Here is a 56,567-nt window from a genome sequence, read left to right as displayed (position 1 = left end):
GCGCGGTGTTCACGATCTCCCGCACCACCCTCTCGGCTCCGGCGAAGCGGATCCCGCCCTGCAGCGCGAAGACGTGGATCGCGTCCGGCCCGACGCCGACGACGCGGCTGGAGCGCACGACCGCGCGCGCCATCGGCGGCACCTCCATCACGTGCAGCCCCATGTCGGCGGAGAACCGCTCGAACAGGGACACGCCCCGGACGCTGGTCCCGTGGGGGTCGAGGAGAGGCGAGAACGTCGCGATCCCGATCTGGCCGGGAAGGGCCCCGATCAGTCCCCCGGCGACACCGCTCTTCGCCGGGATGCCCACCTGGGTGGCCCAGTCGCCGGCAGCGTCGTACATGCCGCAGGTGGACATCACGCTCAGCACCTGGCGCACCACCGGCTCCGGCACCACGCGCTCGCCCGAGCGCGGGTTGACCCCGCGGTTGGCCAAGGTCGCTGCCATCAGTGCGAGGTCGCGTGCCGTGACGAGCAGGGAGCACTGCCGGGTGTAGCCCTCGACGACCGTGGCCGGGTCCTCGGTGAGTACGCCGTGGCTGCGCAGCATGTGCCCGATGGCGAGGTTGCGGTGTGCGTTCTCCAGCTCCGAGGCGCACACCGCCTCGTCGACCTCCAGCCGGCGTCCGGCGAACGCCGAGAGCCCGCTGACCACCCGCTCCAGCCGCTCCCCCGGCTCCAGCTCCGGAACCCCTGTCAGGGAGTGCGTGGTGATGGCACCCGCGTTGATCATCGGATTGCGCGGACGCCCGGTGCCGTCCTCGAGGGAGATCTCGTTGAACGCCTCCCCGGACGGTTCGACACCCACCTTGGCCAGCACCGCGTCGAAGCCTCTGTCGGCGAGGGCGAGCGCGTAGGTGAACGGCTTGGAGATCGACTGGATGGTGAACTCGACATCGCTGTCTCCCGCGCCGTAGACGACACCGTCGACGGTGGCGAAGACCGCGGCGAGGCGGTCGGGATCGGCCGCCGCGAGCTCCGGGATGTATCCCGCCCGCACACCGGACGTGTCCGGCGCGACGTCCTCGAGCGCCTCGATCAGGTAGTCAGGAATCGGTGATCGCATGGCCCTCCGCTGCCCGAACGGCGTCGGTGACGAGCTGGAGGTCGGCAGGTCTCGGCCGACGGAACTTGCCGCCCATCGCGACGAACTCATCGCCATGTTCTTTCAGGTGGGCCGCGAACAGCGGGCACACGGGGACGACGGTGATGTTCGTCCGAATGCTGTCTTCGAGCACTCCGCGGACGAGCAGTCGCGCCAGGCCCCGCCCGCCGAACTTCCGGTCCACCTCGGTGTGGAAGAAGATCCGCTCACCGTCCACCGCGGGAGGACGCACGAAGTCCGCCCGACCGACGACGGATCCGTCGGCGAGGTTCACCGTGTAGGTGCCGACGGGGCGAACGTCCTCGAGCCTGATCGTCACAGCTGCACCGGTGTCGTCCTTGATCTGCTGAGTCATCTGATCGCCTTCTTCTCCATGGTCGTGATGGCACTCATCGTGGTGCTGAGCCTTGCGGGTGGCGCCGGGCGAACTCCCAGAGGAGGACGCTGGCGTCCGGGCCCGAGCGATCGGTGAAGAGACCCTCGCCCGCGGCGCCCGGCCAGGCGTGCCCCATGCCGTCGACGAGGTACAGCTCGACGACGGACCTGCCGTCGGGCGTCGAGACCGCGGTGTGCCTGTACGTGCGCCTCCCGGGCCCCGGATCCACGCGGGTCGTCTCCTCGACCAGGTCCAGGCTGGTGTTGAGCAGGCCGTCGTCGGCGAGATCGTGCACGGCCGTCCAGTGCTCGACGAGACGGGTGGCGACGAGCGGCGGCACGACGTCGTCCTCCTCGCCCTGGATCACGAGCATCGGCACCCCGCGTGCCCGGTCGCCCATCTGGGACCACGCCTGGCGCGCGGTGTACGCCGGCGGCGTGGAGCCGGGATCGTCGGGGTCCACCTGGTTCAGCCCGTACTCCCCTCCCGCCACCGACGTCACCGTCGCGAACACGTCGGGATGGGTCACCGCGAGGATGACCGCGGTCCCTGCGCCGGACGACGCACCGGCGACGTGCACCCGATCCGGGTCCGCGTCGTACTCCTCGATCACCTGCCGGGCCACGCCCGCCAGCAGCGCAGGCTCTCCGGCGTGACGGTGTTGTTCTCGCGGGTCATCGGAGTTCCAGCAGTTGACTGCACTGCGGAACATCCGCTGCGTCGGGTAAACGACGATGAAGCCCTCACGGTCGGCCAGGTCGTTGAGCTGCGTGGTGGCCTTCATCGAGTTCCACCCGTAACCGGTCATCGCGCAACCGTGGATGGCCATCACCACCGGGAGCCGTGTCCTCCCGTCGTGCTGCGGGGGAAGGTGGACCTGGTAGCGCTGGGAGCCGGCGTCGCTCTCGTAGACGTGGTTGCGATCTCCCTCCTCCATCGACCAGGGCGGGCCGAACTGCAAGACGACAGCAGCCAGGGCGAGCAACGACACGACCACCAGCCCGGCGGCCGGGACGATCAGGCGCCATCGCCGCCGGGCGGACTCGGGGTCGTGGTCCGAGGCGGTCACGTGTGCCTCCTGTCCCTGGGACTGCTCAGCCGAGGAAGGTGCGCAGGGCGAGGTTGACCTCGTCGGCGTGGGTCCAGAGCAGACCGTGAGGGGCCCCCTCGACCTCGACGTAGTCGGCGTCCGGGACGAGGTCCCGGAAGCGCCGGGCGGTGGCGTCGATCGGCAGGATGTTGTCCGCGGTGCCGTGGAGGATCAGCGTCGGCAGGCCGGCTGCGCGGACGGCCTCGACGTCGTCGCGGAAGTCCTCGATCCAGCTCGGGACGACCGCGTAGGCGGCGACAGGGGCGCTGAGGGTGGCGGTGTTCCAGTTCGCCCTGACGACCTCCTCGCTGATCCGCGACCCGAGGGTGTCGTCGAGGTTGTAGAAGTCCCGGTAGAACTGGGTGAACCAGCTGTAGCGATCCCCCTTGGCCGCGGCCACGATGTCGTCGAAGACCTGCTGCGGCACGCCGTCGGGGTTGTCGTCGCGCTGCACGAGGAACGGCTCGAGTGAGGCGAGGAACGCGAGCTTGGCGACGCGCTCCGTGCCGTACGCCGAGACGTAGCGGGCGAGCTCACCGGTGCCCATCGAGAAGCCGACCAGGACGACGTCGCGGAGGTCGAGCGCCTCCAGCACGGCGGACAGGTCGGCGGCGAACGTGTCGTAGTCGTAGCCGGTGCCGACCTTCGAAGACTGGCCGAAGCCGCGGCGGTCGTAGGTGATCACGCGGTATCCGGCGGCGAGCAGCTCGCGCGTCTGGCGCTCCCAGCTGTGCCCATCAAGCGGATACCCGTGGATGAGGACGACGGGCTGCCCCGCGCCCTGGTCCTCGTAGTAGAGCTCGACGGGGGCGCTGTTCTCGTTGCCGACGTTGATGAATCCCATGGTGTGGTTCCTTCTCTCGTTGTGTGTCCGGTGTGCGGTCAGCAGGCGACCTGGGCCAGGCCGGCGTGGTTGCCCACGGCGAGTGCAACGCGCGCGTCGTTGCCGAGGGTGCTTGCAAGTGCCCCGTCGGGGGCAGGCTGTGTGTCCTTCACTGCGAACAGGAGGGCCTGGATGAACGAGGTCGCGTCCTGGAACCGGTCGTCCCGCTCCTTGGCGAGAGCCTTCGCGAGCACGGCATTGACTCCCGGAAGATCGGTTCGGACCAGCACGGGCTGCTCGTGGATGTGCTGGTACACCACGCAGACGGGATCGTCTCCGATGAACGGTGGCTTTCCGGTCAGGAGCTCGTAGAGCACGCAGCCTGCGGAGTAGAGGTCCGTGCGGGCGTCCACGGTCTCTCCGCGGGCCTGCTCCGGGGAGACGTACGACGGGGTCCCGAAGAGCCCGGAGGCCTGGCTCAAGGTGGCAGCCGGATGCCCACTGGCATGCGACAGGCCGAAGTCCACGACCTTGACGGCACCCTCGGGCGTGACCATGACGTTGGCGGGCTTGATGTCGCGATGGACGACGCCGGCCCGATGGCTGAACTCGAGCGCCGAGAGTATCCCCAGCTGGTACTGGATGGTCTCGTTGACCGTTGGCAGGCGCGTCCTGACGAGGTCCCGCAGGGAGTGCCCCGGGACGTACTCCATGACGATGACCGGGACCCGGACCATGCCTGCGGAGCCTGTGGCGAGCTCCTCGTGCCCGGTGTCGTAGACGGCGACGATGGCAGGATGGCTGAGCCCGGCCATCGTCAGCCCTTCGCGCCGGAAGCGGGACCGGGACACGGGGTCGCGCGCGAGGTCGGCGCGCAGCACCTTGATGGCAACCGCACGGCCCGTGACGACGTCGTGACCGCGGTGGACGTCGGCCGTGGCGCCCCACCCGATGACGTCACCGACTTCGTACCGGCCGTCGATGACAACGTCGAGGTTCATCGTCGGGGCTCCCAGCGGAAGAGCCGCTTGGCCAGTGCGACAGCGACGAAGACCCAGGCCACGGTGGGGGCCAGCAAGGGAAGGGAGTCGGCGAGGGGGACCCCGCCGTTCCAGGCGTTGATCACCAGCTCGGTGGCCGAGCCGCCGGGGAGGAGGCGCTTGAGGTAGGCGAGCTCCTCGGTGCCGGAGATTCCTACCCAGCTGGCCGCGGCGATCACCGCCAGGCTCACCGGCAGGGTGGTCACCTGGGCGTGCTCGGGGGAGTTCGTGAGGCCCGCAGTGGCGAGAGCCAGTGCCAGCATCATGGCCATCGTCGCCACGATCGCCACCGCCAGCAGCGGGATCTCGGCCGGGCTGGTGGTGACCACACCCAGCACGACCAGGATCGCGACCACCTGGACGAGGGCGATGACCGTGATCGGCAGGACCAGCCCGACGAGGATGCTCTGGTCGCTCGCGGCGGTGGAGCGCAACCGCTTGAGGAAGAGGTTCTGCCGGCGTGCGGCCAGCGTGGTCACCGCGGTGGTGTAGAGCCCGAAGGCCAGCACGGTGAACATCACGATGGCAGCGACGTAGCCGAGGCTGGCGAGATCGGCGAAGGTCTCGTGCTGGTAGATGAGGTAGGCGCCGACCGCGACCGGGATGACCAGTCCGCTGACCATGACCAGCCGGTTCCGGAAGATCTGGATGAGCTCACTGCGAGCGATCTCGAGCATGGGGTGGTTCCTTTCAGGATGGAGCGACGTGGTGTTCGGTGTCGGACTCAGGCGGCGTCGATGGAGCGGAAGACGTCATCGAGACGGGTCGGGCCGGCCGTAAGGTCCTGCAGCTCCACGTCCGTGTCGTGCGCCCAGCCCAGGAGCCGGTAGAGGTCTGCCTGCAGGTTGAAGGTCTCGACGTGGAAGGCGCCGTTGAGTGCGCCCACGATCGGCGGCTCGGGCGCGCCGGGCGGCAGCGCGAAGCTGATCACCGCCGGCATCGCCTGCGTCAGCTCGTGCACCGTGCCCTCCTGACGCAGCGTGCCCTCGTGCATCAGCCCGATCCTGTCGGCGCGCTGCTGCGCCTCCTCCAGGTAGTGGGTGGTCAGCACGATCGTGGATCCTTCTTCGCGCAACCTGTCCACGGCGGCCCAGAGCGCGTCCCGGGACTGGATGTCCAGCCCGGTCGTGGGCTCGTCCAGGATGACCAGCTCTGGCCCGCCGTACACGGCCGTGGCGAAGTCGAGGCGACGCTTCTCGCCACCGGAGAGCTGGGAGACCCTGGTGTCCTTCTTGCGGGTGAGGCCGGCGACATCGAGCACCCGGTCCACGTCGTCCCTGCGCCCGCTCAACGCGCCGATGAGGCCCACCGACTCCCGCACCGTCAGATCCGGGGAGAAGCCGCTCTCCTGCAGCATGATGCCCAGTCGGGGCCGGACCGCGTCCCGGTCCTGTGGGCTCTCACCGAAGATCCGCACCGTGCCGGACGCGGCCGTGCGGTGTCCTTCGATGACCTCCAGGGTCGAGGTCTTGCCGGCCCCGTTGGTGCCGAGGAGGGCGTAGAGCTCGCCGCGCTCGACCTGGAACGAGAGGTCCTTCACGGCGGGAAAGTCGGCGTACGTGACGTTCAGGTGGGAGACGTCGATGACAGTGCTGGCGGACATCGGGATCCTTCGGGGTCGAGGTTTCGGTGTCATCAGGCTCGCGCTGATGACGGCACCTTCGCGTCGGTGAAAGTCCCGTAGGTGATCGCCGCATCGTTGATCGTCAGGGACGGGATGGGAGTTGCGGACCCACGTCGGGTCGGTGATACTCACCCACTCCCAACCGAGGGCCGGCGGTGGACTCAAACGTGACGAACCTTCTGGGCCGGCGCGAGGAGCGCGAGACGCTCGAGCACGTGCTCGCCGGGGCGCACTCTGGTCGTGCCGCAGTACTCGTCGTGCACGGGGAAGCGGGCATCGGCAAGACGGCGCTGGTCGAGCATGCCTGCGACACGGCATCCCGCTCGGGGTTCACGGTCGCGCGTGCTGTCGGGGTGGAGGCCGAGGCACAGTTCGCGTTCGCGGGTCTCCACCAGCTGTGCGCGCCCATGCTGGACCGCGCCAACGCATTGCCCGACCCGCAGCAGGCCGCCCTCGGCGTGGCGTTCGGCCAACGAGCCGGCGCCGCACCGGATCCGTTCCTGGTGGGGCTGGCGATCCTCCACCTGCTGGCCGAGGTGGCCGAGGAGGCACCGCTGCTGTGTCTGATCGACGATGCGCAGTGGCTGGACGAGGCGTCGGCGCAGGTCCTGGCGTTCGTGGCGCGCCGGGTGGCAGCCGAACGGCTGGCGTTGGTGTACGCGGTCCGCGACTCTGACACAGGCGGCTCTCACCCGTTCTCGAGCCTGCCTGCGCTGCGCCTCGAGGCGCTGGGCGAGAAGGAGGCCCGCGCCTTGTTGGCCTCTGCGTTCCACACCACCCTGGACGCCGCAGTGTGCGAACGGATCGTCGCGGAAGCGCGCGGCAACCCCCTGGCCCTGCTGGAGCTGCCGCGCAGCACGCAGCTGGCCGGCGGGTTCGAGCTGCCGGACGCGGCGAGCATCCCGCGCCGCATCGAGGACAGCTTCCAGCGCCGTTCGGCGAGCCTCCCGGCGGAGACGCAGCTGCTGCTGCTGGTCGCCGCCACCGAGCCGACCGGGGACGTCGCGTTGCTACAGCGTGCGGCCGCACACCTGGGGATCGGAGCCGCGGCGGCCGCACCGGCCGAGTCAGCCAGGTTGCTGGAGATCGACACCCGGGTGAAGTTTGCTCATCCACTCGTCCGCTCGGCGGTCTACCGCGCCGCCAAGCCCCCGGACAGGCGCCGCGCGCACCGCGCGCTGGCCGCCGCCACCGACCCGGACGTCGACCCCGACCGCCGCGCCTGGCACCGTGCGCAGGCCGTGCTGGGCACCGACGAGGGTGCCGCCGCGGAGCTGGAGCGCTCGGCAGGCCGTGCCCGGGCTCGCGGGGGGTTGGCCGCGGCGGCGGCGTTCCTGCGACAGGCAACCCACCTGACTCCTGAGCCCGCCGACCGCGCCAGACGGGCGCTCGAGGCTGCGCACACCAACCATGGCGCCGGTGCACCCGAGGTGGCTCTGGAGCTGCTGGCCGTCGCCGCGGCTGGGCCACTGGATACCCTCCAACACGCCCGGCTCGGGCTGCTACAGGCTCAGATCGCGTTCCACACCAAGCGTGGTAGCGACGAGCCGAAGAAGCTTCTCGAGGCTGCCAGAACGCTGGGCTCACTGGACGCCGCGCGCGCACGCGAGGCCTACGTGCAGGCGTTCGAGGCTTCCTTCCACGCTGGTCGGTTCGCCGCGCGAGGCAGCGGGTTGCGAGAGGTGGCCAAGGCTGCCCGGGACGCGCCACCGCCGCCGTCCCCGCCCCGGCCGGTAGATCTGCTGTTGGACGGACTGACCACGAGGTTCACGCAAGGCTACGAGGCCAGCGTTCCATCCCTGCAGCGGGCGCTCGAAGCCGTCCGACATGACGATTCGGGGCCAGACCTCGACAACGGTCGCTGGCTGTGGCTTGCCTGCCATGTGTCGGTGATGCTGTGGGACGACGAGTCGTTCCATGCCCTGGCCAACAGCGCCGTCCGGCTCGCCCGCGAGACAGGCGCGATATCCACGCTTCCCGCTGCACTCAATGCCATGGCTGTCTATCTGGTGCTGACCGGCGAGCTCTCCCGTGCCGGTGAGCTCCTCTCGGAGGACGAGGCGATCTCACGGGCGACCGGTGCCCCGCCGCTTCCGAACGCCCGGTTCATACTGGCTGCCTGGCGCGGCCGCCAGCCTGAAGCCTCGGACCTCAGCGCCCCGGTTGTAGCTGACGCGACCACGCGGGGTGAGGGCACGACGCTCGGCTCGAGCCAGGTCTCGCTGGCCTACCTGTACAACGGCCTGGGAAACTACGACGAGGCACTCGCCGCCGCGACACCGCCTTGGGAGTACGACGAGTTCCCACACAGCAGCAGTGCGTTGCCCGAGTTCATCGAAGCGGCGTCCCGCTCCGGTGAACAGGAGCGCGCGGTCGCAGCGCTGGCGCAGCTCAGCTCCCGGGCCCACGCGAGTGGAACTCAGTTCGCGCTCGGGCTGGCCGCGCGCTCACGTGCCCTCACCATCGCCGGCCCTGCCGCCGAGGAGCACTACCGCGAGGCGATCGAACGACTCGGCAACTGTCGGATGGCCGCCCACCTCGCCCGCGCCCACCTCGTCTACGGCGAGTGGTTGCGCCGCGAGGGGCGCCGTCAGGACGCCCGAGAACAGCTCCGCACCGCCCACCAGATGCTCTCGAACATGGGTGTGGACGCGTTCGCCGAACGCGCCGCGCGCGAGCTGAAGGCCACCGGGGAGCGCCCCCGCAAACGGACCGCCCAACCGGCTGACGCCCTCACCGCGCAAGAAGTCCAGATCGCGCGACTGGTGGCCACCGGAGCGACCTCCCGGGAGGTCGCTGCGCAGCTGTTCCTCAGCCCGCGCACGATCGAGGCTCATCTCCGCAACATCTTCCCCAAGCTGGGCATCACCTCCCGCCGACAGCTCAGGGAGATCCCGCTCCCCTGACCGGTCACGCGCTGTTCAGGCTCGATCCCGACTCCGCCGGACTAGGTAGGACTCCCGGACGCGAGCAGGCCGTCTGCTGCGCAACTCTGAGACACCGCAGAGATGCGCACCATCGAGGCACACGACCTCGTCCACCCCTTCGGCCAGGAGGCCCACGACCATGTCCCTCGGCGTCAGCGTGATCAGGAATCCGGACCGGCGGCGTTACGAAGCCGCCGTCGACGAGACGACGGTCGCCGGGTTCGTCGACTTCCAGGAGGCCAGCGCGCTCGTCGTCCTGACCCACACCGAGGTCGACCCGGCCTTCGAGGGTCGAGGAGTCGGCAGCGCCCTGGCCCGCGCTGCGCTCGACGACATCCGCGAACGACAGCTGAAGGCACTGGTGATCTGCCCCTACATCCTCGGTTGGATGCGCAAGCACCCCGAGTACCGGGAGCTGCTCTTCAACGCGCCACCGTCCAAGGTCAGGGACTGACCGTGGTGCGCAAGACCTACACCGGCCCCCTGGTGGACGTCTCCTTCGACGCAGCGTTGTGCCGGCACGCGGCGGAGTGCGTGCGCGGCACGCCCGAGGTGTTCATGCCCAGCAGGCGACCGTGGATCGACCCCGCACGGGCCGACACCGATGTCGCCGCCCAGACCCTGCGGGACGTGATCGCGCGTTGCCCCAGCGGCGCACTGCGCGTGGTCGAGCACGAGGCCGGCTAGCGCCTCAGGTCTGCTCTCCGTGCTGAAGCGCCCTACCGGCTCAGGCGCTCATCAACAGCTCGGGACGCCGCCCTCGCCCGGCGATGAGCAACGTGAGCAGGATGCCGCCCACGGCGTACGCCGCCAGCACCAGCAGCGGGCGTGTCATCGCCTCGGAGTCGAAGTAGACGATCTGGCGCACCCCGTCCACGCCGGCACCGGTCGGGATCCAGTCACCGACCACCCGCCAGAACGTGGGCATCACCCCGGCCTGGAACGCCCCGCCCGCACTCGGGTTGCCGATGATCACGATCACCAGCAGCGTCACCGCGATCCCGATCACCCCCAGGAGCGCCTCGAGCCCGATCGCCACGGCAGCGATCGAGAACGACACCGCGGCCCCGAGGAGGCCGAGCTGCCAGAAGTGCCAGGTCTGGGCGTCCAGCATCGGACCGACGACGAACGCGCCTCCGAACCCGGAGGCCAGCGCGTACGGCACCAGCACCCCCAGTCGGGTCGCCGCGGCGCGCACCGACCGCGGGCGGTCCCCGCGCGCCAGCGCCAGCACGGTCGGGAACAGGTAGGCACCGACCGCCCAGCCGACCACGAGGTAGAAACCGGTGAGACCGCGGGCGTCGCCGCTCTGCAGCGGGACCAGGTCGTCCTTCTCCACGGTTCGCCGCTGTTCGGCCACCACCTTGGTGAGCACCTTCTCGGCTGCCTCCTCAACAGAGACGCCGCCGCCGGAGGCGACCAGCAGCAGGTCGCTGGTCCGTTCGGGGCGCAGCACCAGGGCCGCGACGTCGTTCCCCTTGCGGACGTCGCGACGCGCCTCTGCCTCCGAGTCGGCCAGCTCGGCGTCCAGTGGGTCGTTGCGGAGCCGGTTGAGCTGGTCGACCAGCTGCTCGCCCTGGGCGCTCGCCCCCGGCGGTGCCACCACCTGCACGTCGAGCGCGTGCGGAGTCGGGTCGTGGAAGGCGCCGACGTAGCTGTAGATGAACGCGAGCTGGAGGAACAGCACGCCGAGCACCCAGACCACGGCCCGGATCGTCGACTTCCTCGGGTCGATCGCCAGCTCCGGCGCGGCCACGGCGCCGCCCGGGTGGGCCCCGCCCTGCGGGCTGGTGGAGTGTCGCGGGCGATCCTGCGGGCTCTGATCGGCTGGCATGACATCTCCTCTGCCGTCGCGCCGTGACGCGCGAACATGGCGCGGACGCCGTACGGCGAGTGCAACTGCCCCGGGCCCGAGCGCCCTTGTTCTCCACTGTAGGACGGCGCGCCTACCCGGGAGCCCGTCCACTTCCTCGGGTGAGCCCGGGGGTGGCCACCACCCCCGCCTCGCGGTCAGCTGCTACATCTTTCCGTCCTCGAAGTCCCAGGCCTGACAGGTGATGATCCACGGGAGGTCGTCGTCGAACGCCGACCTGCGCGGGTTGATGCCGCCCAGGATGACCTCGGGCCCGTTCTTCGGGGACCTGCTCTTGCAGGCCTTCACCGGAGTGAGGGCGGTCGCGGACTGCTGGTCGGGGAACTCCAGGACGAAGCCGGGCCGGGTCGAGTGCCTCTTGTCGCACGCGACCACGGTGCCGGAGTTCTTGTCGATGAGCCGGATGCACTGGGCGAACCGCTTCAGGGACCGGGTGTCCTCACTGCGCTTCGTCAGGAACGGGGTCTCCTCCGGGAGGGGAATCAGGCCCTCGTCGTCGTCAGCGGCGACATCGCAGGCGAGCCACCGCGCACCGCGCCCCGTCTGCTCGGCTGTGGGGATGAAGGTCAGCAGGTGGAACAAGCTGGTGCGCCGCAGGTACTGCGTGCCGCCGACGGTTTCGCGGCCCGGCTTCGCACACACCTTGTAGGTGTGCTCGATGAAGCGCCTGTCGCTCGGGTCCACGTCGACCAGGTCGTCGGGCAGGGTCACCACGGCGGCGACCTTGCTGGTGTAGACGCCGTCGCACGGCACGAACTTCTCCACCGACACCTGGTCGGTGTCCTTGACCGCCAGGTTGCGGCAGGCCCCCACCTCCGGGGCACCGTACAGGGAGTCCTCGGCCGGCTTCGAGGAGCCGGCCGTCTCTGGCTTCGACGAGTCCTGATCAGAAGCCCCGCACCCGGCGCTCACCAGTAGGACGCACAGGGCGACGGCCAGGCAGCCCGCTCGTCCCCACGAGCGAGCATGCACGTGGCGCGAAAGGTGGACCAGGAAGCGCGGGTCCTGTCGGTCGCGTTCGTGTGTCGGGACCGGCATCGGTGTCGGTGTCTCCTTGGCGGCTGTTCGGACCTCGTGGCGCGTCCGGGACGACGGGTGGGCTGGCCACAGTGTCTCGTGACCCGTGCCGACGGGGTGGGCTTTCGCGGCACCTGTCCGGCCCGCAGCCTCGGGGCGGGGTCGCGCCGTTTCGTGCACGAACTCCGGGCCGTCGCATACGCGCGGACACAAGTGCGCCACTGTCCCGCCGGCGCAGCCTGAAACCGTGCCCGATCCCAGACTTGTGTCCGCGCGTATGCGAGCTTCGCGCCCCCTCGACCGCACGAGAACGGCCGCACCCCTCAGGCGGGCACCAGCGCCTGCCCCTCGAGGCGGTGGAGGTCGGGCAACCGGCGGCGGCGCACCATGTGCACGGCGACCAGCGCGGAGGTGAGCGCCGCATAGACGCACCACAGCGACGCGAAAGCCTGGACGTAGACGATGGCGACCACGGTGAGCCCGACGAGGTTGAGCAGCCCGAAGGCGACGATCGAGGGGTAGCCCGACAGCACCGACGGCCCGATCACCGCCACGATGTACAGCACCGCCCACATCGTCCCGTACGTCAGGTCGACGTCGTAGACCAGTGCGTGCGGCTCTTCCCTGACCAGGAGCGGGCCGTCGAGCACCCCCCAGAGCAGGTACGCCGCGACCACGGCGCCGAGCGCGACGAACGGCGCCACCCGCCGGCGCCTTCCCTTTGGCTCGAGCAGCAGCACCGCGAGCGGCACCAGGAGCGGGAGGACCGGGAAGGCGTAGAGGACGTAGATCAGCGCGGCGGCTTGCTGGACACCGGCCGAGACGTAGTCGGACGCGCCGTGCCAGACGAGGGCCTCGGTGAGCTGGTGGAGCGCGAAGAGCAACGGTAGCGACGCGAACGGCAGTTCCCTGGCCGTGCGCACCTCGCGCAGGCAGAACGCACCGACGGGGAGGAGGGCCACGCCGGCGGTCAGGTCGGCGCCCATCGAGAAGCACACACTCGCCCAGTACCCCGTCCCGGCGGGAAGACCTCGCGGCCCGGCAAGCCGCGGCCCAGTTGCGTGGCTCTGCTAGACCGCTTCCGCCCCACGAAACAGGTGACCGATTTGCCCAAATGCTGACGAAAAGGCAGGGCCTTCTCCTAGGGTCGACGCAACATGACAGTCAACGGTGGGGCTCGTGGGACGACGTGACGACGCCCGGACATGAGATCCACAGCGAGCAGGACCGCACCGCAGCGCGGCGCGACGACGGGCAGTACAGCCCCGAGCGAATGAGCGCCCTGACCGACGGGGTGTTCGCGATCGTGCTCACCCTGCTGGTCCTGGAGCTCAAGCTTCCAGAGCGGAACGATTCAGTCCTCGCACTCATGCATGACGACTGGCGGGTCTTCGTCTCGTGGCTGATCAGCTTCATCCTGCTGGCCCGCTTCTGGCTGGTGCAGCACGCAGTCACCGCCGGGCTGCGCCAGTGCAACACCATGATCCTGGCCCTCAACTTCGCAGTGCTCGGCGCGGCGTCCCTCGTGCCCTTCTCCGCCGACATAGTCGGGACGGAGCGGATCGCCGAGCCCTGGTCCACCGTCGTCTTCGCCGGCAACGTCGCACTGCTCTCGCTCGCCGTCGGCCTGCTGGCGCGATATGTCGCTCACCAGACCCACTTGCTCGACCCCGACCGGTCTCTCCCGGCCCTCGGCCGTTACCGGCTCCACCACCTCTACGTACTGCCGGCAGTCGCGCTGGCCTCGACCGCACTCGCTTTCGCCCATCCCGTGCTTGCCCTCGGGTTCCTCGTGGCGGAGTTCGTCTTCTTCGTGAGCACCGGCGTGCGGCGCCGGCCACGTCAGCATCCACTTCCACCAGGGGCGATCGCCCAACCGAAAGGCGCACTGTGAAGTTCGGGATCGGCATGTACATCTGGACCACCGACGTCCAGCCCACCCACTATCCGATCTTCTCGACCCTGGCCGGTCTCGGGTACGACGGCGCCGAGATCCCGGTCGGCTCGGCGCTCACCGCCGACAATGCAGAGATCCGCACAGCGCTCGACGACGCGGGCCTGGGGTGCACCACCATCCTCAACCTCGCCGCCGAGGCCAACCCGGTCAGCCCGGACGCCGCCGTGCGCCAGCGCGGGCTGGACGAGATCAAGTGGGGCGTCGACGCGGCCCACCAGCTCGGCAGCTCCGTGCTCAGCGGCCCCTTCCAGACCGCCTACGCCGTCTTCAGCGGAGCCGGCCCCACCGAGCAGGAGCTGGTCTGGTCGGCGGACGTCCTGCGGGCCGCCGCCGAGCACGCCTCCCAGGCGGGGATCGACCTCGCGGTCGAGTTCCTCAACCGTCACGAGGGCTACCTGATCAACACCCTGGAGCAGTCGGCGGCACTGACCGCGCGTGTCGACCATCCGTCGTTCGGCGTCCTCTACGACACGCACCACGCCCACGCAGAGGAGGACGACGTGGTCGCCGCGATCACCGCCCACGGGCCGGCGATCAAGCACGTCCAGGCCAGCGAGAACAACCGCGGCGGGCTCGGCGCCGGGCAGGTCCAGTGGTCGCGCACCGCCGAGGCACTGCACCAGATCGGCTACGACGGCTGGGTCGCGGCGGAGGCCTTCGCGGCCGACGTACCCGGTCTGTCGACCAAGGCCCACGTCTGGCGCGACACCTTCGGCTCCAAGGACCGGTTCGCTGCCGAGGCCATCGGCTTCATGCGCGACACGTTCTCGCCCACCGCCTGACATCGCACGACCCACCCCTGAGAGGCATCCATGTTCACCGCCGGAACCGTCCGTATCGCCGCTGTGCCCAACGCGTGGGTCAACGACGACCTCCCCGAGCTGGGCGCGGGAACCTCTTTCGAGCAGATCGTCAGCGAGATGGCGCTCGCCGGCTACGAGGGCACCGAGCTGGGCAGCACCTATCCCACGGACGCGACGACGCTGAAGGCCGCGCTCGACGTCCGTGGCCTGGTCCCCTCCGGCGGTTGGGTCTCGACCTGGTTCGCCTCGCAGGGCGGCGCGTACGAGCAGACCCTCCAGTCCTTCCGCGACCAGATCCCCTTCTTCAACGCCATCGGCCTGGAGGACGTGTACGTCGCCGAGGTCACCCACGCGGTGCACCAGCAGCCCGTGCCTGCGCTGGCGAACCGACCGGTCTTCACCGACGAGCAGTGGGACGCCATGGTGCGCGGGCTCGGCGAGATGGGCCGGATCGCCACCGACCACGGGCTCCGGATCAACTACCACCACCACACCGGCACCGGCGTGCAGTCCACCGAGGACATCGACCGGCTGGTGGCCGACACCGTGGCCGGCGAGACCTACCTGCTGCTCGACACCGCCCACCTGCTCGTCGGCGGCGGCGACCCGATGGACATCCTCACCCGCCACGAGGGCCGGATCGGTCACGTCCACCTCAAGAACCTCCGCCGGCCCGTCCTCGACCGGATGCACGACGAGGCACTGAGCTTCTGGGATGCCCTGCGCCAGGGCATCTTCACCGTCCCAGGTGACACCGAGGGCTGCATCGACTTCGCCCCGCTGCTGCGCAAGCTCGCCGACGACGGCTGGGCCGGTTGGCTGGTCGTCGAGGCCGAGCAGGACCCGGCCCTTGCGCATCCCCTGGAGGCGTTCCGCGTCGCCCGGCAGCACATCGCCGACCTGACGGGCCTGTAGGGATGGCCACCGCGGAGGGCGACCGGCTCCAGGAAGCCGACGTCGACGGCGTCGCCTGGCGCAAGTGGGGCCCCTACCTCTCCGACCGGCAGTGGGGCACGGTCCGCGAGGACACCTCCGCCGGCGGCGACGCATGGAACTCCTTCCCCCACGACCACGCCCGCTCCCGGGCCTACAGCTGGGGCGAGGACGGCCTGCTCGGCATCAGCGACGACCGTCAGCAGGTCTGCTTCGCGCTGGCGGTGTGGAACGAGGCCGACCCGATCGTCAAGGAACGGCTCTTCGGGCTGACGAACAGCGAGGGCAACCACGGCGAGGACGTCAAGGAGTACTACTTCTACCAGGACTCCACGCCCACCCACTCCTGGATGAAGGCGCTCTACAAGTACCCCCAGGCGGCCTTCCCGTACGCCGACCTGCTGAGCACCAACGCGGGCCGCGGCAAGGACGTCGGCGAGTACGAGCTCGTCGACACCGGGATCTTCGACGAGCACCGCTACTTCGACGTCGAGGTCGTCTACGCCAAGTCCGGTCCTGAGGACCTGCTGATCCAGATCACGGCCACCAACCGAGGGCCCGGCCCCGCGGTGCTGCACCTGCTGCCCACGCTGTGGTTGCGCAACACGTGGGCCGACGACCCGGAGGCGCCGCGGCCGCGACTGAGCGCCGACGCCACGGCGCGCCGGATCACGTTGGACAGCGCCGACCTGGATCCCTGCACCCTGGCCTGGGAGGACGATCTCGACGTCCTGGTGACCGAGAACGAGACCAACTGGGCCCGCATCAGCGGCGGCGAGAACGCCATGCCCTACGTCAAGGACGGCATCAACGACGCCGTCGTGTCCGGTCGGCAGGAGGCGGTCAACCCGGACCTGACCGGCACCAAGGTGGCCCTGCGGCGTCGTGACGTCATCGGCGCCGGCGAGTCGGTGACGATGCGGCTACGGCTGGCGGCGTCGATGCCCCGCTCCCCCTTCGGCTCCAACGCCGACAAGGTCCTGGCCAAGCGTCGCGCGGAGGCCGACGACTTCTACGCCTCCATCACGCCACCGTCGGTCTCGGCCGACGGGCGGATGGTGATGCGCCAGGCACTGGCCGGGATGTTGTGGTCGAAGCAGTTCTACGCCTATGACCTCGACCGCTGGCTCAAGGAACGCGACGTGCACCCGCTGCGTGACTCCGCAGGGTTCGACCACCGCAACGCCCGGTGGTTCCACATGGTCGCCGGCGACATCATCTCGATGCCCGACTGCTGGGAGTACCCCTGGTTCGCAGCCTGGGACCTGGCCTTCCACACGATGACGCTGGCAATGGTCGACACCACCTTCGCCCGCGACCAGCTCCGGCTGCTGCTGGGCGAGCGCTACCTCCACCCGTCCGGACAGATCCCGGCGTACGAGTGGAACTTCTCCGACGTCAACCCGCCAGTGCACGCCCTGGCCACGCTGTTCAGCCACGTCCCGGCCGTCGAAAACGGTGCGGAGGACGAGCACGCCTTCCTCTCCGACATGTTCGGCAAGCTGACGCTCAACTTCACCTGGTGGGTCAACCGCAAGGACGCCACGGGTGCCAACGCCTTCGAGGGCGGGTTCCTGGGGCTCGACAACATCGCCGTCTTCGACCGGAGCGCCGCCCAGCTCCCCGGCGGCGGGCGGCTCGAGCAGGCTGACGGCACCGCGTGGATGGCGCTCTACTGCCAGAGCATGCTCGAGCTGTCGATCGAGCTGATGGCCAAGGAGCCCGAGTACGAGGGCATGGCCCTCAAGTTCCTCGAGCACTTCCTGTTCATCTCCGCCGCCATGGAGCGCGGCGACGGAATGTGGGACGAGGAGGACGGCTTCTTCTACGACCAGCTGCGGCTGCCCGATGGCTCGTCCCAGCGGCTCCGGGTCCGCTCGATGGTCGGGCTGATCCCGCTCTGCGCGGTCACGGTCGTTCCGGCCGCGTCGTACGGCGTGCTCGGCGACCGCCTCACCGAGTTCATGGCCCGCCACCCGGACCTGCTCGGCCAGATGGCCGACCCCACGGTCCCGGGTGTCCTGGACCGCCGCATGCTCTCCCTGCTCGACGAGACCCGGCTGCGCAGCGTGCTGGGCTACCTCCTCGACGAGGAGGAGTTCCTCAGCCCACACGGCATCCGGGCGCTCTCCCGCTTCCACCGCGACCACCCCTACTCGCTGGACCTCGACGGCCAGACGTTCGGCGTGGGCTACCTGCCCGCCGAATCCGACAGCGGGATGTTCGGGGGCAACTCCAACTGGCGCGGGCCGGTGTGGATGCCGGTGAACTTCATGATCATCCGGGCGCTGCTGCAGTACTACCTCTACTACGGCGACGAGCTCACGGTGGAGATGCCCACGGGCTCCGGCAACCAGCACACCCTCTTCGAGGTGGCTCACGAGCTGTCCGACCGGCTGGTCTCGATCTTCCTGCCCGACGACGAGGGCAAGCGCCCGGTGTTCGGCGGCGTGGAGCTGTTCCAGACCGACGAGCACTGGCGCGACAACCTGTTGTTCTACGAGTACTTCCACGGAGACAACGGCGCCGGCATCGGTGCTTCGCACCAGACCGGGTGGACCGGGCTGGTCGCCAAGCTGGTCCAGCTTTTCGGCACCCTCGACGCGGCCACCGTCCTGGCCGACGAGCGGGCGCACCCTTCGACCACACTGTTCCGCCGCGACGCCACGTGATCCCGGGCGACTGTGATCCCGGGCGACTGGCGTCAGCTGATCTCGAAGACGTTGTACCCGTAGGGCTCGAGGTCGAGGAACAGGCCGTTGACCGCAAGATCGGCGACGTCGCGGACGTACTCGACGTTCTCGTGCATCCGGTCGACCAGCGTCACCGTCTCGGCCGCCGCGACCACGGTGCCGAGCCCGACCCGGCACTGGGCCTGCCCACCGGACAGGTTGGCCACGACCAACCAGCGCAGCGGCGCGTCCGCACCGGCTGACCAGCCCGCCACCACGTAGGCGCCGTCAGTGGGGTTGCCCTCCCACGCCGGCCGGGTGGGGAGCAGCTGCCAGCTGCCGTCACGTAGCACCGGGTCGGCCAGGACCTCGAGGAGACGGTCGTAGAAGGCCACCAGGACCGGGTCGGCCGACTCATCGGGTCGTCGACGCAGGTGGAGGGGCGCCTTGAACCGGCGCCCGGGCAGCTGGCCCTCGTGGAAGAAGCGCAACCCGGTCGAGAGGAACGTGACGACCGCGGCCGCCTGGTGCGCGGCGGAGTCCGCGAACGTGTGGGCGGCTCGAGGCTCGTCGTGGTTCTCGAGGAACCGGGCCGAGCGGCCCTGGAACTCCGGGTCGGCACCCAGGTGGCCGCGCACCGCTGCGGGGTCGTCGCCGCGGAGCCGGTCGTAGAGGCGCTTGTCGTAGGTGTAGTCGAACCCGTGCTGCTGCAGCTGCCACTCGAGGTCCCAGTAGACCTCGGCCATCAGCACGAACCCCGGGTGCTGCGCGCGTACGGCGGCGATCGCGGCGGGCCAGAACGCGCCGTCCGCCGGGCCGGTCGCGTCGTCGGGCAGCGGCCGGTCACCCCAGGTCCTGAGGAAGACCTCCGGCTCGAGCAGCATCGCCATGTCGCACCGGACGCCGTCGCAGCGGGCTGCGACCCGGGCGAGCTCGGTGCTCATCGCGCGCCGAAGCTCGGGATGGCGGTAGTCGAGCTGTGCGGTGTCCGGCCAGCCGTCGAAGTAGGGGTCCCGCCCGTGGGCGACGACGCGCTCGCCGGCGCGGAAGTAGTTCTGGGGCTGGGCCTCGAGGTCGGCATCCGAGCCACCGATGAAGCGGTGCGGGGCATCGGCCAGCCAGGGGTGGTCCAGCGCCATGTGGTTCGGCACGAAGTCGAGCAGCAGCTTGAGCCCACGCTCGGCCAGGCGAACCCGCAGGCGGGCCAGCTCCTCGTCGCCGCCGAAGTCGCGGTGGACGGTGTAGTCGACGATCGCGAACGGAGAGCCGGTCACGTCGTCGGGCGTGAAGTCAGGAAGCGCCTCCCGGTACTCCGCGAGCCACTCGGGGTTGGCCGAGGACACCGCGCGCGCCGCCTCACCGGTCTGCCAGACACCGAGCATCCAGACCCAGTCGAAGCCGCGCGCCGCGACGTCGTCGAGGAAGGCATCCGGGAGGTCGTCGAGCGTCGCCGGACGGCCGAGCTCGCAACCTCTCTCATGGAGGGTCACACGGGTGTTCACCTGATACAGCAGGGGATTCATGCACTCTCCAGACGCGGGGGCCTTCCGGGTGAAAGCATGCTCACCGTAAGCGTTTCCGGTGCGCCGGGGGCGACGATTCCCCGTATCTGCCGTCACCTCATGCAGTGCATCCGGAAAGGTCCACCGTGCCTGATCAGATCGACCACGCGGCAGCATCGCGCACCCACTACGACGCGCTCGTCGTCGGTTCCGGCGTCAGTGGAGCGATCATGGCCCGGTCGCTCTCCGAGCAGGGGCTGCGCGTGCTCGTCATCGAGGCCGGCCCGGGAGAGGAGCTCTCGAGCGCCGAGTACGAGACGCACCTGACCCGCTTCTACGGCGCGACCGCAAAGGACAACAACTCCGCCTACGAGGTCAACCCGAACGCACCGATGCCGCGCTCCCCCGACGTACGCCGTCTCCAGGCCGGCCACCCCGACTCGACGAGCTACCTCATCCAGAACGGCCCCTACGAGATGGACAGCACCTACACCCGGGTGCTGGGCGGGACCTCGATGCACTGGGAGGGCAAGACGATGCGCATGCTCCCCGAGGACTTCGAGACCCGCACCCGTTTCGGCCAGGGTCGCGACTGGCCGATCAACTACGACGAGCTCTCGCCGTTCTACGAGCGTGCTGAGCGCGAGCTGGGCGTCTCCGGCGAGGTGGAGGAGCAGTCGTTCTACGGCATCACGTTCCCGCCGGACTACGTGTTCCCCATGCACGGCCTCCCGGCGTCCTACCTCGACCAGGTGGTCGCCCGCGACATCGACGGCACCGAGATCAAGCTCGAGGACACCACCTGCACGGTCAAGGTGAGGACGACGCCCCAGGCCCGCAACGGGATCCCCAACGCTGGCTATGACGGCGGCAAGGGCTTCGAGCCGGTCGGCGCCGTCAGCACCCACCAGATCGACCAGGGCGGTCGGTGCCAGGGCAACATCAACTGCGTCCCGCTGTGCCCGGTCCAGGCCAAGTACAACTCGCGCAAGACCCTGTCGATCGGGCTGCAGACCGGCCGCATCGACATCCTGACCCAGACCGTCGCCACCCGGGTGAACGTCGGCGAGGACGGTCTGATCAGCCACGTCGACTACCAGGCCTACGGCTCCACGACCTCGCCCGAGCACGTCACCGGCTCGTTGCGGGCCACGACCTACGTGCTCGCGACCAACGCGGTCGAGAACGCCCGGCTGCTGCTGGCCTCGGGGCTGCCGAGCAGCAGTGGGCTGGTCGGTCGCAACCTGATGGACCACGCGTACCTGCTCACGTGGGGGATCCTTCCCGAGGTCGCCGGGACGATGCGCGGGTCCCAGTGCACCTCGGGGATCGAGGACTTCCGCGCCGGCGACTTCCGCAGCCGGCACGCATCGATCCGGGTGAGCATCCACAACGACGGCTGGGCCTGGCCCACGGGCGCGCCGTACACCGACCTGATCGACCTGGTCGACAACGCCAACGCCTACGGAACGGCCCTGCGTCGCGGCGTCGTGGACCGGATCTCACGTCAGCTGATGCTGTCGTTCATGATCGACCTGATGCCCGAGCCCAGCAACCGGATCACGGTCGACGGTCGCTTCACCGACGCGCTGGGCAACCTCCGCCCGGTGATCTCCTACTCGCTGCCCGACTACACGATGGACGCCGTCGCGGCGAGCCGTCGCATCTCGCGCCGGCTGTTCCAGCGGCTCGGCGCCGAGGACAAGACCAGGTACGACCCGCTCGACCCGGGCTTCGTCTCCCACCAGGGCGAGGGATACGTCATCCGCGGTGGCAACCACTGGTCGGGCACCCACATCATGGGCACCTCGGGCCACGACTCCGTCGTGGACGACCACCAGCGTTCGTGGGACCACCGCAACCTCTTCCTCGTGGGGTCGGGAAGCATGCCGAACATCGGCAGCTCCAACACCACCCTCACGCTGGCTGCGCTGGCGTTCCGCACCGCCGACCACATCGTGGCCGAGCAGATCACCCGCCAGTCGATCACCATCGGGGGATGACCGCATGAGCCTGCGCCGTATCAGCACCGTCGAGGACCTGCACGCCTACCTGCATGTCGCGATGCAGCTCGAGCACGCGACGATCCCGCCCTACCTCACCGCGCTCTACTCGATACACCCCTCGAGCAACGCCGACGCCTACCAGGTGATCCGGGTCGTCGCGGTCGAGGAGATGCTCCACCTGACCCTCGCGGCCAACCTGCTCAATGCCGTCGGCGGGACTCCGGACCTGCTGGCGGAGGGCTTCGTGCCGGTCTACCCGGCCCACCTGCCCGACGGCGAGGAGGACTTCGAGGTCGGCACCCGCGCGTTCTCGCGGGAGACCATCGAGGGATTCCTGAAGATCGAGCGGCCCGCCATGGCCGAGGACCAGCGCTTCGTGTCGCGAGACCGCTCGGACCGGGCGCTCGTCCCCACCGTGGACGCGCACGAGGACGACCTGCACTTCTTCAGCATCGGCGAGTTCTACGCCGAGATCGGCGAGGGCCTGGCCCGGCTGCACGACGAGCTGGGCGATGACCTCTTCTGCGGCGACCCGAGCCGCCAGGTCGGCCCCGAGTACTACTACTCCGGCGGCGGCGCGATCGTGAAGGTCACCGACGCCGTGTCCGCGGCCGCAGCGATGCGGCTGATCAGCGAGCAGGGGGAAGGCCACGGCGGCGGCATCTTCGACGACGAGGGCGAGCTCGCCCACTTCTACCGGTTCCAGCAGCTGCTACTCGGGCGCTACTACCAACCCGGTGACGACGCCGGCAGTCCCACCGGCCCGCCGCTCGAGGTCGACTGGGACGCCGTCTACCCGGTACTGGCCGACGCGGACCTCGACCACTACGCCGGCACCGGCGAGCTGGAGGAGGCGGTCACGGCGTTCAGCGCCGCGTACGGCGACTTCCTCGCCCGGCTCACCGAGGCCTTCGGCGGACGTCCGGACCTGCTGCTCCCGGCAGTGGCCGACATGTTCCGGATCAAGGAGCTGGCCGCCCGGATCATCCGCAACCCGATGCCGGGTCGCGCCGGCGTCAACGCCGCCCCGGTCTTCCGTGCGCTCAGCCCCGTGAAGGTGTCCTGAGATGACCGACGACGACCTGCTCGAGAGCTTCCTCGGCCTTTCCGCGACCCTGACCGGCTACTCACGGTTCCGGCTGCTCGGCACCGGCCAGGCCGAGGCCTATCTGTCGACGACCATGGATGCGGTGGGCGACGTCGTGCTTGGCGAGCTGCTGAGCACCTTCACCTCTGTCGTCGACGGCGCCGCGGGGGACGAGCACCAGCTCGACCGAGGCCTGCGAACCCGCGTCCTCAGCGACGACAAGCTCGGGCCGATCGCCCGCAACGTGATCAAGATGTGGTTCGTCGGCACGTGGTACCAGCTCCCCCAGGAGTGGCGCGACCTCTATGCCGGACGCCGACCGGACGGCACCCACGTGGTCTCGCCGGCGTCCTACACCGAGGGGCTGCTGTGGCCCACGATCGGCGCGAACCCGCCCGGAGCCAAGGGCCAGGGCTACGGCAGCTGGACCGGCCCGCCGGCCATCGACGTCTGCTGACCCGGGCGCGCCACACCCCGGCACCCAACACCCGGTACGACGACCGGCCCGGTCCTCCACGTGGAGGACCGGGCCGGTCGTCGTACTGCTGGACTACTACTGCCGGACGGGCACCTCGGCGGGCGCAGACGACGGCAGGGCGGTCGCGTCGGCGGAACGGGCCGGCAGGTGCGTGCGCAGCACCGAGCGGTACGCCGGGTCGTGGACGAGCTTGGCGGTGAGGATCAACCGGGGGCCGGCTCGCCACAGCAGCGCGACGAGGAGCGCTCCCATGACCGGACCCGCGAGGTAGACCCACCAGTCGAGCCAGGTGCCGGAGACGAGGTTGGGCCCGAGCGTACGAGCCGGGTTGAGCCCGGTGTTGGTGTACTCGGACCCGAGCCAGGTGTTGAGCGCCACCATCGTGCCGGCGGCCACCGGGGTCCACCAGGCCAGCCTGGCCGCGGAGAGGAAGACGAACATCGCGGTGACGAGCAAGCCGACCATCAGGCCTTCGATCAGCACGGCGACAAGGGGATCCACTGATGGGCTGATCGCGCCGTAGTCGATCGTTCTCGCGGTGTCGCCCCAGACCAGCCGCAGCGCAGTCGCGCCGAGCACACCGCCCACGAGCTGAGCGGTCCAGTAGCCGAGGAGGTCATGACGGTGGACGTGGCCGGTCATCCAGAACGCCAGGGTGACCGCGGGGTTGAGGTGCGCGCCGCTGAGCCGTCCGAGCGGACTGTGCGCGATGGTGAAGATGTAGATGCCGAACGTGATGCCCAGGAGGAGCAGCCGGACCTTCGTCGAGGGCACCCACTCCTCGAAGACCGTTCCCTGGTGGAACATCACCGTGACGGTCGACAGCGCGGCGAACACCAGGATCGCGGTGCCGGCGAGCTCGGCGGCCCACTCGGCCAGGTGAAGACCCCCGACCGCGGGCTGCGGCGCAGCAGCGGCGTCGCTCACAGCGCGTTGCCGTGGTCGTCGAAGAAGGGGACGATGCCGTGCGCGGGTGCGACGCGGTCGAGGAGCTCGCGGTCCATCACGCGGCCCGGAGACGGCTCACCCTGGATGTACGGCGTACCCAGGCCCTCGAAGTAGCCCTCGATGCCGGGAGGCGTGAAGAAGAGCAAGATCTTGCTGGGCTCCTCGAGCGTGTTCTCGAACTTGTGCAGGCTGCCCTTGGGCATGTAGCAGAACCCGCCGGGCTCGAGCGTGAAGTCGAGGCCGTTGGCGACCACGCGGACCTCCCCCTCGAGCACGTAGATGGACTCGCTCTCGTTCTTGTGGATGTGCATCGGCGGGCCGGAGCGCGGGGGCACCACGGTCTCGACCAGGGTGAACTCACCACCGGTCTGCTCGCCGTCGACCTTGATCATGTCCAGGTCACCGAAGACCCAGAGGCCGTGGCCGCCACCGGCCGGCAGCTTGATGATCTTCGCGGGATCCTGTGCGGGGTCCATGCTCATGAGGGGTCTCCTGGGTCTGGGGTGCTGTGGTGGCCGCCGTGGAGGCGGGCCGGGCGGTGCAGGTCAGTGGTGGTGCTGGACCTCGTGGTCCTCGAGCTCGACCAGGGTGACGATGAGGATCGGGTCGATCGCCCCCTCCAGGAGGTGCCCGCCTGCCGTCGTGCCGTCACGTCGTCCGACGACGACGTGGCCGTGCACGAAGAGGACGTCGTCGGTGGTGAGGATGTCTCCCGACAGGCTCAACACCTCGACCTGCTCATCGTGGAAAGCCACCGGGTCGAAGCCTCGGGTCTCGAGGTTGAAGAACCCGAGCTTGGTGTGCTCGAAGCCGCCGATCGCGGTGAAGGACGCCGTGGCGATGCCCCGGCTCGTGACGTAGTCGGTCAGGCCCTGGACGGCCTCCTCACCCGGTTCGAAGGTGATGATGTGCGTGCGCTGTGGCCCGGCGTGCTGGTCGATGACCTTGCTGTGCATGGCGAACTGCCTCTCTGTCAGAGCGGTTTGAGCCGCGCTCGACTGACAAGGAAGAGCCAGCTGAGGGGAGGGTGCGAGCGTAACGACGGCCCGCGGCCCGCGTGCGGAAATGCGCAAATCGGTCAGATCGCTCACGCGGCGGGAGCTGACCGGTACACCTGACGAGCCGGCGATTCAGAGACGGGTGTCGAGTAGTGGCACGTCGAAGACCGGGGTCCATGGACCAGCAGCGCGTGCGGCGAGCGGCAGATACGGAACTCGATGTGCTTGGACTATTGACCTCCCCCGGCACGGCTGCTCCGGCGAGCCATCGCCAGCCGCGCAGGTCGTCGAGGACATCTCGACCGTGCCCGAGGATGACGTCGAACCACCAAGCGCTCATCGGCCGGTCGGACGCCTCGTTCGAACCCTTCGTATCCTCTCGTCTGTTCAGCTCGTCGCCACTCGGCCGGCAGGGCCGGTAGTTGATGAGCCGGAAGTATCGGGACCAGAAACGCCCGCGATCCCACTCATGGCCCGGCGCGACGTGTAACGCAATGATTGTGGGCGGGAGTAACGGGGTGTGACGAAGAAGAGTGGTGTTGATGCCCGTGACGAGGAATGGTTCGAAGAACTGTTTCGTCGTCATCATGGAGCGGTACGCGCGTTCTGCCTGCGGCGTGCCGGGCCAGATTCCGATGACGTCCTCGCGGAGGTGTTCGCGGTGGCGTGGCGCAAGCGTGACGGCGTACCCGAGCACGCTCTTCCGTGGCTGTACGCCGTCGCCTCTCGAGAGGTGCTCCACGGGCACCGCAGTCAGGGACGACGTGCGGGCTATGAGGAGCAGGCCGCGGGTTGGCGGAACGAACGTGTCGACGAGTTCGAGGACGTCGACGAACGGCTGAGTGCCCAGTCCCCGGTGAGGGCCGCCATGGAGCGTCTTCGCCCGGGCGATGCCGAGATCTTGCGGTTGTGGGCCTGGGAGGAACTGTCCTCGGTTGAGATCGCCACGGTTCTCGGCATTTCTCGGACCGCTGCCCGGGTCCGGCTCCACCGGGCGCGTTCACGGCTGGAGGTCCACTTGCGCTCCTTGGGAATCACGGACCACGTGAGCACCGAATCGTCTTCCCCACCATCCCTGAGGCGCGACCGCGCGTCCGAAGCCTTGGAGGCTTGCCATGAATGACCTGCGTAGCTCGATCAAGCAGACCGACCCGGTCCCTCACGCCAAGGCCCTGACCGATGAGCAGGTGGGGGTGATGACTCGTTCGATCCTCCATCGTGCTGTCGCAGACGAGCCCGAGCAGCGGGCACGACCCACTCGCCGTACGAAGGCCGTTGTGGCCGTGGGCCTCGGCGGGGCGGTGCTGTTCGGAGGAGGAGTCGCGATGGCGGGACTGCTTCCGGCAGACGAGGTCGCCTCCGCGCACCTGCTGGCCCCGCCGGTCATCATCAGCGGCGTAGGACCCCAGAACGTCGCGCTGCCCACGCCGCCCGACGACTCCCGGTACCTCACCTTCGAGCTTGTCTGCTTCGACGGCACGACTTGTGGATCACCAGCCGGGTCCGTCGAGGGCCCGGATGACGGTGACGTCAAGGTCGAGCGTGGCGCAGTGCCCACGACCTCGCACGCCGACCCGGCCAATCCCCAGAAGATCGAGCCGCTGACGAAGGAGGGGCTTGAGGTGCGAGTCGAGGAAGGCACTCACTGGCGCCTGTACGCAGTGTTCACCGACACCTACCAGCCACCCTCGGGCACGTTGCCCGGCGGCGCGACGCTGGGGCTGCCCGGTGGAGAGTCGGCCTCGGACTACCTGCCCGCGACGACCACCGACGGCCGCCAGGGCTGGGTCAGGTACGACGACCTCATCAGCGGCGCAGACGTAGACCTGACCGCTGACGGCGTACGCCAAGCTCCCGTCGCCCTCTACGCCGAGGACGGAACCACCTTGATCGGCACGTGGGACCTGGAACTCCAGTGACGCTGTCGTAGAAGTTGGGGAACCCACCCGCAAGTGGGCGAAACCGACCGACTGGGGAGCCGCGAGGAGGGCGACGTCCCGCAGCGGAACGGCATGGCCCGCCTTCCGGAGCACTCCCGAAGCCGTCGGCAAGGTGCTCATGTCGCCGCGCACGACACAGCCTCGCCCAACATCGCTACGCGCCCAACCAGCAAGAGCCGCCCCGACCGAAGTCGGAGCGGCTCTCGCCGTAAGAGGGCTGACCTTGGCAAACCTGCCAGGTCGCAATCTGCGAAGAATCTTCGCTCATTCTGCGAAGACCCCTTGGTGGGGTCCTAGTGAGAATCGAACGCGCAGGTCAGGGGCTCGTTTTCAGCCGCTTTCCCCACGGCTGCACACGCCAAGCGCAAATCTTGCACAACGGCTCAGGTTGCGTCCTCACCTGGCGAGCTGGTGGGGAAGGCGGTTGCTGGCCCGGTCGCGGTCGGCGCCGCCACCAGTGGGCCGGTCCTGGGTATGAGTCCCGTGCCAGTCCAGGCACATGACGGTCGCATCATCGCTGAGCTCGTGCCCGGCGGCATCCAGGGCGCCGTCGGCCAACGCACGCACCAGCTCGCGCGGATGCAACTCCGGGTGCTGTGCGATCACCGTGGTCAGGTCGAGAGCTTCGAGGTTGTGCTCGAGCATGCCGTCGGTGACCAGGACGATGCGGTCACCCGGCTGCAGGGTGGCCTCGATGCTGTCGTAGCGGGTGTCGGGGAACATGCCGAAGGGCAGGTTCGCGGGCAGCTCCAGCGCGGCCACCTCCCCGTCCCTGATCAGGTACGGGGCGACATGCCCGGCATTGACGATCTCGCACGTACCGGTGCGCAGGTTGATGCGCACCAGGAGGCCGGTGGCGTAGTCGATGGCGTCGCGAGAAGCGGCATGCTCGGCCAGTGCCGTGTTCGTGGCCTGCGCCTGCTCTAGGAGACTGCCTCCGCTGCGGCGGGCGCCGCGCAGGCTTCCCAGGCACAGCGACGCGGTTAGGGCCGCGTTCACGCCGTGTCCCATGGCGTCAGTCAGCGACAGGTGCAGGACGTCGCGGTCCAGGCTGTAGTCGAAGGTGTCTCCGCCGACACTCGCAGCCGGTTCCAGCCAGCCCGAGAGCGTGAACGCGTCGGCCTCACAGGTGCGCGGACCGGGCAGGAGTCGCTGCTGTATCTCCGCGGACAGGCTGAAGGAACGGGTCCGCTGCCCCCACTCGAACAGGTCGGTGTGGCGCTGGTTCGCGATCACGATCAGAGCGAGTAGGTGCGCAACGAGCGCGAGCTCCTCGACCGTCTCCGAGGAGGGTTCGGTGCGGAGGTGCACTTCTAGCAGACCTACGGTCTCGCCTCGCTCGGTGACCGGTGCCAGCACCCGCCACCACTTCTTGTGCCGTTGCCCGGGCCCGATGACCTGGACATCCTGGGTGCGTACGGCCTGCTCCTCGGGGCCGCCGTCGAAGGGCAGCACGGTCGCGGACTCCTCGGAATCGCGCCTCTCGCCCTCCCCCGGCAGATCCCGACCGCCTTCGGTGCCCTTCTTCAGTGGGACGTGTGCCAAGCGGACCAACGCTCGGCCGGAGAGGTCGGCGATGAGCAGGGAGACGTTCTCGGCGTCGAAGACCTCACCGAGCTCGCGGGCAACGGCTTCCACTGCCTTGACCGGAGACTGCGACGCGGCCGCCTCAAGGACGCGCCCTACCTCAACACTGCGAAGCGAGACCATGCCCGGAGCCTAAGCGCCATGCGGTGACTTTGCTGGTTCGGGAGACGGCGGCGTTCACCTCTCGGAGACTCGCGGACAGCCGTGAGCTGCGGCGGGAGAGGCCGCGCCGGGTCGATGAAGAGGGCCGCGCTACGGATGAGAACGGGCGCGTGCAACTCGGGGAGTGCCCGGTACGCGTCCCTGGTCTCGTCGATCAGGCGCTGGCGGCGCTCCAGCTCCTTCGTGCGGTCCTCCCGGACCTTCTGCGCCTTGGCCTCGGAACCGTATCGGCGGCGAGGGTTGCGCAGCTGAGGGTGCCGTCGGCGCGTCGACTCAAGCCACACATGCTGCAGCTGTGGCAGGTGCGCAACGCTGGCCGCCCGGGACCAGCTCCCCCGGAACTCCACTGGCCGAAGCGTTGTGGGGGACGACCAAAGCCGCCCCCCGGGTGTTGAGGGGGCGACTCTGGTCAAGAGGGCTGTTCTTGGGCGGGGATTTCGCGAAGCGTTTCCGTTCTATTCTCGAACACCCTTGTTGGCATGTTTCCCGAAAGGTGCCTGACCTGCACATATCCGCGCGCGCTCGGGCGCGTTCCACAGGTTAGGGCCACAGGTCTCCACAAAGTTCACTGTTCTCGCAGGTCAGAGACCTGCCAGACAGATCTTCGATCGCTCTCCGGACATCACGCCGTTGCCCTACTGTGGTCCGCGTGAATCGAGGCCAGGGACCGAATGGAGGTATCTCACGCCCGGAGGCCATGGCAGTCCTGGAAGAACTGATCCGACTCCATCCCGGCCTGACGACACGAGCCTTGCTGGCAGCTATGCGTGGGCGTCGCACCCCCGTGACAGAGCAGCAGCTACTCGATCTACTCACCGCGGACCACTTCATACACTCCCTCGGTGGGAGGTGGCACCCAAGACCACCACCACCGAGCATCACGCCAGCCAGCACCCCGACGACTACGTCACGCGCTGAAGGCCCGGGCCTAGAAACTCCGGAGACTCCAGCCAAACGTTCTGCTGGTCTGGAGTTGACCCTCTCCGACCTTTGCGAGCTGTTGGGGAAGGATACCGACGCCGTGGATCATGCCCTGTGGATCCTCGCCATCGACGATGAGCGTCCCCAACCTGACGGGACCCTGTGGACCGACTTGCACACTCGCCTGGGAAACGGTCAGGCAGTTGAACTTTCGCACGCCGCTTTACGAATGCTGCGCGAGCAGGTTGATTCGGTCCCGGTTACACCTGCCCAAGATGAACCAAGCCCGAACCCAAACTCGGCGGCTCCCCCGAAAGAGGGCACAACCCCCATTCATCATCGGACCACCCTGACCGGCTCTACCCGGGGAGTCGAACGCCGAGGCATCCGAATACCGAGTACGGAGACTGAACAAGCAGACTTCTTACCGCGCTGGGAACGAGGCATAAGGGGCAGCTTGCTGTTGCGCTGCTCCCCTGCCACGACCGACGGCGAGAGAACTCTCGGTCGGCACCTCAGTGAACTCATCGTCAACGCAGTGGTGCTGCTCAACGTTTCAGTCGTGACTGCACGCCAGGAACGAGAGGTCGACGCGATAGTCATCACCGCTCGCGGCGTCGTGACCGTTGAGCAGAAGAACACGAAAAGCCATGGTCTCCTGTCGGTGCCCCTCAACGGTCCACCAGTTGTGAACGGCAAGCCCTTACTCGGGATGTCCAAGGCACGGAAGCAGGCTCGAGAACAGTCGCAAGTCCTCGCTTCGACAATGGAGGCCCAACCCCCGATCCAGGTCGGGTTCATTCATAGTCTCCTTGCCTTCGGGGGCCCGGTCACCCTGCAAGAAACGACACTGGGCAACGTGACGGTGTGTCATGCGTCGGGGACGGTCAAGGCGATCATGTCCCTTGTCAACGCGTCGCCGACCGAACTCTCAGTCGAGACGGCCGTCAAAATGTTGCATCGGCTCGAGGTGCCTTCCATCCCCCCGCAGCTGCTGACCACGCTGCAGTTCACGTGAGGTCACGGGCATCCAGGCGGATAGCCGGTCACCGGCCGGTCACCGGCCGGGCGCCGGCCGGGCGCCGGCGCCTCGTGCTCCTAGGATGGCGCGATGACGGAGACCACGCGCCGCGCTCTCCTCGGACGATTGGCCGGACTTGGCTGGTTCACAAGACGAGGCGAGGTCGCTGCTACACAAGCCCTGGCCATGCTGCTAGAGGACCCAGTGCTTGCCGTGGCGACTCGGCGCCTTCTCGGGAGCCGTTCGGGCACAGACCTGACGGCGGTGACCAAGTTCCAGGCCGAGGCGGTCCACGAAGATGGCGGCCGACCCGACTTGGAGGGGGTGAGTGACGACGGTCGGCCGCTCATCATGGTGGAGGCGAAGTTCGGCGCCACGCTGACGGTCGGACAGCTGCGGTCCTACTTCGACGACCAGTCTCGACGCCTCGGAGTCCCCCAGACGGAACCTGATCGGCAAGTCGTCGGAGTGATCGTGGCGCTGGTGCCCCCGCACCGGGTCGACGAGGCAGAGCGAGCGCACGCTGAACTGCTGGTTCAGCGTGACGAAGCGGGTCTCCCACCGTACGACTCCCGCTTCCTGGTGGTGGACTGGGACACTTGGCTGGCTGACTGGGACACCGCCGCTGCGGGTCTTCCGGCCACGCCCGACTCGGTCGCGGCCGACCTGGTCCAGCTGCGCGAGTTGTGCCTCACCCTGGGAGGGCTGCACATGCGGCCGCTGGAACAGGCCGCGTCCGGCCCAGGATGGAGGGATCGCGCCGACGACCTCGCGACCCTTGTCGACCAGGTCACCCAGCGACTGCGTGCCCCCGGCGGCAAGACGTGGCCGATCCAGCACGAGGACGGCTACGACCCGATGCGCTACATCCCCGGGGGGCACCCGCTCGGAAGAAGCAGCGCCTCGGTCGGCCTCGCCAGCCGGTTCGCCGATGAGGGAGACTCGCCGTTGTGGTTGCGCTACAACCGCACCACTCCCCACTTCCAGGCGATCAGCGACGTCATCCTCGGCTCGGACCACCGCACTCGTGCGCGCACCGACGATCGCCATCTCTGGTTGCCCCTGCTCATCCGGGGCGACCTGGTGGGCGAACAACTCGTTGAGGACCTGGTCGCCCAAGTGAGTGACATCCGCCGGCTCCTTGGCGGCGACGCGTAAGTCATCGATTGCCCCGACCCGGTGTGCGAATACGAGAGCCTGACCAGCACTCGCGCAGACTGAAGGCGGCCTTCTTGACCACCTGGCCATGCTCGTCGACCTTCACGTAGGCGCCGACGTGGAAGCCAGTGGGGGACGTGAACACGGGCGCAGGTCTTGACCGCAGACTCACGTAGGGACGTGGAAACCGACGATCCGTTTTCGGATGCCGGGTCTGGATATTGGGAGCGGTCGAAGAATTCGTCGTCCTCGCCGACTACACCGCAGCCCATGGCCCAGACAAGCTGATACCTGGATGCGCCGGGACACCGGAAAGGCGCACCCGGCGCAGTACGCCTACCTGCATGCTGCCGGCACGCGGTCGATCAGAGGAGGTCCATGAACGAACCGAAGCCCTTGCGCGCCGGCTTGCGCACTACGACACTCGACGGCACCACAGTGCATTCGGATGCATCTAAACCGTCAGGTGACTGCTGCCAGCCTGATAACCGGCTTAATCTCGTCGGGGCAACCGACCTTGTCAGCCCGGTGACACCCGCACACCAACCCAGTACGAGTGGAGAGGATTGCGATGCAGACTCCGGGGCCTCCGCCTCCACCCCCGTGGCAGCCTCCTCCTCCACCGCCGCCAGGGCCGCCTCAAGTTCCGTGGCAACCTCCACCTCCGCGCGAGCCCACCGGGAAGTGGTACTTCGTCGTTACCATCGCCACCGCTGGTTTGCTGGCGGCAGTGCCCTTCTTCCACGCCGCCTCTCGCCTCGACAGGCCGCAGCTTCGGAAAATCGGCGCGGCCCTGGCTGCCGGGGGCCTCCTCGGGTTCGTACTGGTGGGTCTGTCCCCGACTGACGACGCCGGTCAGCCGACGGGTTGGCTGTCGGACGTGGGTGCGCTCGTCCTGCTCACGGTCGTGGTGGTGGCGACGCTCCTGCTGATCGGCCTCAGACGAGAGGTCTACAGCCCCTCGGTCAGTGCCACCCCGCCGTCCGGCAACCAGGGTGCGATGGCGGTCGTCGAGCAGGCACGGAGGAAGAGGGAGGAGGCACGAAAACTTGCCGCCAAGGACCCGATGATGGCTCGAGAATTGGGGGTAGGGCGACCGGAGTCACAGCACGGGTACGACGACGGTGGCCTGCTGGAGCTGAACTTTGCAACGGCTGAGCAGTTGAGCTCGGTGTGTCGTCTACCGCGCAACATTGCCGAAGAAGTCGTCGCATCGCGGACAGCCTTGGGGCGTTTCGAGCACGTGGAGGATGCCATCAGGTTTGGCCAGGTCGGCGAGGAATACGCGCCCTTGGTCCGAGACCGGGGAATCGTCGTAGCCGACCGATGGCCCTGACTCGGATGGACGGAGCCGCCTGTGGGGGTAGCAGCCGTCAACGCCGCCGCGGCCGGTGGTGCTGCATGCACCACGGACCGCGGGACCTCCCGGTTCCGCCCGCCGCCTGACGAAGAACCGGCAGCCGCGCAGGGCGCGCGCCAAACACGCAACTGTGACCCCGCTGCGGACGTAGCCAACGAGTCGTCCACTCGAACTCCACACGCCACCTGACTGCCCCACCGCTCTGCGGCTGGGGCCACTGGTGCTCCCGCGAACAGGGGTAGCCAGTCCCTGCGGGGACGCTGTAACCCGCCGACTGGTGCCCGTTGGCCCCGCACCCCGACTGGGCGCCGCGCTAGTGGTACGCAGAAGCGTCCGGGGCCCTTGCGGGCTCCGGACGCTTCTTCAAGAGGGCCTTTCGGGAACATTGGCTCGTCCCTTTCGGGAACATGCCATGGTGGAGCTGGCGGGAATCGAACCCGCGTCCTGTGGCGCCGTACCAGGTCTTCTCCGGGTGCAGTTCGTGATAGCGATTTTCTCGGCCCCGGCACTCCCACGAACAGTGTGCCGACGGGCCCAGTCAGGATTAAGTCCCGATCAACCCTCCTGACAGGAGGTGATCAGCAAGTCCTCTGAATGAGGCCAGGGTCCGGGACGAGGACGGATGCCCGGTCTGACCCTTCGATCACTGCTCAGGCAGCGAGAGCGAAGTCGTTGCGATTAGATTCGGCAACTATAGGTTCCAACGAACGTTTACGAGATGACGTTGGCTTCTCGACCCGCTTCTCCTGGGACTAACGTCCCCAGTCGAAACCAATCAGCCCCTCTTGAGTTGTTCTACCCACAGTGTACGGGTCAACGCTGTCAGACTCACCTTCATTCCGCGGGAGGCCCCATGCTGCGCTGGTTCGCGATCGTCCTGGCTCCACTGCTGCTGCTCACGGCGGTGCCGGCCCAGGCGGCGGTCCGCCCGCTGCCGGTGGGCACCGACGTCGACTACCAGCTCGGTGGAGCGCGGTCGGTGCCGGCGAACGTCGGCATCGTGGTCCGTGACCGTACGTCGCGACCGGTGCCGGGCCGCTACAACGTCTGCTACGTCAACGGCTTCCAGACCCAGGCGAGCGAGGCCGGGTTCTGGCGGAAGCGATCGGGCCTGCTGCTGAAGCGCAACGGCCGCCAGGTCGTCGACTCCGCGTGGGGCGAGTGGCTGCTGAACCTCCGCACCGCCAAGAAGCGCAAGAAGCTGGCCCGCATCGTCGGGGCCTGGACCACCGGCTGCGCCCGCAGCGGCTTCCAGGCCGTCGAGTTCGACAACCTGGACTCGTTCACCCGCAGCCGCGGCCAGCTCAAGCGCAAGCACGCCGTCGCCTATGCCCGGCTGCTCGTCGGGGCAGCCCATCGGGCCGGGCTCGCTGTCGGGCAGAAGAACCTCGCCGAGCTCGACGGCCGCCGCGTCGGCTTCGACTTCGCGGTGGCCGAGGAGTGCGGCCGCTACCGGGAGTGCGGCGACTACGTCGCGCACTACGGCCGCCGGGTGCTGGCGATCGAGTACCGCCGCAGCGACTTCCGCTGGACCTGCGCCGCCTACGGCGCCAGGTTGCCGGTCGTGCTTCGCGACCTCTCGCTCTCACCACGTGGGGTGCGTGAGTGGTGCTGACGACCAATCGGCTGCGCGGCTCAGCGCTGGGCACCCTGCTCCTGCTCACCGGCGCGTGCGCCGCCCCCACGGGCGAGCCCGGATCCGTCCGGACCGCCGAGCGGGCCGATCCCCTGGCTGCCATGACCGCACTGGCCGAGGAGGACCCCGCCGAGCTGCTCACCCGCGTACGCCGGGCCTCCGCCGCGACCCCGATGCGGGCGGAGACGACCCGATCGAAGGACGGCGAGGAGCACACCTACACCTTCCTCGCCAGAGAGGACGACTGGCGAGCCGACTCCGCGGCAGCACCGGAGGACGGAGGCGACGGACGCGCGTCGCTGCTCCTCGTCGGCGGACAGGCCTGCTTCGACCGCGAGCTCCGCCCACGACTCTCGGGGCTGGTCGCGGAGTCCTACGGCGTCGTTGAGTTCGACCCGGAGCCGTGGACGTGCACGCCCTCGGGCTTCGGGCTGAACCGCATGCTCACCTTCGACTACACCCGCCAGGACCCGCGCTGGCGCATCGAGCACCTCCGCATCGATCCCACTGTCGCGCCCACGGAAGAGGTGGTCGACGGGCAGCCTGCGCTGCGGCTGCGCACCACCGGCACCACCGAGGACGGCCCGCTCGACCCGGCCCGCCCGGCGTACGACCTCTGGGTCGGTGCCGACCACCGGGCGGTGCGTCTGTCCACCACCGACACGACCTGGCACCTCACCTACCCGAGCGACGCCGGTGACCAGCTGGCGTTGCCGGAGGCCGGCGAACGCGGCTCCTACGGTTACGCGGTCGGGCCCGGACAGGGAGTCGCGAAGGCCTGCCTACAGAGTGGCCAGTGCCCCGAGGTCAGCGCGCCGGGCAAGGCGCTCACCTGGGGCGACGGGCGCCGCCGGTGATCAGCGGGTGACCCGCAAGGGCACGTTCATCCAGGACTGGTTCCCGGCGGCGTCCCGGGCGACCACCACCAGGCGGTAGCGCCCGGGCGCGACCCGCCGACCGTTGTCCGCGCGTCCGCGCCAGTGCTGCTTGACGACCGTGCCGGCGCTGGTCCGGGTGCTGAACGAACGGACTGCCTTGCCGCGCTTGCGGATCGTGAAGCTGGCAGTCACGGGCTCGCTGACCAGGACGCTCAGCATCCTGGGCCGACGCTTGCTGAGGTCGAAGGTCATCGCGGGGCGTCCCGTCGCCGGGCGCAGCGAGGACGGCTTTGTGTCCAGCACGGTGGAGCTGTCCGGCCGCGCGGGCGCGGACTCGACGTTGCCTGCCCGGTCGGTGGCGACGGTGCGGAACTGGTGCCCGCCGTCGGCGGTGCCGGTGTAGGTGAACCTGCCGTCCTGCCGTGCCGCGTCGGTGGCGACCTTGGTGAAGGTCTTCGCGCCGGGGGCTCGGGCGAAGAGGTCGACCGAGGCAATCCCCGATGCGTCGGAGGCGCGGTAGGTCACCGTCCAGGTGCGCGCCGAGGTGAGTCGGGGTGACGAGGCCTGCGAGACCGGAGCCACCTTGTCACTCGGGACGACCACGACGGTGTCCACGGCGTAGTTGTTCGACTCCGAGCTGCCCACGCCGGCGTTGCCGGCCGCGTCCGAGACCCCGCTGAGGTCCAGGGTGATCACGTTGCTCGCGTCCCTGACCCCGGCAGTCGGGGTCAGGGTCGCCGTCCAGGTGACGCCACCGTCCGCGGAGGACAGCCCGGAGACGACCCCGTTCGGCACACTCAGGTCCGCTGTGGTGAACCCGGCGACCGCCTCACTGAACGTCACCGTCACCGCCGAGGTCTCCCCGGCCCTGAGGGCGGTGTCAGACAGCGTGATGCTCGCGGTGGGCCGGATCGTGTCCACGGCGTAGTTGTTGGAGTCCGTGGTGCCGACGCCGGTGTTGCTGGCCGCGTCCGAGACGCCGGTGAGATCCAGGGTGATCACGTTGCTCGCGTCGCTCACCCCGGCATTCGGGGTCAGGGTCGCCGTCCAGGTGACGCCACCGTCCGCGGAGGACAGCCCGGAGAGGACCCCGTTCGGCACACTCAGGTCCGCTGTGGTGAAACCGGTGACCGCCTCGCTGAACGTCACCGTCACCGTCGAGGTGTCCCCCACTGCGAGGGCGGTATCAGACAGCGCGATGCTCGCGGTGGGCCGGATCGTGTCCACGGCGTAGTTGCTCGAGTCCGTGGTGCCGACGCCGGTGTTGCTGGCCAGGTCCGCGACCCCGGTGAGGCCCAGGGTGATCACGTTGCTCGCGTCGTTGACACCGGCATTCGGGGTCAGCGTCGCCGTCCAGGTGACGCCACCGTCCGCGGAGGACAAGCCGGAGACGACCCCGTTCGGCACGGCCAGGTCCGCCAGGGTGAACCCGGCGACCGCCTCACTGAACGTCACCGTCACCGTCGAGGTGTCCCCCACTGCGAGGGCGGTGTCAGACAGCGCGATGCTCGCGGTGGGCCGGATCGTGTCCACGGCGTAGTTGTTGGACACCGTGGTGCCGGTGCCCGCCGACCCGCGGCTGCTGACGATGCCCGTGTTGTCCAGAGTGATCACGTTGGTGGTGTCGGTCACCCAGGCACCCGGAGTCAGCGTCGCCGTCCAGGTGACGCCACCGTCCGCGGAGGTCAGGTTGGAGACGGTGCCGTTCTGCACGGTCAGGTCCGCTGCGGAGAATCCGCTGACCGCCTCGCTGAAGGTCACCGTGACCGTGGAGGTCTCCCCCACCCGCAGGCTGGTGTCGGCGACCACGACCCTCGCGGTCGGTGCGGGTGGGGCGACCACTGCGGTGACCGTCAGGGTGATCCCGGAGTTGAAGTACCCCACCGAGAAGGTGACCGGGCCCTCGACGAGGGTGCCGAACTGGGAGATGCCGTTGAACCGTCCCGTGACCGGGGAAGCAGCCTCCTGGGAGACGATCTGGAAGCTGGTGTTCACCGCGGGCAGGTAGCCCAGGTCGACGTCCAGGGTGGCTCCGTTCGGGTTGAACACGGCCGAGGGGTTGGTCAGCACCAGTTGGTCGTAGCCCGACCCGGCCGTGCTGCCGTCCAGATCCACCCGGAACGTGGAGCCGCTTGCGAGCGTGACGTCGGTGGTCGAGCTGGAGGTGAGCACCCCCGGTCCCGTCGTACTGCCCGGGTCGAGCACCGACGGCGCGGTGACCGACCCCCTTCCGACGGTGCCTGTCCCGGCGAGCGTGCCGCCGACGAGGGCGATCGGGTTGGGGTGTGCCCCGTCCACCTGGAGCACGCCGGAGGTGACCGTAGTGGTGTCGCCGCCGCTCGGGTTCGCGGCCGAGGTGAGGCGGAGCGTCCCGCCGCCGGTGAGCTCCAGCCCCGTCGGTCCCTGCACGGGAGCCGTCTGCGTGAGTGTGCCGCCGCTCGCCACGTCGAGGTCCCCTGTCAGGAGCGTCAGGTCGACCGCACTGGTCGTCGTGCCCGAGGTGTGGGTGACGCTGACGGCACTGCTCACGCTCAGCCCGCTCCCGGAGATCTGGTAGCCGGCAGCCGCGAACGTCAGGGACCGGACCGTGATCGCGTCGAGGTCGTTGACCGAGCTGGTGCGCGCGGCACCGGCCGGGAAGACCACGTCGTCCCCGCTCGCAGGTACGGCGGAGCCGGCCCAGTTCCCCGGCTCCGACCACAGCTCGCTGACCGCCCCGGTCCACGTGACCGGCCCGTCTGCTCGGGCAGGGGCCGCGACGGCGACGACGGTGAGACCGGCAACGACCAGCGCAAGGGCCGTGACGGTGGCGCGCAGGCGCGGCAGGGCAGGCGAGACGGGCACGACGAAACCTCGGATTCCGGCGTCTCGGAGTCTGCAGGGGGCACGCACTCGAGAACGCGCGGCGTCAGTATCACACCAGACCGGTCAATTTCGGGCGAAAATCAACCAGTTCGGGAGAAACGCCGCCTCGGCCCCGGTCAGGCTCGGCGCTCGAACAGCTCCACGCCGTTGTGCCAGCACACGCGGCGCAGCCAGTCCTCGCCCAGCGCCGGGTGTCGTTCGCTGACCCGCCGCAGACCCTCGAGCTGCTCGAGGAACGGATAGGGGATCGTCGGGAAGTCGCTGCCCAGCAGCACCCGGTCACCGAGGTCGGCCAGGCGAGGCAGCAGGTCGTCGGGGTACGGCGCATCGGCGTCGAAGAAGTCGGTGAACACCATCGTGGTGTCGAGCCGAGTGTTCTCGTAGGTCTCCGCGAGACCGAGGAACTCGGCGTACTCCGGCGCCCCCATGTGGGCCACCACCGCGGTGAGTCGCGGGTGCCTGCGGAGCAGTCGTTCGAGGAACTGCGGTCCGGTGTACTCGTTGGGCACCGGCCCCGAGCCGACGTGGATGACGGTGGGGACACCGGCGTCCTCGATCAGGCCGAACGCCTGGTCCAGCAGCGGGTCGTCGAGACGGAACTCCCCCACCTGGGTGTGCAGCTTGAACACCTCGACGCCGCCCTCGAGCAGCTCCGAGACGTACGCCGCCGCGTCGGGCTCGGGGTAGAACGTCGCCGACCACAGGCACTCGGGCACGCGCGCGGCGAAGTCGCGGGCCCAGTCGTTGAGGTAGGTCGCGATGCCCGGGCGGTGCGCGTAGGGCAGCGCCGAGAAGCGTCGTACGCCGAACGCGCGGAGCAGCTCGACCCGCTCCTCGTGGCTGTCGCGGTAGCGGATCGGCCACTCGCGCCCGATCTTCGGACCGGCCTGGTCGAACTGCGCGTAGACCTTGGCCTGCACGTTGGGCGGCAGGAAGTGCACGTGGACGTCGAAGAGGCCCGGGAGGCCGAGGTCGCGCCAGAAGGCGCGCGTGGCCTCGACGGGCTCGACAGGCTCGACCGCCGAAGGGGGCGGTGCGACCGAGCTCACTCGATGCCCTTGAGCTGCCTGCCCAGGGCCTGCTGCTTCTCGCGGTCGGCCTGCTTCTCGGCCAGCGCGTGCCGCTTGTCGTAGTTCTTCTTGCCGCGCGCCAGCGCGAGCTCGACCTTGGCCCGGCCGTCCTTGAAGTAGAGCGAGAGCGGGATCAGGGTGAAGCCCTTCTCCTTGACCTTGCCTTCCAGCTTGTCGATCTCGTGGCGGTTCAGCAGCAGCTTGCGCACCCGGCGGGGCTCGTGGTTCGTCCACGTGCCCAGGGTGTACTCCGGGATGTGCACGCCGTGCAGGAAGACCTCCCCGTCGTCGACCTCCGCGAACCCGTCGACCAGGCTGGCGCGGCCGGCGCGCAGCGACTTGACCTCGGTTCCCACCAGCACGAGCCCGGCCTCGAAGGTGTCGTCGATGTGGAAGTCGTAGCGTGCCTTCCGGTTCTGCGCGACGAGCTTCTGCCCCTTCTCCTTGACCATGCGGCCATCCTCTCAGGAACTGCTGCCGCGGCCCTCAGAGGTAGTTCATCGGGTTCACAGGGTTCCCGTCGAGCAGCACCGAGAAGTGCAGGTGGCAGCCGGTCGACCAGCCGGTGCTGCCGGAGGAGCCGATCACCTCGCCGCGCGAGACCCGCTCCCCCGTGGAGGCGCTGTAGGAGCTGAGGTGGTTGTAGACCACGGTCATGTTCTTGCCGTTGACCCGGCCCAGGTCGAGGTAGAGCCGGTTGCCGTAGACGTCGGAGTAGACGCGCGAGATCACCGTGCCCGCGCCCGCGGCCCGGGTCGCCGTACCGCACGGCGCGCTGAAGTCGGTGCCGTCGTGGAGGCTGTAGTAGCTGTAGATCGGGTGCGTGCGATAGCCGTACGGCGAGGTGATCGCCCCAGGCACCGGCCGGTAGAGGAAGCCACCGGTGCTGCCCTGGAACCCGCCTCGCTGCCGCGCGGCACGCTCGATGATCAGCCGGCGGATGCGCTCCTCCTGCGCCTTGGCTGCCCGCAGCTGGGCCTCGTCAGCCCTGCGCGCCCGGGCGGCCTGCGCCTCGGCCGCACGGCCGCGCGCCACCAGGGTCGCCACCTCGGCGCGCGCCGTGGCCGCCGTGCGCTCGAGCCCCTGCTTGTTGACCAGGTTCTCGCGCGCGGCCTTGCGCTGCGCCGCCACCGCGGTCTTGGCCTTCTCGACCTTCGCCTCCTCGGCGACCATCCGCTCCCGCGCCTCCCGGAGCTGGGCGAGGAGCGTGGTCTGCTTGTCCATCAGCGCGTCCACGGTGTTCATCTGGCTGGTGAGCTCCTCGGGATCCTGCGAGTTGAGCATCACCGAGAGACCCATCAGCTTGGGATCGCCGTTGGCGTAGTTGCTGGCCGCGAGCCTCCCGATCGCCGCACGCTGCTCGACCACCCGCTCGCGGGCCTCCTCCAGCGCGGCGCGGGCGACGGCGAGCTGGCGCTCGGCGGCCTGCAGGCGCTGCTGCATCTGGGCGTCGAGCCGGGCGGCGGCGGCGACGCCGTTCTGGGCGTTGACGAGCCGGCGCTGGGCAGCGCTGAGGGCGGCGCGGGCCTGCTGCAGCTGGCGAGCGGCCGCCGCGAGCGCCTTGCTCGACTCGTGCAGGTCACCAGCGGCGTGCTTCACCGCGCCGCGTGCCTCACGTTGCCGGTCGCGCAGGTCGTCGGCCGCGGCTTGCGGGACGACCATGCCGCCTGCCAGGACCATGGCCGCAGACGCGGCCAGGACCCGCAGGCGCGTGTGTCGGGGAAGAGAACGCACCTGGAAGTTGTCCAATGAACGGGGAAGGTGGACGGTTTGACGCTAACTGACCGAGCTCACACTTTGAGGTATTTGCGGGTCATCACGAGTGTCGGAACCAGCGTCAGGAGTACGCCGAGCACGGCGATCCCGCCCACGGCCAGGTACGCATCTCCCCAGTCGACCCACTCCACGATGTTCGACGCGGGCCGCAACCGGCCGTAGATCACGAAGTACATGAACGCCAGCAGCGCCCCGGCAGCGAGGGCGATGCCGACCAGGGCGGCCACCAGCGTCTCCATCAGGAACGGCAGCGAGATGTAGAGGGTGGAGGCGCCCACCAGCCGCATGATCGCGATCTCCCTGCGCCGCGCGAACGCGGCCAGCCGGATCGTGTTGGCCACCTGGAGGATCGCGGCGACGAGCAGGAACGCCGCCACGGCGATCGCGCCCCACTTCATCACCTCGATCCAGAAGTAGATCGGCTTGAGCACCTCACGCAGGTCGCGGACCGCGGCCACGCCGGCGGTCTCGGAGAGCTGTTGCTCGATGCTGCGGAACTGGTTGGGGTCCTTGAGCTTGATCCAGTAGGACTGCTGCATGTCGGCAGCGGTCACCGTGGAGTAGATCTCCTGCTCGCTCTTGTCCTTGGAGACGTAGACCTTCTTCCAGGTCTCGAACGCCTGGTCCTTGCTCTGGTAGTAGAAGGAGGCGACCTCGGGGTTCTCCTTGATCACGCCCTTGATGGCGGCGAGCTGCTCCTCGGAGACCTCCCCGGCACAGTTCTCCGCCTTGCTGTTCTGGTTGCACATGAACGCAGTGATCTGGAGCTTGTCGCCCCAGAACCGCTCCGCCTTGTCGGCCTGCGAGTTCAGCAGCAGGCCCATGCCCACCAGCGTGAGCGAGACGAAGATCGTCACGATCAGCGCGATCGACATCGAGAGGTTGCGCTTGAGCCCCGAACGGGTCTCCGAGAAGACGTACCTCAACTGCATGTGGAGATCAGCCCTTCAGTGCTGGTAGCCGTAGACGCCGCGGGACTGGTCGCGTACGACGCGACCGTCCGCCAGCTCGATGACGCGCTTGCGCATCTGGTCGACGAGGCCGGCGTCGTGGGTGGCCATGACAACGGTGGTGCCGGTCCGGTTGATCCGGTCCAGGAGCTTCATGATGCCGACGCTGGTGGTCGGGTCCAGGTTGCCGGTGGGCTCGTCGGCGATCAGGATCTTCGGCTTGTTCACGAAGGCACGCGCGATCGCGACCCGCTGCTGCTCGCCGCCCGAGAGCTCGTCGGGCATCCGGCTCCCCTTGCCCTGGAGGCCGACGAGCTCCAGCGTCTCGGGCACGACCTCCTTGATGTGGGACCGCGGCTTGCCGATGACCTGCAGAGCGAAGGCGACGTTCTCCGAGACGGTCTTGTTCGGCAGCAGCCGGAAGTCCTGGAAGACCGTGCCGATCTGCCGGCGTACGGCCGGCACCCGGAAGTTGCGGAGCCGGTTGAGCTCCTTGTCGATGACGAAGACCTTGCCCTGGGTCGCCCGGGTCTCACGCAGCACGAGCCGCAGGAAGGTGGACTTGCCCGAGCCCGAGGCGCCGACGAGGAAGACGAACTCTCCCGCGTCGATGTCGGCGGTCACGTCGATCAGCGCCGGCTTGGCGTGGCCGGGGTAGGTCGCGGAGACGTTCTCGAATCTGATCACAGGTGTGGGGGGGCCGGTTTCGGGGATGGGAAGTGCACGCGACACGACGCGTCCGGTCCGGAGATCGAGCATAGGTGAGCCGCCGCACGCGGATGCGGATGCTGGTTTCGTCGGCCCGTCGCCCCCGCGGCCTCCAGTCATCTGCCGGGAGTGCGGTATGTCTGCGCCTCGGTCGGGCCTGTTGCACCTACCCTCCGGGGCATGCGGCGCCGGTGGGGTGCCGGCTCGGCGAAGGGTGTTCGTGATGACACGACGACAGTGGGCCACCGGCCTGCTCGCGTTGACGGTGGCTGCCGGGGGTGCCTCCCTGGTCCCGGCAACGGTGAGCAACGCGGCCGCTCCTGTCCCGGCCGTCGCCGGTTCGACCTCCGTGGACGCCACCCTGGGCAACGGCCTCGGGCGACTGCTCGCACAGTCGGAGCGACCCTCGATGAAGCGCCAGGGCGGCTTCCGGATGGACCAGGAGTCGCTGACCGTCCGGGACGACCAGGGCCGGGTGCTCGTCGACGTCACCCCTCGCTCCGGAGTCGACCGCGCCGCTTTCCGCAAGCAGGCGGAGAAGCTCGGCCTCGTCGTCAGGTCGGCGGACCAGAAGCGCGGGACCCTCAGCGGGTTCGTAGCGCTCGGTGACGTGCGCGCCCTCGCGGCACTGCCCGACCTCGGCACGATCGCCCAGGCCCTGAAGCCGAAGACCCGGGCGGGGCGCGTCACCGGTGGCGGTGTCGCCCTGCAGCGAGCAGACAAGGTCCACGCCAAGGGCGTCGGGGGCAAGGGCATCACGGTTGCCGCCCTGTCCGACTCCTTCGACAGCGCCGACACCACCCCCACGGGCGAGCCGTTGGAGATCCACGCCGCCCAGGACGTCAAGTCCGGTGACCTGCCCGGCCGCGGCAACAAGCGCAACCCCAACCCCGTGGTCGTGCTCGACGACCTGCCGGAAGGCTGGGGTGGCACCGACGAGGGCCGGGCGATGCTCCAGATCGTCCACGACGTCGCGCCCGACGCCAAGCTGTGCTTCGGCACCGCCGTCCTCGGCCAGTACGACTTCGCCGACAAGATCCGCGCCCTGGCCGACAAGAAGGGACCCTGCCGCGCCGACGTGATCGTGGACGACATCGGATACGACGACACGGCGATGTTCAGCGACAACCCCATCTCGGACGCGATCGACGAGGTCGCCGCCAAGGGCGTCCACTACATCACCGCCGCCGGCAACAACGGCATCCAGCAGTCGTGGAACTCCCCCGTCCGGCTGCTGCCGGCGAAGTCGGCCCTGAAGGGCGCCAACCTGGACTTCAGCGAGGTCGACCCGGCGCTCTACGACGGCGGGCTCCAGGACCTCGACCCCGGGCCCGGCACCGACGTGGCCCAGAACCTCACCATGGGAGAGAACGGCGGCCAGATCGGCCTGCAGTGGGACGACCCGGTCGACGCCGACGGGTCCACCCTGGGAGCACCCTTCTTCGAGAAGACCGGTGCCATCACCGACAGCAGCCCCGAAGCCGTGTTCCGGTTCAAGCCCACTGCCGCCCAGCTCGGCAAGCTGGTACAGATCCGCACCGACGCGATCCCCTCCGGGTCCACCGACCTGGTGCTGGCCGTCTACGCCCCCGACGGCACCGAGCTCGGCATCGTGGACACCGACACCTCGCCCGAGGTCCTGGCCACCACGCTGACCCAGAAGGGCACCTACACGATCGCGGTCTCGGGCTTCGAGGGCGACACCGGCCGCGTCTCGGTCGACGTCCGGCCGATCACCGCGCTCTCGAAGGTCACCTCGGACTTCAACGTCCTGTTCTTCGACCGTGACGGTGCCTACCTCGGTGCCTCCGCGGACCTGAACACCTACACCGGGCGGCCGTTCGAGATCGCGGCGATCGGCGGCGAGCCCGAGGTGCAGATGGTCGTGGCCCGGCACGGGACCGGCCGGCTGGGCGCCACCCGGCTGCGCAACGTGCTCTCCGGAGAGCTCTACTTCACCGAGTACTCCGACCCGCTGTCGCCGGCGTTCTACGGCCAGACCCTGGCCAAGGGCGCGACCGCCGTGGCGGCGTACGACCACTTCCGGCCGTTCCTGCCCCAGCCCTACACCTCGCCCGGCGGCGACCTGCCGGTCTACTTCGACACCGACGGCAACCGGTTCCGCACCCCGCAGGTGCGCCGGGTGCCCCACGTCGCCGGAGCCGACCGGGGCAACACCACGTTCTTCGCCATCGACGAGGACCGCGACGCCGACGACCTGCCGAACTTCCTCGGGACCAGCGCTGCGGCACCCCACGTCGCGGGGATCGCTGCCCTGGTGCTGCAGAAGGCCGGCGGAGGCAAGTCGCTGACCCCGGCCAAGCTGCGCAGCCGGCTGCAGGGCTCCACCTACGCCCATGACCTCGACCCCATGGTCTCCCGGGGCGCCTCGCAAGGGCTGTCCATCACCGCCAACGGCGCTCAGGGTTCCGAGTCGTGGGAGGTGCCCGGGTCGATGACCGACCCGAGGTTCTTCACCGTGAAGTACGACGGGAAGGTGCCCCTGAAGTCGCTCTCGCTCTACGGCGAGACCGCCAGCCCGACCGCCCTGGGCAAGCGCTACCCCGGTGGCTCGGACGGGATCGTGTTCGACCCGCGTCCCTTCGACGGGGTGTTCCCGTTCCGCGAGGACGGCTTCCCGTTCAAGGTCGGCGAGGTCTCGGGCGGGCTCTCGAGCTCGGCGGTGTCCGCCTCCTACGCGGTGCCGGGCGGCGGGGAGTCCGCCAAGGGCCAGTTCCGCCACATGACGCTCACCTTCAAGTCCGGGCTCAAGAAGGGTGCCGGGCTGAAGTTCGGCGTCGACCGCGACCTGGCCATCTCCGGGTACGGCGGCTCGAACGAGGGCAACGGCGCCGACGAGCTCGGCGGGGCGGTGTTCCTCCCCGGCGGCTACGCGAACACCTCGGGCCTCACCTTCGTCGCCAAGCGCACCGACGGCACCACCTTCCGCGGGATGATGTCCAACCGCCTCGGCGCGGGCTTCTCCCCCGTCGACGGCTACGGGCTGGTCAATGCGGAGAAGGCCGTTCTCGGCTCCCGCTGAGGCACTTTCTCCCCGGGGAGGGCATGCTGGGCAGGTCCCTGCACGCTCTCCCGAGGAGTCCCATGACCGTCTCCACCCAGGTCCGTCTCGCCCGTCGCCCCCACGGGGAGCCGGGTGACGACACGTTCGACTTCGTGGAGCACGAGCTGCCCCCGCTCGAGGACGGCCAGGTCCTGCTCCGCGTCGTCTACCTCTCGCTCGACCCCTACATGCGTGGTCGCCTCAGCGACGCCCCGTCGTACGCCGACCCGGTCGAGATCGGACAGGTCATGGTCGGCGGCACCGTCTGCGTCGTCGAGGAGTCCCGCAACCACGACTGGAAGGCCGGGGAGTTCGCGCTGACCTACTCCGGCTGGCAGACCCACGTCATCAGCGACGGGCGCGGCATGCGCCGCCTCGACCCGTCGGTGGCGCCGGTCTCCACGGCCCTCGGGGTCCTCGGCATGCCCGGGTTCACGGCGTACGCCGGCCTGCTGGAGATCGGCAAGCCGAAGCCGGGCGAGACCGTCGTGGTCGCGGCCGCGACCGGGCCGGTGGGGTCGGCCGTGGGCCAGATCGCCAAGGTGAAGGGCGCCCGGGCTGTCGGCATCGCGGGCGGTGAGAAGAAGCGGCAGGCGCTGCTCGACGAGTTCGGGTTCGACGTGGCGCTCGACCACCGCTCCCCCACGTTCGCCGACGACCTGTTGGCCGCTGTGCCCGATGGCATCGACGTCTACTTCGAGAACGTCGGAGGGCCGGTCGCACGGGAGGTCTTCAAGCGGATGAACCTCTACGGCCGGGTGCCGGTCTGCGGGCTCGTCGCGAACTACAACGCCACCTCCGCGCCCGAGGGCCCAGACCGGCTGCCGTGGCTGATGAACCTCGTGCTGACCAAGAGCCTGACCATCCGCGGCTTCATCCAGAACGAGTTCACCCACGCCTACGGCAAGGACTTCGTCCGCGAGATGTCGGGCTGGGTCGCCGACGGTTCGGTGCGCTACCTCGAGGACATCGCCGAGGGCCTGGAGTCCGCGCCGAGTGCCTTCCGGGGCATGCTCAGCGGAGCCAACTTCGGCAAGCAGCTGGTGCGGGTCTCACCAGAGCGGTAGCCAGACCCGGAGCCCGCGGCCGGCTGGGTCCCCGGTGCTCCTGCCACCCATCATCTCGACCATCGCCACCACGGACTGGAGCGTGGACCGGTCTCCGTCGGGTCCGGTCCCCGCGCCGGGCACGCCGTTGTGGGTGTCGGGACCGTCGCTGCGCAGGTGCAGCGCGACCTGCTGCCCGGACGCCGTGAACGACAGGCGCACCGTGCCCCGCGCGGACTGGACGAGGTCGGCGAGCGCGAGGTCGAGCACCTGCTCGAACGGCCCGGGAGTCAGCTGGTGGTCCAGGTCGCCCTCGGCCCTCACCTCGACCTCCACCTGCTGGTCCCGCAGGGCTGCGGCCCACTGGTTCGCGGTCTGCTGGGCCAGCTCCTCCACGGTGACCTGGACGTGGTCGAATCCGCCGCGGGCGGCGCGCGCGAGGGCGAAGACCCCGGTGGTCAGCTCCTGGAGGTCGTCGAGCCCACGGATGCTGCGGTCCACCGTGGAGCGGACCTCCGGGTCCAGGTCGCGGTCCAGCTGCAGCTCCTCGAGCTCGAGCCGCATCCCGGCCATCGGGGTGCGCAACCGATGGGAGGCGTCCTGCAGGAACTCCTGGTCGCGCTTGACCTCGAGTCGCAGCCGGGCCGCACTGGTGCCCAGCGCCTCCGCGAGGGCCTTCACCTCGGGGACGCGCGAGGTCGGGAGGTCCAGGTCGGAGCGCCCCCGGCCCAGCGCCGCCGCCGCCACGGCGAGCCGGCGGAACGGTCGCGACAACACCCCGGACAGCAGATACCCCAGGCCACCGGCCAGCAGGGCGAGGACGGCGGTGAGCGCCACCACCGGTTGAACGCTCGCCCGGAACGCGGTGCGCACCACGTCGGAGTCCTGGCGCAGGGTGAGCATCACCTGGCCGTTCCGGACACGAGCGAGTACGGCGTCCTCCCCGCCCCCCCGGTAGTCGCTGCCGGCCACGGAGACCGCCTCCTGCCCGGGCAGCTCCACGGTCACCTGCTGCTCCGGGCCGAGGAGCTGGTCCACCTCGGCCTCACCGAGCGCCCTGCCCTCCGCGAGCGCGGCCGCCAGGACCCGGGCCATCACGATGGCGTCGTGGTCCACGTGGGCGGCCTCACGGGCCCGGATCAGATCGTGCTGCGTGGTCAGCCGCACGGCCGTGAACAGGACCAGGACGAGGAGGGTGAGCAGCAGGAAGGCGGCGGCGAGCCGGTTACGCATCGCCGGAGCCCGGGCCTGGGCTGCTGTCGAGCCGGAACCCGACGCCGCGCACGTTCACGATCCGCTCGGGAGCGTGGACGTCCTCGAGCTTCTGCCGCAGCCGGCCGATGGTCACGTCGAGGGTCTTGGTGGAGCCGAACCAGTTCGCGTCCCACACCTCGGCCATGATCTGCTCGCGCGAGAGCACCGATCCCGGGTTCAGCGTGAGCAACGCCAGGACGTCGTACTCCTTGGTGGTCAGGGCGATCTCCTCCCCCGAGACCAGCACCCGGCGGGCGTTGCGGTCCACGGTGATGCCGCGAGCTCGTGGGGCCGCGGCGGCCGGGCTGGTCACCGCCGCGCGCGCCGTACGCCGCAGCAGGGCGCGGACCCTGGCGTGCAGCTCGGCGAGGCCGAACGGCTTGGGCAGGTAGTCGTCGGCCCCGAAGTCCAGGCCCACCACGCGGTCCATCTCGTGCCCCCGGGCGGTGCAGATCAGGATCCCGCCGTCGAACCCGGTGTCCCTGGCCTGCTGGCACACGTCGAGACCGTCCATGTCGGGCAGCCCGAGGTCGAGGATCATCAGCTCGACGGCCTCCGCGGACAGGTGCTCCAGTGCGGCCGCACCGGTCTCCACCTGGGTCACGGCGTACCCCTCACGCTGGAGGGTGCGCACGAGTGGGTAGGCGATGTCCGGGGAGTCCTCCACCACCAGCACGCGGTTCGTCATGACAATTGAGCATAACGGTCATTTCTAGAAATCTCGGTCGTTCGTGCCGGTTTCCGTGACCGCCGCAGTGCTCGCTGCGAGGCCGTCCGGACTGAGCATCCCGGCACCGGGCGCCCAGCTCATCGCGGCGGACCCGTTGTCGGTGACCAAGCCTTTCGTGGTGCTGCCGGTTCCCAGCGTGATCGTCACGACGGTGACGGTCCGGCCACCCACGGTGGCGGTGGAGGCCGCCATCGTGGAGCCGTTGAAGGTGACCCTGGAGTTGGGGTTCAGATAGTTCTGCGTGAACGACACCGACCCGAGGTTGGTGCCGGTGAGCACCAGGTTGTCCCGGCTGCTGTTGGCGGATCCCTGCGCGGCCCGGTCGTGCAGCGTGGGCGCGAACACCACTGACCGGCCGTCCCAGTCGCGCCGGATCGATCCCGGTGCGACCAGGTCGGTGAAGGTCAGGACCACCCGGTCCCCCTTGTCGGCGCGGCCGACGACGCCTCCGTTGCTGGCCTGCACGTCGTGGGCCCTGGGCGGGGTGTTGTCCACCGTGACCGTCACGACCGGCGAGACGAAGAACGCCTCCGCCCGGTCGGTCAGCACCGCGCGGATCTCGAAGGCGCCCTGCGGGGCGGTGGTGGAGTCCGCGGTGCAGCGGTACGGCGCCGCCGTGGTCGTGCACAGCAGGATCCAGCTCTTGCTGCCGGTCGGCTTCACCTCGAACCGGACCGAGGCGACCCCGCGGACAGCCGTGGCGTCGGCCGAGACCGTCACGGACCTGCCGCGCACGGTGGCGCCCGGCGACGGGCTGGTGATGGTCACGGTGCCGAGGACGTTGGTCACCGTGCGGGTGACCGTCGCGGTGATCGTCTGGTTGCCGGCGCGGTCGGTGGCCACGGCGCGGAACTCGTGGCTGCCGTCGACGAGCTCGGTGGTGTCCAGGGAGCAGGTGACCGGCGCCCGGCCGCTGGTCGCGCAGGTGACCCACGAGGAGCCGACGGCCCGCGACGCGATGGCCACGCTGCTCAGACCGGACTGCGCGTCGGCCGCGGATGCCTCGAGGCGGATGGTTCCGCTCAGCGTGCCGGAGGGCACTGTGAGGGTCACGGTCGGGTCGACGTTGTCCACCAGGACGTCGCGGACGACCGAGACAGCCGAGCCGTTGTCCGTGGCCGAGGCCCGGACCCGCAGGTCGTGGTTGCCCGACAGCGCCGAGGTGTCCCAGGTGCAGATGCCGGGGAGCCGGCCGTAGGAGGAGGTGGTGCACGCGGTGGTCCACGCGTTGGTGCCGGCCGGCGCGTACTCGAAGACGTAGCTGACCGTGGCGAACCACAGGGTGGAGGTGGCCGTCAGGGACACCCTGCCGGCCACGACCTCCCCGGGGTTGCGCAGGCTGACCCAGCCGCGGTCGGTGAGCACCTCGGTGGTCACGATGGCGGAGACGCCGGTGTTGCCGGAGTCGTCGGTGGCGCTCGCACGCAGCTCATAGCTGTCGTCCGCGAGGTTCGAGGTGTCCCAGGTGCACGACCAGGGGGCGCTGGTGTCGGTGCAGACCGTGGCCCAGGAGGCGGCACCGGTGGCGCGGTACGCGATGTCGACCGAGACCACGCGACCACGGGCGTCCGAGGCGGTCGCGCTCAGCGGGACGCTCCCGGAGACGGAGGCACCGGGGGTGGTCATGGAGACGAGCGGGGGCGTCCAGTCCTCTGCTGCCGACACCCTGGTGTCCGTGCGGGAGTCGTCGACGTAGGTCGCCCCGGACACGCGAACGCCGGCGACCGCGCCGGCTCCCAGGAGCAGCACGAGCGCCAGGATCAGCAGGCGGCGGGGCGTCACGGCGATCACACCTCCACGGATTCGTTCACGGACGCGGTCTGCGTCGTACGGCGGCCGCGACTGGAGACGCGCTCCTGGCCTGCCGACTCGGGACCGGCCTGGGCCGGGATGAACACGGCGGGCACGGGGGCGGACTCGGGGGCGGGCTCGGCGACCTTGCGACGACGCAGGGCGAGCACGAGGTCCTTGAGGGCGAACAGCGCGACCAGGGCGGCGGGGCCGCCGATGACGAGCTTGCGGGTGTCCGGGTCCTGGAGGGCGAGCAGCGCGTAGCCGACGTACGGCACGTGCGCCACGACGCGGGGCTGGGAGGCGCCGGTGAGCCGGAAGGTCCACGGGTCGCTCTTGGGGTTGGCGTCCCCCTTGGTGCGGTAGGCGTCCCCGTCGATGGAGACGATCCGGTGGGTGACGAGGTTCGTGATGCCGGACTCGGCAGGAGGCAGGTAGGTGATCACGTCTCCGACCACGAGGTCGGAGACGGGGACGACCTCCTCGAAGACGACCGACCCGCGACTGATGGATCCGGCCATGGAGCCGCCGGCGATGACGTAGCGCTCGAGCCCGAAGGCGGCCGGGAGGATGAACCCGATCGCGACGAGCGAGACGGCCGCACACGCGAGGTTGACGAGGATCCGGCCGAGCCGCCCCTTGGCGGGCTGCTCCTGCGGTGTGAACTCCATCGGGATCCTCCTCTCGTGGGTGCTGTTGGCCTGGTGGTGCTGTTGGGCGGTGCTGTTGGGTGGAGGTGCTGGCGAGCTGGTCGTGAAGTGTGTGCAGAACCGGCCGGCGCCCGTTGCTGGACGCCGGCCGGCCCCCCTCCACAGGGGCCGTACGGCTACCCGGTCAGGGCTTCTTGACCCAGCTCAGGAGGCCACTGTCGCCGCCTTCCGCCTGGGTGGTCACGTAGGTGTAGGACGCCGCGGCGGACTTGCCCTGGTTGGCGTTGTCGGCGTCGGCAGGCATGGAGACCTCGAAGTTGACCGTCGTGCTGGCGCCCACGTCGAGGGCACCGAGGTCGACCTTGGTGGCCGCGTCGAGCTCACCGAAGTTGCCGTTGAACAGCGGGGTGGTCTCGCCGGTCTTGGTGATCTTGAGCCGCAGGGCTCCGGCGGTGAACGTGGACGAGGACGTGGTCTCCTGGAGCGAGAGGGTCGCGTCGAGGCTGCCGGTGTTCTCGATGCTCAGGGTGCCGGTCCGGACGTCACCGGGCTTGATGTTCGAGATCTGGAGCGTGCCACCGTCCTGGTTGTTCTCCTGCGACAGGGTGCCCGAGGTCACCGCCACTGCGGAGGTGGACTGCGAGGTGAAGCTGGCGCCGGAGCCGACGGCGACGGCACCCGCGACGAGCAGGGTGGCCAGCGGGACGAGGACCTTGTTCTTGGTGTTCGAGGTGGTGCTCATGGTTGCTTCTCCTGTGGTGGAAGTTGATGCCTCAACACTCCCAAGACGCGCTCCACCGGGCAGGAACACCAGATGCACACTAGTTCCACAAAATAGACACAAATGGACTTTGCTCGCTTTTCGGGGCGATCCGCGCCGCAGATCCCGACTGACGTACGCCGGATCGGGTAGGGCTCGTGGGGAGAGCAACCGACTCGAAGGAGGCAACGATGCCGAAGGCCTGGAGCGCCAAGCGGGAGCGTCAGTTCGAGCACATCAAGGAGGGTCTCGAGGACCAGGGCCGCAGCGAGGGCACCGCCGAGCAGATCGCAGCCCGCACGGTCAACAAGGAGCGCGCCCAGGCCGGCGAGGCCAAGGAGGCGAGCAAGACCTCGACCGACGACATCTCATCGAGCCGCCGCGGTGGTCTGCGCTCCCACAAGGGATCGGGCGGCCGCACCAAGGCGCAGCTCTACGAGGAGGCGAAGAAGAAGAACATCGAGGGACGCTCCTCGATGAGCAAGGCCGAGCTGGAGAAAGCGGTCGGCCGCTGAACCTGGCTCAGGCCCGTCGTACCCGTCAGGCCTTGGTCTCGGCGCCGATACGCCAGCGGATGCCGGCCTCGAGGAAGCCGTCGATGTCCCCGTCGAGCACGGCCTGCGGGTTGCCCGACTCGTAGTCGGTGCGCAGGTCCTTGACCATCTGGTAGGGGTTCAGCACGTAGTTGCGCATCTGGTCACCCCAGCTGGCCTGCACGTCGCCGCGCAGCTCGTCGAGGTGCGCCTTCTCCTCGGCCTTCTTCAGCACGAGCAGCTTGGCCTTGAGGATCACCATCGCCGAGGCCTTGTTCTGCAGCTGCGACTTCTCGTTCTGGCAGGACACCACGGTGCCGGTCGGGATGTGGGTCAACCGTACAGCGGAGTCAGTGGTGTTCACCGACTGGCCGCCGGGGCCGCTGGAGCGGTAGACGTCGACGCGGACGTCCTCGTCGGGGATCTCGATCGCGTCGGTCTGCTCGAGCACCGGCACCACCTCGACTGCCGCGAAGCTGGTCTGGCGGCGGCCCTGGTTGTCGAACGGGCTGATCCGCACCAGCCGGTGGGTCCCCGCCTCGACGCTCAGCGTGCCGTAGGCGTAGGGCGCGTGCACCGCGAACGTCGCCGACTTCAGCCCGGCCTCCTCCGCGTAGGAGGTGTCGTAGACCTCCACCGGGTAGTTGTTGCGCTCGGCCCAGCGGGTGTACATCCGCATCAGCATCTCGGCGAAGTCCGCGGCGTCGACGCCACCGGCGCCGGACCGGATCGAGATGATGGCCTCGCGGGCGTCGTACTCCCCCGAGAGCAGGGTGCGGACCTCGAGCTGCTCGACCTGCTTGATCAGCTTGGCGAGCTCCTTCTCGTTGGCCGCGGCGGCGTCCTCGTCACCCTCCTCGGCGGCGAGCTCCGCCATCATGCCGAGGTCCTCGAGCCGGTCCTGCAGGGACATGTAGCGATCGAGGGTGCCCTGGAGGAACGAGAGCCGAGCGGTGACCCGCTGTGCGTTCTCCTGGTCGTTCCACAGGTCCGGGACCGCGACCTGCTCGCCGAGGTCCGCGATCTCGCGCCGCATCTCCTCGATGTCCATGACCGAACCGATGGTCTTCATCGTCGCCTGGAGCTGCTTGATCTCGGAGTCGTAATCGGTGGCTGCCACAAGAGCCAAGGTTACGTGCCCACAGGCGTGGGAGCGAAGACGGGCGGGCGGGTCAGCCCCGCGCGGCGGCCACCTGGCTGGGCCCGGCGCCGGGCCCGGCGCCGGCGAGCGTACGCCGCAGCGACTCGTGGGCCTGCTCGAAGACCGCGACGTGCTCGCTCACGTCGAGCTCGTCGAGCAACTCGAGGGAGGCGACCACCGCATCGACCTGCTGGTTGCCGGTCCCCTCGGCCGGGACCTCGTCGTCGTTCACGGCGTGCACCGTGCGGCCGAAGAGGGGGTTCACGAAGGACTCGCTCATGGCGGCAGGCTACCGGGGAGCCTCGACGCCATCGAGGACGACAGGCTGTCCGGCCTCGTCGAGATGGCGCCAGGCGGCAGCGGCCACCACCCGCCACCAGTCGGCAGTGCTGCCCTCGCCCGTGACGCTCAGTGCTCCGTCGCCGACGGCGGCGGTCCAACCGCCCAGAGTGGCGCCGGCCTCGGTCAGCTCCGGCGCCGGCTGCGCCTCGGCCAGTGCGCCGAGGTCTGGAGAGACATAGGTCGGCCGCTCCTGCGGACGCGCACGCACCAGCTCCTCGAGCCCGCTGACCCCGGTGAGCACGAGCAGGCTGTCCCAGCCCATCGTCACCGCGCCCTCGATGTCCGTGTCGAGGCGGTCGCCCACCACCAGCGGACGCTCACCACCGACCCGGGTGAGGGTCTCCTCGAACAGTGGGGACATCGGCTTGCCCGCCACCTGCGGTTCCCGGCCGGCGAACTCGGCCACCAGGCGCACCACGGCACCGTTGCCCGGGCTCACGCCCGCGCTGGTGGGGATGGTCATGTCGGTGTTGCTCGCCACCCACGGCAGCCCGGAGCGCACCAGGGTCGCGCCCTGCATCACCCGGCGCCAGGGCATGTCGGGGCCGTAGCCCTGAACAACAGCAGCCACGTCGTCGGAGACCTCGGTGACCGGCACCAGGCCGCGCTCGCGCAGCGCCTGCTCCAGCCCCTCGGCTCCGATCAGGAAGACCTTGCTCCCCTCCGGCAGCTGCCTGGACAGCAGCCGTGCCGCGGCCTGGGCGCTGGTCACGACGTCCTCGTCGCGTGCGTCGACCCCGAGCTCACGCAGGTGCTCCCCCACCGTGCCCGGAGGACGGGCGGCATTGTTGGTCACGAAGGCCAGGTGCATCCCGTTGGACTGCGCCTTGTTCAGCGCCGTCGGTGCACCCTCGACCGCATCCGCCCCGAGGTACACCACCCCGTCGAGGTCGAGCACTGCCACGTCGTACGCCGCGGACAGCGGCTCGTTGGTGCGGCCGAGACCGCTCATGACTCCGCTTCGAGCTTCTTCTCGAGCTCGGCAGCCCGCTCGCCGGCATCGGTGATGCCCTCGGCGTCGACGGCCTCGGTGCGGTGGAACCACGCCAGCGCGTCGGTGGGACGGCCGGCTTCGATCAGGGTGTCGGCGTAGGCGTAGCGCAGCCGGGCGACCCAGGGCTCACGGGACTTGGAGTTGATGTGCGAGGTCTCCAGCGTGCGCAGCGCGGCGTCGATCTCGCCCCGGTCGCGCCTGGCGCCGGCCTCGACGATGGTGAGCTCGGCCAGGAGCGCGTGCGAGAGCTTCTCCTTGGGTGCGTTGCGCACCAGTGCGAGCGCGCGGTCCGGACGGCCCAGGGCTCGTTCGCAGTCGGCCATCATCGCGACGTAGTCCTGGACACCGTTCATCCGCTTGGCGGCACGCAGCTCGGCCAGCGCCTCGGTGTACTCCCCCGCGGCGTAGGCGGCCTCGCCGACTGCCTCGCGCACGATCGCCAGCCGGCTCGCGCGGGCGCGGGCAGCCAGGGTGTGCTGGTAGGCGGTCTTCGGGTCGGAGTCGATCAGCTGGCCGGCCGCCACGAGGTGACGGGCCACCCGCTGGGCGAGCTTGTCGGGAAGCGACTGGAGCTGCGCCTGCAGGGACCGGTCGAGCTCCTTGCCGGTGATCTCCTCGGGCAACGGCGGGCCGTCGTACTTCGCCTGGCTCTCGCTGCGGTCCTCCGCGGAGCGCTCGCCGCTGCGGGGACGGCTGAAGTCGCGCTTGGGGGCGTCCCTGCGCTGACCTTCGCGGTCGAAGCCCTTGGTCTTGTCCCGGCCTGAGCCGGTGGAGCGGGAGGACGAGCCCGACGAGGAGCCCGGACGACCACCCGTACGCGGCTTGCGGGGATTGCGGTCCTGGGGCATGGGGTTCTCCTACTAAAACTGTTCGCTTCAATGGTAACTGGTTGGAAAATGACTAAGGGCCGCCCCAGATGGGGCGGCCCTTAGAAAGAATATGTCCGGCGACGTCCTACTCTCCCACAACCT

Annotated in this window: 50 protein-coding genes and 1 other RNA gene (1 of these 51 running past the window's edge); 20 read left to right on the top strand and 31 right to left on the bottom strand. The window is 69.4% G+C overall.

Going from position 1 to position 56,567, the window contains the following annotated elements:
• The 7 genes in view from AC4BGC_RS19605 to AC4BGC_RS19575 are tightly spaced (at most 47 nt apart) and all read right to left on the bottom strand, a layout consistent with a single transcriptional unit that may run on beyond the window.
• A protein-coding gene (locus AC4BGC_RS19605) for a glutaminase (protein ID WP_490557284.1) crosses the window boundary here: on the bottom strand, positions 1-1,066 show its 5' portion. The gene continues 221 nt to the left of window position 1, outside the view; only the first 1,066 of its 1,287 coding nucleotides appear in the window; it begins with the start codon at positions 1,064-1,066; the stop codon falls past the left edge of the window.
• Positions 1,047-1,460, bottom strand: a complete 414-nt coding sequence (locus AC4BGC_RS19600) for a GNAT family N-acetyltransferase (protein ID WP_490548519.1) — start codon at positions 1,458-1,460, stop codon at positions 1,047-1,049. The genes AC4BGC_RS19605 and AC4BGC_RS19600 overlap by 20 nt, the downstream gene beginning before the upstream one ends.
• A gap of 34 nt (positions 1,461-1,494) precedes the next feature.
• Positions 1,495-2,550: an extracellular catalytic domain type 1 short-chain-length polyhydroxyalkanoate depolymerase gene (locus AC4BGC_RS19595; RefSeq protein WP_490557283.1), complete on the bottom strand. Its 1,056-nt coding sequence runs from the start codon at positions 2,548-2,550 to the stop codon at positions 1,495-1,497.
• A 25-nt stretch (positions 2,551-2,575) separates the two neighbouring features.
• Entirely contained in the window at positions 2,576-3,415 is an 840-nt protein-coding gene (locus AC4BGC_RS19590) for an alpha/beta fold hydrolase (protein WP_490548517.1), read from the bottom strand.
• Positions 3,416-3,453: 38 nt separating this feature from the next.
• Positions 3,454-4,395 (bottom strand): protein kinase domain-containing protein, encoded by a 942-nt coding sequence (locus AC4BGC_RS19585; RefSeq protein WP_490557282.1) that lies wholly within the window; start codon positions 4,393-4,395, stop codon positions 3,454-3,456.
• Complete coding sequence (locus tag AC4BGC_RS19580; RefSeq protein ID WP_490557280.1) at positions 4,392-5,111, bottom strand: ABC transporter permease; 720 nt, start codon at positions 5,109-5,111, stop codon at positions 4,392-4,394. Before AC4BGC_RS19580 ends, AC4BGC_RS19585 begins: the two co-directional genes overlap by 4 nt.
• A 47-nt stretch (positions 5,112-5,158) precedes the next feature.
• Positions 5,159-6,037: an ABC transporter ATP-binding protein gene (locus AC4BGC_RS19575; RefSeq protein WP_490557279.1), complete on the bottom strand. Its 879-nt coding sequence runs from the start codon at positions 6,035-6,037 to the stop codon at positions 5,159-5,161.
• 188 nt (positions 6,038-6,225) lie between these two features.
• Between AC4BGC_RS19575 and AC4BGC_RS19570 the strand changes: the two genes are divergently transcribed.
• The 3 genes from AC4BGC_RS19570 (at position 6,226) to AC4BGC_RS19560 (ending at position 9,672) form a co-directional block, all read left to right on the top strand.
• Positions 6,226-8,964, top strand: coding sequence for an ATP-binding protein (locus AC4BGC_RS19570; protein WP_490557278.1), 2,739 nt, complete (start codon positions 6,226-6,228; stop codon positions 8,962-8,964).
• Positions 8,965-9,124: 160 nt separating this feature from the next.
• Entirely contained in the window at positions 9,125-9,439 is a 315-nt protein-coding gene (locus AC4BGC_RS19565; protein ID WP_490557277.1) for a GNAT family N-acetyltransferase, read from the top strand.
• A gap of 2 nt (positions 9,440-9,441) precedes the next feature.
• Positions 9,442-9,672 (top strand): (4Fe-4S)-binding protein, encoded by a 231-nt coding sequence (locus AC4BGC_RS19560; RefSeq protein WP_490557276.1) that lies wholly within the window; start codon positions 9,442-9,444, stop codon positions 9,670-9,672.
• Between the two features lie 40 nt (positions 9,673-9,712).
• Here the strand turns inward: AC4BGC_RS19560 and AC4BGC_RS19555 are convergent, their stop codons facing one another.
• The 3 genes from AC4BGC_RS19555 to AC4BGC_RS19545 all read right to left on the bottom strand — a co-directional run bounded on the left by AC4BGC_RS19555 (position 9,713) and on the right by AC4BGC_RS19545 (position 12,861).
• A complete protein-coding gene (locus AC4BGC_RS19555; protein ID WP_490557274.1) occupies positions 9,713-10,819 on the bottom strand; it encodes a DUF3533 domain-containing protein in 1,107 nt (368 codons plus the stop codon).
• Positions 10,820-11,002: 183 nt separating this feature from the next.
• Positions 11,003-11,896: a septum formation family protein gene (locus AC4BGC_RS19550; RefSeq protein ID WP_490557272.1), complete on the bottom strand. Its 894-nt coding sequence runs from the start codon at positions 11,894-11,896 to the stop codon at positions 11,003-11,005.
• Positions 11,897-12,198: 302 nt separating this feature from the next.
• On the bottom strand, positions 12,199-12,861 hold the full coding sequence (locus AC4BGC_RS19545) for a DUF6629 family protein (protein ID WP_490557271.1): 663 nt from the start codon (positions 12,859-12,861) through the stop codon (positions 12,199-12,201).
• Positions 12,862-13,064: 203 nt separating this feature from the next.
• Between AC4BGC_RS19545 and AC4BGC_RS19540 the strand changes: the two genes are divergently transcribed.
• Genes AC4BGC_RS19540 through AC4BGC_RS19525 form a run of 4 tightly spaced genes read left to right on the top strand, consistent with a single transcriptional unit; the run spans position 13,065 to position 18,240 of the window.
• Entirely contained in the window at positions 13,065-13,769 is a 705-nt protein-coding gene (locus tag AC4BGC_RS19540; protein ID WP_490548508.1) for a TMEM175 family protein, read from the top strand.
• Positions 13,766-14,614 carry a sugar phosphate isomerase/epimerase family protein gene (locus tag AC4BGC_RS19535; protein ID WP_490548507.1) on the top strand — a complete coding sequence of 283 codons (849 nt, stop codon included), beginning with the start codon at positions 13,766-13,768 and terminating at the stop codon, positions 14,612-14,614. Before AC4BGC_RS19540 ends, AC4BGC_RS19535 begins: the two co-directional genes overlap by 4 nt.
• Positions 14,615-14,644: 30 nt before the next feature.
• Entirely contained in the window at positions 14,645-15,550 is a 906-nt protein-coding gene (iolE, locus tag AC4BGC_RS19530; protein ID WP_490557270.1) for a myo-inosose-2 dehydratase, read from the top strand.
• A gap of 2 nt (positions 15,551-15,552) precedes the next feature.
• A complete protein-coding gene (locus tag AC4BGC_RS19525; RefSeq protein ID WP_490557269.1) occupies positions 15,553-18,240 on the top strand; it encodes an MGH1-like glycoside hydrolase domain-containing protein in 2,688 nt (895 codons plus the stop codon).
• Between the two features lie 32 nt (positions 18,241-18,272).
• On the opposite strand, the gene AC4BGC_RS19520 is transcribed toward AC4BGC_RS19525, so the two are convergent.
• Entirely contained in the window at positions 18,273-19,763 is a 1,491-nt protein-coding gene (locus AC4BGC_RS19520; protein WP_490557268.1) for an alpha-amylase family glycosyl hydrolase, read from the bottom strand.
• Positions 19,764-19,888: 125 nt separating this feature from the next.
• On the opposite strand from AC4BGC_RS19520, the gene AC4BGC_RS19515 reads away from it, so the two are divergent.
• Genes AC4BGC_RS19515 through AC4BGC_RS19505 form a run of 3 tightly spaced genes read left to right on the top strand, consistent with a single transcriptional unit; the run spans position 19,889 to position 23,292 of the window.
• Positions 19,889-21,745, top strand: a complete 1,857-nt coding sequence (locus AC4BGC_RS19515) for a GMC family oxidoreductase (RefSeq protein WP_490557267.1) — start codon at positions 19,889-19,891, stop codon at positions 21,743-21,745.
• 4 nt (positions 21,746-21,749) lie between these two features.
• Entirely contained in the window at positions 21,750-22,814 is a 1,065-nt protein-coding gene (locus AC4BGC_RS19510) for a ferritin-like domain-containing protein (RefSeq protein ID WP_490557266.1), read from the top strand.
• A gap of 1 nt (position 22,815) precedes the next feature.
• Complete coding sequence (locus AC4BGC_RS19505; RefSeq protein WP_490557265.1) at positions 22,816-23,292, top strand: hypothetical protein; 477 nt, start codon at positions 22,816-22,818, stop codon at positions 23,290-23,292.
• 96 nt (positions 23,293-23,388) lie between these two features.
• Here the strand turns inward: AC4BGC_RS19505 and AC4BGC_RS19500 are convergent, their stop codons facing one another.
• From AC4BGC_RS19500 to AC4BGC_RS19490, 3 genes are all read right to left on the bottom strand, one after another.
• The gene (locus AC4BGC_RS19500) at positions 23,389-24,240 is read right to left on the bottom strand and encodes an MIP/aquaporin family protein (RefSeq protein ID WP_490557264.1); all 852 of its coding nucleotides are present in this window, start codon (positions 24,238-24,240) and stop codon (positions 23,389-23,391) included.
• Positions 24,237-24,743: a quercetin 2,3-dioxygenase gene (locus AC4BGC_RS19495; RefSeq protein ID WP_490548499.1), complete on the bottom strand. Its 507-nt coding sequence runs from the start codon at positions 24,741-24,743 to the stop codon at positions 24,237-24,239. The genes AC4BGC_RS19500 and AC4BGC_RS19495 overlap by 4 nt, the downstream gene beginning before the upstream one ends.
• Before the next feature lie 63 nt (positions 24,744-24,806).
• Entirely contained in the window at positions 24,807-25,217 is a 411-nt protein-coding gene (locus tag AC4BGC_RS19490; RefSeq protein WP_490548498.1) for a PPC domain-containing DNA-binding protein, read from the bottom strand.
• Between the two features lie 562 nt (positions 25,218-25,779).
• Here AC4BGC_RS19490 and AC4BGC_RS19485 point away from each other — a divergent pair.
• Together AC4BGC_RS19485 and AC4BGC_RS19480 are read left to right on the top strand one after the other, a co-directional pair.
• Positions 25,780-26,382 carry an RNA polymerase sigma factor gene (locus AC4BGC_RS19485; RefSeq protein WP_490557263.1) on the top strand — a complete coding sequence of 201 codons (603 nt, stop codon included), beginning with the start codon at positions 25,780-25,782 and terminating at the stop codon, positions 26,380-26,382.
• On the top strand, positions 26,375-27,178 hold the full coding sequence (locus AC4BGC_RS19480; RefSeq protein ID WP_490557261.1) for a hypothetical protein: 804 nt from the start codon (positions 26,375-26,377) through the stop codon (positions 27,176-27,178). The genes AC4BGC_RS19485 and AC4BGC_RS19480 overlap by 8 nt, the downstream gene beginning before the upstream one ends.
• Positions 27,179-27,595: 417 nt before the next feature.
• On the opposite strand, the gene AC4BGC_RS19475 is transcribed toward AC4BGC_RS19480, so the two are convergent.
• On the bottom strand, positions 27,596-28,837 hold the full coding sequence (locus AC4BGC_RS19475; RefSeq protein ID WP_490557260.1) for a PP2C family protein-serine/threonine phosphatase: 1,242 nt from the start codon (positions 28,835-28,837) through the stop codon (positions 27,596-27,598).
• A gap of 808 nt (positions 28,838-29,645) precedes the next feature.
• On the opposite strand from AC4BGC_RS19475, the gene AC4BGC_RS19470 reads away from it, so the two are divergent.
• From AC4BGC_RS19470 to AC4BGC_RS19460, 3 genes are all read left to right on the top strand, one after another.
• Positions 29,646-30,887 (top strand): nuclease-related domain-containing protein, encoded by a 1,242-nt coding sequence (locus AC4BGC_RS19470; protein WP_490557258.1) that lies wholly within the window; start codon positions 29,646-29,648, stop codon positions 30,885-30,887.
• A gap of 327 nt (positions 30,888-31,214) precedes the next feature.
• The gene (locus AC4BGC_RS19465; RefSeq protein WP_490557257.1) at positions 31,215-32,048 is read left to right on the top strand and encodes a hypothetical protein; all 834 of its coding nucleotides are present in this window, start codon (positions 31,215-31,217) and stop codon (positions 32,046-32,048) included.
• Between the two features lie 730 nt (positions 32,049-32,778).
• Complete coding sequence (locus tag AC4BGC_RS19460; RefSeq protein WP_490557255.1) at positions 32,779-33,384, top strand: helix-hairpin-helix domain-containing protein; 606 nt, start codon at positions 32,779-32,781, stop codon at positions 33,382-33,384.
• Positions 33,385-33,821: 437 nt separating this feature from the next.
• On the opposite strand, the gene ssrA is transcribed toward AC4BGC_RS19460, so the two are convergent.
• Positions 33,822-34,191: a transfer-messenger RNA gene (gene ssrA, locus AC4BGC_RS19455) on the bottom strand.
• 70 nt (positions 34,192-34,261) lie between these two features.
• Here ssrA and AC4BGC_RS19450 point away from each other — a divergent pair.
• Positions 34,262-35,023: an endo alpha-1,4 polygalactosaminidase gene (locus AC4BGC_RS19450; RefSeq protein ID WP_490557253.1), complete on the top strand. Its 762-nt coding sequence runs from the start codon at positions 34,262-34,264 to the stop codon at positions 35,021-35,023.
• Complete coding sequence (locus AC4BGC_RS19445; RefSeq protein WP_490557252.1) at positions 35,017-35,901, top strand: hypothetical protein; 885 nt, start codon at positions 35,017-35,019, stop codon at positions 35,899-35,901. The genes AC4BGC_RS19450 and AC4BGC_RS19445 overlap by 7 nt, the downstream gene beginning before the upstream one ends.
• Here the strand turns inward: AC4BGC_RS19445 and AC4BGC_RS19440 are convergent, their stop codons facing one another.
• From AC4BGC_RS19440 to ftsE, 6 genes are all read right to left on the bottom strand, one after another.
• Positions 35,902-38,766: an Ig-like domain-containing protein gene (locus tag AC4BGC_RS19440; protein WP_490557250.1), complete on the bottom strand. Its 2,865-nt coding sequence runs from the start codon at positions 38,764-38,766 to the stop codon at positions 35,902-35,904. It lies immediately after the preceding gene.
• Between the two features lie 137 nt (positions 38,767-38,903).
• Positions 38,904-39,836, bottom strand: coding sequence for an amidohydrolase family protein (locus tag AC4BGC_RS19435; RefSeq protein ID WP_490557249.1), 933 nt, complete (start codon positions 39,834-39,836; stop codon positions 38,904-38,906).
• Positions 39,833-40,309: an SsrA-binding protein SmpB gene (gene smpB, locus AC4BGC_RS19430; RefSeq protein WP_490548485.1), complete on the bottom strand. Its 477-nt coding sequence runs from the start codon at positions 40,307-40,309 to the stop codon at positions 39,833-39,835. Before smpB ends, AC4BGC_RS19435 begins: the two co-directional genes overlap by 4 nt.
• Positions 40,310-40,343: 34 nt before the next feature.
• Positions 40,344-41,519: a M23 family metallopeptidase gene (locus tag AC4BGC_RS19425; protein ID WP_490557247.1), complete on the bottom strand. Its 1,176-nt coding sequence runs from the start codon at positions 41,517-41,519 to the stop codon at positions 40,344-40,346.
• A 128-nt stretch (positions 41,520-41,647) separates the two neighbouring features.
• Positions 41,648-42,565, bottom strand: coding sequence for a permease-like cell division protein FtsX (ftsX, locus tag AC4BGC_RS19420; protein ID WP_490557245.1), 918 nt, complete (start codon positions 42,563-42,565; stop codon positions 41,648-41,650).
• Positions 42,566-42,580: 15 nt separating this feature from the next.
• Positions 42,581-43,270 (bottom strand): cell division ATP-binding protein FtsE, encoded by a 690-nt coding sequence (gene ftsE, locus AC4BGC_RS19415; RefSeq protein WP_490548482.1) that lies wholly within the window; start codon positions 43,268-43,270, stop codon positions 42,581-42,583.
• 244 nt (positions 43,271-43,514) lie between these two features.
• Here ftsE and AC4BGC_RS19410 point away from each other — a divergent pair, with 244 nt between their 5' ends.
• Positions 43,515-46,334 (top strand): S8 family serine peptidase, encoded by a 2,820-nt coding sequence (locus AC4BGC_RS19410; protein ID WP_490557244.1) that lies wholly within the window; start codon positions 43,515-43,517, stop codon positions 46,332-46,334.
• A 62-nt stretch (positions 46,335-46,396) separates the two neighbouring features.
• On the top strand, positions 46,397-47,422 hold the full coding sequence (locus AC4BGC_RS19405) for an NADP-dependent oxidoreductase (protein ID WP_490557243.1): 1,026 nt from the start codon (positions 46,397-46,399) through the stop codon (positions 47,420-47,422).
• On the opposite strand, the gene AC4BGC_RS19400 is transcribed toward AC4BGC_RS19405, so the two are convergent.
• From AC4BGC_RS19400 to AC4BGC_RS19380, 5 genes are all read right to left on the bottom strand, one after another.
• Entirely contained in the window at positions 47,408-48,634 is a 1,227-nt protein-coding gene (locus AC4BGC_RS19400; protein WP_490557242.1) for a sensor histidine kinase, read from the bottom strand. The genes AC4BGC_RS19405 and AC4BGC_RS19400 overlap by 15 nt on opposite strands.
• Complete coding sequence (locus AC4BGC_RS19395; protein WP_490548478.1) at positions 48,627-49,343, bottom strand: response regulator transcription factor; 717 nt, start codon at positions 49,341-49,343, stop codon at positions 48,627-48,629. The genes AC4BGC_RS19400 and AC4BGC_RS19395 overlap by 8 nt, the downstream gene beginning before the upstream one ends.
• Positions 49,344-49,367: 24 nt before the next feature.
• Positions 49,368-51,167, bottom strand: a complete 1,800-nt coding sequence (locus tag AC4BGC_RS19390; RefSeq protein ID WP_490557241.1) for an Ig-like domain-containing protein — start codon at positions 51,165-51,167, stop codon at positions 49,368-49,370.
• A gap of 5 nt (positions 51,168-51,172) precedes the next feature.
• A complete protein-coding gene (locus AC4BGC_RS19385; RefSeq protein WP_490557240.1) occupies positions 51,173-51,847 on the bottom strand; it encodes a signal peptidase I in 675 nt (224 codons plus the stop codon).
• Positions 51,848-52,010: 163 nt separating this feature from the next.
• Positions 52,011-52,568 (bottom strand): TasA family protein, encoded by a 558-nt coding sequence (locus AC4BGC_RS19380; protein ID WP_490557239.1) that lies wholly within the window; start codon positions 52,566-52,568, stop codon positions 52,011-52,013.
• 209 nt (positions 52,569-52,777) lie between these two features.
• Here AC4BGC_RS19380 and AC4BGC_RS19375 point away from each other — a divergent pair, with 209 nt between their 5' ends.
• Complete coding sequence (locus AC4BGC_RS19375) at positions 52,778-53,101, top strand: plasmid stabilization protein (RefSeq protein WP_490557238.1); 324 nt, start codon at positions 52,778-52,780, stop codon at positions 53,099-53,101.
• A gap of 25 nt (positions 53,102-53,126) precedes the next feature.
• Here AC4BGC_RS19375 and prfB read toward each other — a convergent pair whose 3' ends face one another.
• From prfB to AC4BGC_RS19355, 4 genes are read right to left on the bottom strand one after another with little or no spacing between them, the layout of a single operon-like run.
• On the bottom strand, positions 53,127-54,239 hold the full coding sequence (gene prfB / locus AC4BGC_RS19370; protein ID WP_490557237.1) for a peptide chain release factor 2: 1,113 nt from the start codon (positions 54,237-54,239) through the stop codon (positions 53,127-53,129).
• Between the two features lie 52 nt (positions 54,240-54,291).
• Positions 54,292-54,540 carry a hypothetical protein gene (locus tag AC4BGC_RS19365; protein WP_490557236.1) on the bottom strand — a complete coding sequence of 83 codons (249 nt, stop codon included), beginning with the start codon at positions 54,538-54,540 and terminating at the stop codon, positions 54,292-54,294.
• Positions 54,541-54,549: 9 nt separating this feature from the next.
• A complete protein-coding gene (locus tag AC4BGC_RS19360; protein WP_490557235.1) occupies positions 54,550-55,554 on the bottom strand; it encodes an HAD-IIA family hydrolase in 1,005 nt (334 codons plus the stop codon).
• Positions 55,551-56,444, bottom strand: a complete 894-nt coding sequence (locus tag AC4BGC_RS19355; RefSeq protein WP_490557234.1) for a tetratricopeptide repeat protein — start codon at positions 56,442-56,444, stop codon at positions 55,551-55,553. The genes AC4BGC_RS19360 and AC4BGC_RS19355 overlap by 4 nt, the downstream gene beginning before the upstream one ends.
• Positions 56,445-56,567: the final 123 nt, after the last annotated feature.

It is taken from the genome of Nocardioides sp. Z38_18, from assembly GCF_058215695.1.
The sequence above is the reverse complement of the archived record's forward strand: the minus strand, read 5'-3'. Positions and strand labels throughout refer to the sequence as shown.

Excerpts from the sequence above, each read along its gene's own strand:
- AC4BGC_RS19600 (WP_490548519.1), bottom strand. The coding sequence starts at position 1,460 with ATGACTCAGCAGATCAAGGACGACACCGGTGCAGCTGTGACGATCAGG.
- AC4BGC_RS19590 (WP_490548517.1), bottom strand. The coding sequence starts at position 3,415 with ATGGGATTCATCAACGTCGGCAACGAGAACAGCGCCCCCGTCGAGCTC.
- AC4BGC_RS19585 (WP_490557282.1), bottom strand. The coding sequence starts at position 4,395 with ATGAACCTCGACGTTGTCATCGACGGCCGGTACGAAGTCGGTGACGTC.
- AC4BGC_RS19580 (WP_490557280.1), bottom strand. The coding sequence starts at position 5,111 with ATGCTCGAGATCGCTCGCAGTGAGCTCATCCAGATCTTCCGGAACCGG.
- AC4BGC_RS19575 (WP_490557279.1), bottom strand. The coding sequence starts at position 6,037 with ATGTCCGCCAGCACTGTCATCGACGTCTCCCACCTGAACGTCACGTAC.
- AC4BGC_RS19565 (WP_490557277.1), top strand. The coding sequence starts at position 9,125 with ATGTCCCTCGGCGTCAGCGTGATCAGGAATCCGGACCGGCGGCGTTAC.
- AC4BGC_RS19555 (WP_490557274.1), bottom strand. The coding sequence starts at position 10,819 with ATGCCAGCCGATCAGAGCCCGCAGGATCGCCCGCGACACTCCACCAGC.
- AC4BGC_RS19550 (WP_490557272.1), bottom strand. The coding sequence starts at position 11,896 with ATGCCGGTCCCGACACACGAACGCGACCGACAGGACCCGCGCTTCCTG.
- AC4BGC_RS19545 (WP_490557271.1), bottom strand. The coding sequence starts at position 12,861 with ATGGGCGCCGACCTGACCGCCGGCGTGGCCCTCCTCCCCGTCGGTGCG.
- iolE (WP_490557270.1), top strand. The coding sequence starts at position 14,645 with ATGTTCACCGCCGGAACCGTCCGTATCGCCGCTGTGCCCAACGCGTGG.
- AC4BGC_RS19525 (WP_490557269.1), top strand. The coding sequence starts at position 15,553 with ATGGCCACCGCGGAGGGCGACCGGCTCCAGGAAGCCGACGTCGACGGC.
- AC4BGC_RS19520 (WP_490557268.1), bottom strand. The coding sequence starts at position 19,763 with ATGAATCCCCTGCTGTATCAGGTGAACACCCGTGTGACCCTCCATGAG.
- AC4BGC_RS19510 (WP_490557266.1), top strand. The coding sequence starts at position 21,750 with ATGAGCCTGCGCCGTATCAGCACCGTCGAGGACCTGCACGCCTACCTG.
- AC4BGC_RS19505 (WP_490557265.1), top strand. The coding sequence starts at position 22,816 with ATGACCGACGACGACCTGCTCGAGAGCTTCCTCGGCCTTTCCGCGACC.
- AC4BGC_RS19495 (WP_490548499.1), bottom strand. The coding sequence starts at position 24,743 with ATGAGCATGGACCCCGCACAGGATCCCGCGAAGATCATCAAGCTGCCG.
- AC4BGC_RS19490 (WP_490548498.1), bottom strand. The coding sequence starts at position 25,217 with ATGCACAGCAAGGTCATCGACCAGCACGCCGGGCCACAGCGCACGCAC.
- AC4BGC_RS19480 (WP_490557261.1), top strand. The coding sequence starts at position 26,375 with ATGAATGACCTGCGTAGCTCGATCAAGCAGACCGACCCGGTCCCTCAC.
- AC4BGC_RS19470 (WP_490557258.1), top strand. The coding sequence starts at position 29,646 with ATGGCAGTCCTGGAAGAACTGATCCGACTCCATCCCGGCCTGACGACA.
- AC4BGC_RS19450 (WP_490557253.1), top strand. The coding sequence starts at position 34,262 with ATGCTGCGCTGGTTCGCGATCGTCCTGGCTCCACTGCTGCTGCTCACG.
- smpB (WP_490548485.1), bottom strand. The coding sequence starts at position 40,309 with ATGGTCAAGGAGAAGGGGCAGAAGCTCGTCGCGCAGAACCGGAAGGCA.
- AC4BGC_RS19425 (WP_490557247.1), bottom strand. The coding sequence starts at position 41,519 with ATGGTCGTCCCGCAAGCCGCGGCCGACGACCTGCGCGACCGGCAACGT.
- ftsX (WP_490557245.1), bottom strand. The coding sequence starts at position 42,565 with ATGCAGTTGAGGTACGTCTTCTCGGAGACCCGTTCGGGGCTCAAGCGC.
- AC4BGC_RS19410 (WP_490557244.1), top strand. The coding sequence starts at position 43,515 with ATGACACGACGACAGTGGGCCACCGGCCTGCTCGCGTTGACGGTGGCT.
- AC4BGC_RS19405 (WP_490557243.1), top strand. The coding sequence starts at position 46,397 with ATGACCGTCTCCACCCAGGTCCGTCTCGCCCGTCGCCCCCACGGGGAG.
- AC4BGC_RS19400 (WP_490557242.1), bottom strand. The coding sequence starts at position 48,634 with ATGCGTAACCGGCTCGCCGCCGCCTTCCTGCTGCTCACCCTCCTCGTC.
- AC4BGC_RS19395 (WP_490548478.1), bottom strand. The coding sequence starts at position 49,343 with ATGACGAACCGCGTGCTGGTGGTGGAGGACTCCCCGGACATCGCCTAC.
- AC4BGC_RS19385 (WP_490557240.1), bottom strand. The coding sequence starts at position 51,847 with ATGGAGTTCACACCGCAGGAGCAGCCCGCCAAGGGGCGGCTCGGCCGG.
- AC4BGC_RS19380 (WP_490557239.1), bottom strand. The coding sequence starts at position 52,568 with ATGAGCACCACCTCGAACACCAAGAACAAGGTCCTCGTCCCGCTGGCC.
- AC4BGC_RS19375 (WP_490557238.1), top strand. The coding sequence starts at position 52,778 with ATGCCGAAGGCCTGGAGCGCCAAGCGGGAGCGTCAGTTCGAGCACATC.
- AC4BGC_RS19365 (WP_490557236.1), bottom strand. The coding sequence starts at position 54,540 with ATGAGCGAGTCCTTCGTGAACCCCCTCTTCGGCCGCACGGTGCACGCC.
- AC4BGC_RS19360 (WP_490557235.1), bottom strand. The coding sequence starts at position 55,554 with ATGAGCGGTCTCGGCCGCACCAACGAGCCGCTGTCCGCGGCGTACGAC.
- AC4BGC_RS19355 (WP_490557234.1), bottom strand. The coding sequence starts at position 56,444 with ATGCCCCAGGACCGCAATCCCCGCAAGCCGCGTACGGGTGGTCGTCCG.